This is a genomic window from Streptomyces sp. NPDC053069 (assembly GCF_044546895.1).
In the GTDB taxonomy this organism is placed as follows: domain Bacteria; phylum Actinomycetota; class Actinomycetes; order Streptomycetales; family Streptomycetaceae; genus Streptomyces.
This window is the reverse complement of the sequence record NZ_JBITZN010000002.1, coordinates 56,646-114,316: the sequence shown is the minus strand read 5'-3', so window position 1 is coordinate 114,316 and position 57,671 is coordinate 56,646. Positions and strand designations below refer to the sequence as shown.

The window sequence follows — 57,671 nt, the reverse complement described above, 5'->3', positions numbered from 1 at the left end:
CGGCGATCCAGTGGCGGCTGTACCAGGACCACCCGTGGCTGGCCGCGGCTCTCAACCTCCGCCGGCCCCTGCTCGCGCCCCACGGCATGCGGCACATCGAATGGGCCCTGGCCGCCCTGGACGGCCTCGGACTGGACGCCGGCACCCGCATGCACGCGGCCGTCACCCTCTTCGGACATGTCCGGGGGCAGGCGATCGACACAGAACCCGAAGCCCGCGCCGCACAGACCAGCGGGATCACCGGGGAGCAGTGGATGGACGCCCAGCACGGCCGGATGACCGCCCTGTTGTCCCAGGGCCGTCTGCCGCACTTCGCCTCGGTCGCCGCCGAGGCCGACCTCACGCCCGCCTCGCTGTACGAGTTCGGCCTGACCGCCCTCCTCGACGGCCTGGCAGCCCGCATCGAAGCAGCGGCGCCCTCGTCTTCCGCCGCCCCGCGGCCCGCGACGCCGGGATGAGCCAAACGACACCCCCTAGCGGACGGCCGCCTGCTGGGTCATCAGCTCCCTGATGCAGCCGCGCAGCCAGGCATGGGCGGGGTCGGCATCGTGGCGGGGGTGCCAGGCGAAGCCGACGCCGATCGCGGGGAGCGGGAGCGGGATCTCGAAGGTGACCAGGCCGAGGGTGTCGGCCAGCGAGCGGCCCCAGTGGCTGATCAGTCCGATCAGGTCGGTCTCCCGCAGCACGAACAGCGAGGCGGGATAGGTGCCGACGCTGCCCACCACACGCCGCTTCAGACCGAGTTCCTCCAGTGCGTCGTCGATGGGCCCGTGCTGCCTGCCGCGCCGGGAGACGATGAGGTGTCCCGCCTCCCCGGCGAACCGCTCGGGCGTCAACTCCCCGGTGAGCAACGGGTGTCCGGCCCGTACGACGCCCAGCATGCGTTCCTCGTACACCGTCTCCACATGCACCTCGGGCGCGGTCGTGTCGATCACCCCGACCTCCAGGTCGGCGGTGCCCTGGCGCAGGACCGGGACGTCCACATGGCTCTCGGAGAGGAAGCGCAGCCGGATGCCGGGGGCCTCGCGGGCGGCGCGGGCGAAGAGGGCGGCGCCATGGGTGGCCGCGATCGAGTCGTGACCGAGGATCGTGAACGTGCGGGTCACCGTGCGCAGATCGGTGTCCCGGCCCGGCGCGAACAGGGCACGGGCCCGCTCCACCACCGCGCTCACCTCGGCCCGCACGGCCAGCGCGTGCGGAGTGGGCACCATCCGGCGCCCGGCACGCACCAGGACCGGATCGCCGAGCGCCTTGCGGATCCGGCCGAGCGTGCGGCTCATGGCGGGCTCCGACAGATGCAGCCGGTGGGCGGCGCCCTGCACGCTCTGCTCCTCCAGCAGCACGTCCAGCGCGACCAGCAGATTCAGGTCCAGCCCGGTGGATTGCGTCATGTGCAGGTATTCCTTGCGAAGGTTGCACTGGAAAGCAGGTCACGGGCGAGCCTACGGTGAGAGCGCACCCCACACCACCCACCGAAGCTCCCGGGAGGAGCCGTGCCCGCGCACGCCCTGAAACGCCCCACCCTGCTCGCGCTGTGCGCCTGCGTCCTGGTCGCCCAGAGCATGGTCGCCGCCATCAACCTCCTCATCCCCCAGCTGGGTTCCTCGTCCCTGCACCCGTCGCACACCGAGATCCTGTGGACCGTCGACGCCTACGTCATCGTCTTCGCGGGCCTGCTCATCCCGGCCGGCGCGCTCGGCGACCGGTACGGCCGCAAGGGTGCCCTGCTCACCGGGCTCGCGCTGTTCGCGGCGGGCGCCGCCACCAGCGCGCTCGCGACCGGCCCGGCCGTCCTGATAGCGGGCCGCGGCCTGTCCGGTGCCGGAGCCGCGCTGATCACACCCGCCACCCTCTCGATCCTGATGCACCTGTCCGCGCCCGAGCACCGGGCCCGCTCCATGGGTGCCTGGACGCTGTCGATCGGCCTGGGCGGCGCGGCGGGCAACCTGGGCGGCGGCCTGGCCGGACAGTTCCTCACCTGGCGTGCCCTGTTCGCCGTCATGGTCCCGCTCGCCGCCGTACTCGCCGCGGCGGTCTCAGCCACCGTCCCGCACACCGAACGCTCCGCCCGCAGCAACACGGACCCGCTCGGCACGCTGCTCCTGACGGCCGGCCTGGTGGCGGTCCTGTTCGGCATAATCGAGGGCCCGGCCTACGGCTGGACCTCCGCCCGCATCCTCGGCGCGTTCGCGGCGGGCACGCTCCTGATCGCCGCCTTCACCCGGCACGCCCTGCGCTCCCCCGCCCCGCTGTTCGACCCGCGTGTCTTCGGCTCTCCCCGTCTGCGCGCGGCCTCCCTCGGCACCGCCACCGGCTTCTTCGGCCTGTTCTCGCTGTTCTTCGTCAACTCGCAGTATCTGCAGGGCGTGAAGGGCTTCGGGGCCGCCGTCACCGGGGTGGCGATCCTGCCGCTGGTGTTCGGGATGGCCGCCACCCAGAAACTGGCGACCCGCTGGGCCGGCCGCCCCCGCGCGGTCATCGGCACCGGTCTCGCCCTGATCGGCCTCGGTCTGCTCGGCGCCTCAACGGCCGACGCGGGCACGCCCTACGCGGTGTTCGTCTGCTGGCTCCTGGTCATCTCCGCCGGCGCCGGCCTCTCCATGCCGGCCCTGACCCTCGGCGTGGTCACCTCACTCCCGTCCCACCAGGCGGGCCTCGGCTCGGGCCTCGGCACGACGGCCCGGGAGACCGGCGCGGCACTGGGCGTGGCCGTCACCGGTACGGTCCTGTCCTCCCACACCGACCTGCTGCACGGCATGGGGCCGGCGCTGCGGACCGTGGGCGTGGTGGTACTGGTGGCCACGGCACTGGTGGTCGCCGGGTACGGAAAGCGCCTCCAAGGGGCGCGGGGAACGGCGCGAGCAACCACAGGGAACCCGCACTCGGCAACGGCCCCGCGCACCCACGTCGGGTAGCCGATACGCACCCGCACACGGCAACGCTCGGCACCCCTGCGGAGGGATGCCGAGCGTCTGCCAGGTCCAGGGAACTCTCAGATGAGGCCCAGGGAGCGAACGGCCTCGCGCTCCTCCTCCAGCTCCTTCACCGACGCATCGATGCGAGCACGGGAGAACTCATTGATGTCCAGGCCCTGGACGATCTCGTACTTGCCGTCCTTGGTGGTGACCGGGAACGAGGAGATCAGGCCCTCCGGGACGCCGTAGGAACCGTCCGACGGAATGCCCATGGACGCCCAGTCGCCCTCGGCGGTGCCGTTGACCCAGGTGTACACGTGGTCGATCGCGGCGTTGGCGGCGGAGGCGGCCGACGAGGCACCGCGGGCCTCGATGATCGCGGCACCGCGCTTGGCGACGGTCGGGATGAAGTCCTCGGCCAGCCACTTCTCGTCGTTCACGACCTCGGCGGCGTTCTTGCCGGCGACGGTGGCGTGGAAGATGTCCGGGTACTGGGTGGCGGAGTGGTTGCCCCAGATGGTCAGCCGCTTGATGTCGGCGACCGTCGAACCCGTCTTCTTCGCGAGCTGGGTGAGCGCGCGGTTGTGGTCCAGGCGGGTCATCGCGGTGAAGCGCTCGGCCGGGACGTCCGGCGCGGCGGCCTGGGCGATGAGGGCGTTGGTGTTGGCCGGGTTGCCGACGACGAGGACCTTGATGTCGTCCGCGGCGTGGTCGTTGATGGCCTTGCCCTGCGGCTTGAAGATGCCGCCGTTGGCCTCCAGCAGGTCGCCGCGCTCCATGCCCTTGGTGCGCGGGCGGGCGCCCACCAGGAGGGCTACGTTGGCGCCGTCGAAGGCGACGTTCGGGTCGTCGGTGATCTCGATGCCCTGCAGCAGCGGGAAGGCACAGTCGTCCAGCTCCATGGCCGTGCCCTCGGCGGCCTTCAGCGCCGGGGTGATCTCCAGCAGGCGCAGCTTGACCGGCACGTCCGCGCCGAGCAGCTGGCCGGAGGCGATGCGGAAGAGCAGGGCGTAACCGATCTGGCCGGCCGCGCCGGTGACGGTGACGTTCACGGGAGTGCGGGTCATGGCGTTCTCCGTATGACAGCTGGCGGTGGGGCGTCCCTGCCCCGGGCGGATGATCGATCTCTTGGCGTCAAGAGAGATCCAGCGGTCAGGCTATCGCGCATCCGGCATGCGAGACGTCCGGGGCGGTGTGGATCAGCCCACAAGCCGCACACATGCCGAACGAAGTGGCGGCCGCCCGTCCGGGAGAGGGTTGGACGGAGCGACCGCCAGGTGGGGGTACCGAGTGCCGGACTCCCGTGGGGGTACTCCTCGCGTGCCCAGGATCCGCCCCGCCATGCGCCCGCTCCCGGAATTTCACCCGCCTGCTTCTCGCACCCCGTTGCTTCGCACAGGCCGTTACTTCGTGCACGCCGTCCGCCCGGAGGCGAGGGTCGCGCAGGCCTTGGCCTCCGCCGCGTTCTTCACGGCGACCATCGGGGTGTAGGCGATGGTGTCGCCGACGGTGGTGGTCTCGCCGGTCTGCCGGACCTTGCCGGCGGTGATCTGGACCTTGTCGCCCTGGGCGGCGCCGGTGATCCGGCCCCAGGCGGTCCCGCAGGCCTTGCTGTAGCGGACCTCCAGGGTGGTGGTGCCGACGGTGACGGTCCGGGCGGTGGTGACCAGGTCGCCGCTGCAGCCCATGGCCTCGGCGTCCTTGCCGTTGCAGGCGGAGCCGGTGCACTTGACCCCGGGTGGTGCGCTCGCGTTCGGGGTGGCGCTCGGGGACGGCGGCTTGGCGGTGTTCTCGTGCTGGGCGCCGCCCCGGTGGGTGAAGAAGTAGACAGCGGCGATGACGACGAGCACGCCGACGAGCCCGGAGACGAACATGATCACCCGCTGCCGCCCGGCGTTCCCCGGAGCCGGGGCGCCGCCGCCCGGCCGGGGAGCCGGTGCGTGCGGCTGCTGCCCGCCGTACGGGGTCGGCGTGTCCGGGACCCGGCCGGCAGCGTCGGACGAGACGGCGGGACCGGAACCGTTCACGGCGGCACCGGCACCCGCGCGTCCCCCGGTTCCGGGTCGGGCGCTCGCCGGGGACGGCCCCTGATACCCGGCGAGGTTCCACGAGTTGGCACCGGATGTCCCCCCACGTCCGGTCGAGTCCCGCTCGGCCGGACCACGCTCGGTCCCCTCCCCGTCGGCCGGACCTCCCGCACCGTCACGGTCGGCCGGGCCACGCCCCGCACCGTTGCGATCGGCCGGACCACGTCCCGCACCGTCCCGGGCGACGCCGTCCCGGGCGTCGGCGTCAGGAGCCGTCGGCTGTGGGGGAATCGTCGGAAAGACGCCCGCCGGACCGGCGATGCCCATGGCCGGACCGAGGCCCTCCCCCGTGCGGCCGGACGGGCCGCCGGACGCCTCCGCCGCGCCGAAGTCCCCGAGTGCGGCGCGCGCCTGGGAGATGCGAATCGCCTCCATGGTGCGGTCGTGCCGCATCTCCGCCCGGCTCCAGGCGCGTTCGGCCAGCTCCCACATCGTGGTCAGATGCACGGGATTGGTGCCGGTGACCTCGGCGAGCGCGACGACCGCGCCCTTGGGCGCGAGAAGCCGGCCGCCCAGGTAACGCTCCCAGGACGTCTTGCTGTAACCCGTGCGGTCGGCGAGTGCCGCGACGCTCATGCCACTGCGGTCCACGAGCCGTCGCACCTGGCTGGTGAACTCCTTGATCTGCGGGTCCAGATCCTCGGGCAGGTCTTTCCAGCGAGGCATCGATTCCCCCCTTGCTCTCCCCCGGCTTCCCCGTCCTGGCTACCCACAAGGATGCCCTGCCCGAGGATCCCAGTTCCCCGGATGGGGGCGCGCGGGAGCACGGACGGCGCGCGGACACCGTAGCGGAATGGTCACTTCCGTGCCACAGCGCGCGGACAGGCGTTGAACAGGCGCTTCCTGGGCGGAAGGCTGAAAGAGGCGGCGGCTCGTCCCTCCTCGGGGGAGGGGACGAGCCGCCGTCCCTGCGAGCGCCGCTACTGGCTGATGGTGAAGTGCAGGGTGTCCTTCAGGAACGGGATCCGCAGCCACGGGTCGGGCTGGGCCATCATCGCCAGCAGGGCGATCGCGAGGCCGAGAACGCCGTACGTGGCGATGTCCGTGAAGCGGGAGCGTACGGCGAGCATGCCGACGCCGGGCAGTATCCAGCGCATGACCGCGCCGGCCAGCAGAGCGGCACCGATCAGCAGGGTGCCGAAGCGGAACATGTCGAGCGCGGTCAGCAGCAGACCGAGCGCGACCGTGCCGAGCACCACGAGCAGGGGCCACTGCCGCGCCGGGGCCGGGGCGTCGCCGGGCGCGGCCCGGCCGCCGCCCTCGGGCCGCGCGGTGTCCCGGGTGATCCGCGGGAAGCGGCGCGTGACACGCCGCGCCCGCCCCTGCTCGTCCGGGGCGCTGATCGCGTCGCGCACGGTCGGCTCGCCGCCGTGCGCCTGCTCAGCCGGCACTGCGCTCCGCCGCCTCGACCACGTTGACCAGCAGCTGCGCCCGGGTCATCGGGCCCACGCCGCCGGGGTTCGGAGAGATCCAGCCGGCCACCTCGACGACGTCCGGGTGGACATCGCCGACGATCTTGCCCTCGGCGTTGCGGGAAACACCGACGTCCAGCACGGCGGCGCCCGGCTTGACGTCCTCGGCGCGGATCAGATGCGGGGAGCCGGCAGCCGCGACGATGATGTCGGCCCGCTTCAGGTGGGCGGACAGATCGCGGGTGCCGGTGTGGCACTGGGTCACGGTGGCGTTCTCGCTGCGCCGGGTGAGCAGCAGCGGCATCGGCCGGCCGATGGTGACACCGCGGCCGACGACCACGACCTCGGCGCCCTTGATCTCCACGCCGTGGGCCCGCAGCAGGGAGAGGATGCCGTTCGGGGTGCAGGGCAGCGGCGCGGGCTCGTTCAGCACCAGCCGGCCGAGGTTCATGGGGTGCAGCCCGTCGGCGTCCTTGGCCGGATCCATCAGCTCCAGGATGCGGTTCTCGTCGATGCCCTTGGGCAGCGGCAGCTGGACGATGTATCCGGTGCAGGCCGGGTCCTCGTTCAGCTCCCGTACGACCGCCTCGATCTCCTCCTGGGTCGCCGTGGCCGGCAGCTCGCGCTGGATGGAGGCGATGCCGACCTGCGCGCAGTCGCGGTGCTTGCCGGCGACGTACTTCTGACTGCCGGGGTCGTCCCCGACCAGGATCGTGCCGAGGCCGGGCGTTGTGCCCTTCTCCTTCAGCGCCGCCACGCGGGCGGTCAGATCGGACTTGATCGCGGCTGCGGTGGCCTTGCCATCGAGAATCTGGGCGGTCATGCACCCATCCTCGCGGATGACCCGGCCCCGGTTCCAATCCGGGGTGGCGGGGCGCCGTACCGCCTTGTCGGCAGATGATCGACGATGTTGCACTTGCACAACACCTGGGGCTTCCGGCTGGACAAGTCAGTAACCGGTCAAGAACGATGAGCAGCACAGTGCAGCGGGCAGCTCGACGGGGGGACGGACCGCATCTGTAGAAACTCTCCTCCGTGCAGTGCCGCGCCTCGTCCCCAGCACTCGATTCAACGGAGGAAACACCGCCATGAGCTTCGGCGACCAGAACAGTCCCTACGGCGCCCCGCAGGGTCAGCAGCCCGGCTACGGCCACCCGCAGCAGCCCCAGGGTGCCGGTTACGGCTACCCGTCGGCGCCGCCCGTCCAGCAGCAGTACGGCGCCGGCGCCCCGATGACCGCGATGCCGGGCAACGTCAGCGCGGCGCGGGTGATGCTCTGGGTGATCGTCGGCCTCCAGGCCCTCGGTGTGATCGGGTTCGCCATCACTGCGGTGCGCGTGAACTCCCTGAAGCACGACAGCGCCCTGCAGGACGACAGCAGCTTCCAGCGGTTCGCCGACTACTCGTCCGGCATGCTGTGGGGGCTCGTGGTGTTCGCGCTCGCCTGGGGCGTGTTCGCGGCCGTGCTCGCGTCGAAGTTCAACACCGGCGCCAACGGCGTCCGCATCACGACCCTGGTCTTCGGCATCATCACCGCGATCCTCGGCCTGTACCCGTTCGTCATCGTGGGCCTCGTCCACACGGTGCTGGCGATTCTGATCGCCTGCTTCGTGGGCGGAGCCAACGGCAAGGCCTGGTTCAACCGCGCCCGGTACTGAACCCGCCCGCGCGACGGAACAGTTCGCGCCAATTCAACACCGAGGGCCGTGTCTCACCCGTCCAGGGGGAGGCACGGCCCTGGTGTCTCCCCCTAGTCTGACTCGGGTAGCCGTACCCGGCCGGGGTGGCCGCAAGGCACGGGGAGCCGCACCTTGTACAGCATCGTCGTCGTACCTCCGCCGACCCCGGAGGACCGGCAGGACCGCACCCAGATCCGGCTCGCCCCCGGTGAGCGTCTCCGCTTCGGGCGGGCACCGGGCAACGACCTGAGGATCCCGCACGACGGGGTCTCCCGGCGGGCCGGCGAACTCGGCGCCCAGGGTGCGTTCTGGATACTGAGCAACCTGTCCGCGCGGCACACGTACGTCGTGGAGAACCCTGAGGGCGCCGGTGAGCACATCAAGGTCGGCCCGGGCCGGCTCGACGCGCCCGTCCCGTTCGAGTTCTCGCGGATCGTGCTGCCCGCCGCCGGGGAGCTGCTGACCATCGAGGTGTGGGCGCCGCGCCACGACTATCTGCGCGACGGCGCCGGTCCGGACGGCGACACCACCGCCCCGGCCTTCTCCGTCGACCGCACCAAGCGCTACTTCGCCGTCCTGGCCGCCCTGTGCGAGCCGCGGCTGCGCGGCGACCCGCACGCCCCGCTGCCCACCGTCGACCAGGTCGTCGACCGGCTGCGCCCCGCCTGGCCGGCCGCCTCCCGCACCTCGGTGCAGTGGAACATCGACTACCTGGCGGTCAAACTGCGGCTCAAGCCCGGCCCCGAGACCGCGGACACCGGTCCCCGCCTCAATGGCAAGAAGGAGTCGCTGGTGTCCCTGGCGCTCCGCTTCGACCTGGTGCGCGAGGACGACCTGGTCGTCCTGTCCGGGCCCGTGAGCCGGACGGCCCGGTGACCGAGCCGTACGCCGTGCCGGTGCCCAGGGGCTACCGGGTCGGCGTCTGGGAGGTGCGCGAGCCGATCGCGACGGGTGCCTTCGGCAGTGTGTACGCGGGCCGGCGCACCGGGGACGGCGACACGCCCGAACTGCCGCGCACCGCCGCCCTGAAGTTCCTGCCCACCGGCACCGGCACCCCGCGCCAGCTGGCCCATCTGCGGGAACTCATCGAGCGTGAGGTCGATGTGCACCGCCGGCTCAGACGGCCGCGGCTGATCCGGATGTACGAGACCCTCGTGGTGGACGACGCGGCCCGGCCCGCACTCGACGGCGCCACCGTGCTCGTGCTGGAGCGCGCCGAGGGGTCCCTGTCCGCTCTGCTCGCCGCCTCGCCCCGCCCGGACTCCGGGCCCGCCCTGCTCGCCCAGATCTGCGAGGGGCTGGCCCAGCTGCACCGGGCCGGCTGGGTGCACGGGGATCTGAAACCGGCCAATGTGCTGCTGATGGCGGACGGTTCGGCACGGCTCGCCGACTTCAACATGGCTGCCGAACTGGAGGGCACCCACGCCTACACCCCGGCCTTCTCCACCCCCGACTACACCCCGCCCGAGCTGCTGTGGGCGGAGATCGGCGAACGGGGCCGCCGCATCCGTCCCTCCGCCGACGTCTGGGCCTTCGGTGTGCTCGCCCACCTCGTCCTCACCGACTCCTTCCCGCTGTCCGGCGCCACCCCGACGGCCCGCCGCGACGCGGCCGCCGCCTACGCCCGCGGCACCGACGAACTGCGCCTGTCACCCGAACTCCCGGACAGCTGGCGGGAGATCATCCGTGACTGTCTGGCCCGTACCCATGGCGCACGCATCACCACCGAGGCGCTGCTGCGCCGCGTCGAGGCGGCGGCCGGCACGGGCCGCTCGCCGCGCCTGCCCCGGCTGTTCCCACGCCGCAGGCGCCGGCAGGCGGTGATCGCCTCGGCCGCTGCCGCCACCGCCGCCGTCGCGGCCCTCGGCTACGGCATCAGCAACTGGGCTGCGCACGACGGGGGCAACGACGCCCGCGATGCCGCATCGGCCTCCTACGGCGCCTCGGAACTACGCACCGATCAGGGCGTTCCGGTCGCCTACCGCCGCCTCGTCGTGGACTCCGCCCACGCCTGCTCCGAGCCCGACGTCACGCCCGCGCTCATCGCGGCGATGCTGAAGGCCGAGAGCAACTTCGACCCGGACCTCTCCGACCCCGGCAAGCAGGAGTTCGGCATCGCCCGCTGGACCCCCGCCGTGCTGCGCTGGTGGATGCGCGACGACGGCGTCCCCGCGTCGGCGACACCCACGCCGCCCCTGTCGCCCTCCGTCTCCATTCCGGCCATGGGCCGCTACCTGTGCTTCATCGACTCCCACCTGAAAGACGGCCTGCCCGGCGACAAGCGGGTGCTCACCGCGGCCGGCTACCGGACCTCGTACAAGAAGGTGAACGCCGCGGGCGGAGTTCCCCCGAAGTACCGCGACTACTGCGCCCGCGTCGCCCACTACCTCAAGGAGTACACGCCCGCGGGAAGGAAGTGACCCTGAGACTTCCGAGGTACCGGCGTACGGGTTGCGGCGGCACGGTGGAACCACTCCGCCACGGCGTCACGGCGGAGCGACCGACACCGTTCGTTCACATGGGGGAACTCGTGAACATCGCCAAGCCCGCCGCACTGCTCGTCGCGGCCACCGCCCTCCTCGCCGGCTCCACGGTCGCGGCGACCGCCGCCACACCGGACGGCACCCGGGTCACCAGCGTCCAGCAGGTCGCCGGCCAGGTCCTCGCCGGCCACCCGAAGCCGCTTTCGGCCTCCGCCGGCCAGGTCCGGTACGACGGCCTGACCCTCACCAGGGCTCCGCAGGGCGCGGCCGCCAAGAAGGACCTGGACTGCGCCTACGGCCACCTGTGCATGATCGTCAGGGGCACCAAGTTCGACTTCTACAAGTGCCGGACGTGGACCGTCTCCAACTGGACCGGCGACGGCCCGTTCACGAACAACCAGACGCCGGGCACGGTCGCCAGGTTCTACAACCAGGACGGCAGCGTCCGCTGGACCTCCACGGCGTACGAGGCCGGCACGGCGACCTGGGACCCGATCTGGTCCCTGCGCCCCTGCTGATGCCGTGACAGGGCGGACGGCCTCCGGCTCCCTCGGGGGAGGGCCGGAGGCCGTCGACGAAGCAGGAAGCACGGTGTGCCCGGCGGCCGTCCGCGGTCGCCACCGCGACCGGAACCACCGTGACCGAACTGGATGTCCAGGAGGGTGTGCACCACGTTTCTCCGCCGCCCGGCGGAGCGGACCGAGAGGAGATCCGCGTGAACCTGCGCGTCACCCGAGAACAGCCGTCACCGGGGAGAAAAGTACTGGTCTCCGGGGCAGGAGTGGCCGGCTCGACGGTGGCCTACTGGCTCGCACGGCACGGGTTCACACCGACGGTCGTCGAACGTGCCCCCGCGCTGCGGCAGGGCGGTCAGGCGGTCGACTTCCGCGGCCGGGCGCTGACCGTGCTGGACCGGATGGGCCTGCTGGAACAGGTGAAGGAACGCGACACCGGCATCGGCGACTGCACCATCGTGGACGCCGCCGGCGAACCCTTCGCCGTCATGCCCGCCGCGCTGTACGCCGGTGAGCTGGAGGTGCTCATCGACGAGCTGATGGAGATCCTCCACGACCACGCCGTCGAGGCCGGCGTCGCCTACCGGTTCGGCGACTCGGTCACCGCTCTCGTGCCCGACGGCGAGGGGGTGGAGGTTGCCTTCGAACACGCTCCGCCGGAGCGGTTCGACCTGGTGATCGGCGCCGACGGGGCGCACTCGGCGGTCCGCCGGCTGGCGTTCGGCCCCGAGGAGGGGTTCGCGCACTATCTGGGCTGCTACTACGCCTACTGGGGAACCGGCAACCACCTTGGTCTCGATCACGAGGGGATGGCCACCGGCGACGGCGAGACGGCCGCGCTGAGCCTGTTCACCGTCCGGCACAACGAACGGGCCCGGGCGGGCCTGCTGTTCAAGGCCGACCAGCCGCTGTCCGTCGACCGGCGCGACCGGCAGGCGCAGATCCGGATCCTCAAGGACCGTGCGGCGCACCTCGGTTGGGAGACTCCCCGCCTGCTGGCCGACCTGGACTCCGCCGACGACCTGTACTTCGACGCCATGACGCAGATCCGGATGGACACCTGGTCCGCCGGCCGTATCGCGCTCGTCGGCGACGCCGCCCACTGCGCCGCCCCCACCTCGGGACGCGGCACCTCCCAGGCTCTGCTCGGTGCCTACGTCCTGGCCGGAGAGCTCGCTGCGGCCGGCGGTGACCACGGCACGGCGTTCGCCTCCTATGAGCGGATCCTGCGCCCGTACGTCGAGCACAACCAGGCCATCGGCGTCCACGGCAGCCAGTATCTGTTCACCCGGCCGACCCAGGAGATGTTCGACGCGATGGCCGCCCAGGCCGGAGAACCCGAGACGGACCAGGGCCCGGAACCGGTCATCAGGGACTACTGATCAGGAACTACTGGGCACTGCGCCGGCATGGCGCAGTGCCCCGTTCACCGCTCAGTGGAAGAAGTGGCGCGTGCCCGTGAAGTACATGGTCACGCCCGCCTTCTTGGCGGCCTCGACGACCTGCTCGTCACGGATCGAGCCGCCCGGCTGGACGATCGCCCGGACACCGGCGTCGATGAGGATCTGCGGGCCGTCCGGGAAGGGGAAGAAGGCGTCGGAGGCCGCGTATGCGCCCCGGGCCCGCTCCTCGCCCGCCCGCTCGACGGCCAGCTTGCAGGAGTCGACGCGGTTGACCTGGCCCATGCCGACGCCGACCGAGGCGCCGTCCTTGGCGAGGAGGATCGCGTTGGACTTGACGGCACGGCAGGCCTTCCAGGCGAACGCCAGCTCCTTCAGCTCCTCGTCGCCGAGCGCCTCACCGCTGGCCAGCGTCCAGTTGGCGGGGTCGTCGCCGTCGGCCTGGAGCCGGTCGGTGACCTGGAGCAGCACACCGCCGTCGACCTGCTTGGCCTCCACCCGGTTGCAGGGCGCGCTCGGGGCCTTCAGCACGCGGATGTTCTTCTTCTTGGTGAGGGCCTCCAGGGCCCCTTCCTCGTAGTCCGGGGCGACGATGACCTCGGTGAAGATCTCCGCGACCTGCTCGGCCATCTCCCGGCTCACCGGCCGGTTGACGGCGATGACACCGCCGTACGCGGAGACCGGGTCGCAGGCGTGTGCCTTGCGGTGCGCCTCGGCGACGTCCTCGCCGACCGCGATGCCGCAGGGGTTGGCGTGCTTGATGATCGCGACGCAGGGCTCGTCGTGGTCGTACGCGGCACGGCGGGCGGCGTCCGTGTCCGTGTAGTTGTTGTACGACATCTCCTTGCCGTGCAGCTGCTCCGCCTCGGCGAGCCCGCCGGTGCCGTCGACGTAGAGGGCGGCGTCCTGGTGCGGGTTCTCGCCGTAGCGGAGGGTGTTCTTGCGCTCGTAGGTGGCGCCGAGGAAGTCCGGGAAGCCCGACTCGTCGACCGGCGCGTAGGAGGAGGCGAACCAGGAGGCGACGGCCACGTCGTAGGCGGCGGTGTGCTGGAAGGCCTCGGCGGCCAGCCGCTTGCGGGCGGCGAGGTCGAAGCCGCCGTCCTTGACGGCCGCGAGGACGTCGGCGTAACGCTCGGGGCTGGTGACCACGGCGACCGAGGGGTGGTTCTTGGCGGCGGCACGGACCATGGACGGACCGCCGATGTCGATCTGCTCCACGCACTCGTCCTCGCTCGCGCCCGAGGCGACGGTCTCGCGGAACGGGTAGAGGTTGACGACGACGAGGTCGAACGGCTCCACGCCCAGCTCGGCGAGCTGCTCCCGGTGGCTGTCCAGCCGCAGGTCGGCGAGGATGCCCGCGTGCACCTTCGGGTGCAGGGTCTTGACCCGGCCGTCCAGGCACTCGGGGAAGCCGGTCAGCTCCTCGACCTTGGTGACGGGGACGCCGGCGGCGGCGATGCGGGAGGCCGTGGACCCGGTGGAGACGAGCGCGACACCGGCCTCGTGCAGCCCGCGCGCGAGCTCTTCCAGCCCGGTCTTGTCGTAGACGCTGACGAGCGCGCGACGGATGCCCCGCTTGCCGCTCTCGATGCTCTCGGCGGTCACTGGATAACTACCTTTCGTCCCTCAATGCGATAGCCGTTGCGGGCGATCCGCCCCACGACCTCGACGAGCAGCCTTCGCTCGACTTCCTTGATGCGCTCGTGCAGCGCGCTCTCGTCGTCCTCGTCCCGGACCTCGACCACGCCCTGGGCGATGATCGGGCCGGTGTCGACGCCGTCGTCGACGAAGTGGACGGTGCAGCCGGTGACCTTGGCGCCGTACGCGAGCGCGTCACGGACGCCGTGGGCCCCCGGAAAACTGGGCAGCAGGGCCGGGTGGGTGTTGACGAACCGCCCGCCGAAGCGCGCGAGGAACTCCTTCCCCACGATCTTCATGAACCCGGCGGAGACCACGAGGTCCGGCTCGTACGCGGCGACGGCCTCGGCGAGGGCGGCGTCCCACTCCTCGCGGCTCGCGTAGTCCTTGACCTTGCACACGAAGGTCGGCAACCCGGCCCGCTCGGCGCGGGCGAGCCCCTCGATGCCGGCGCGGTCGGCCCCCACGGCGACGATCCGGGCGCCGTACCGCTCCGCTCCGGTGCGCTCGATCTCGTCCAGGAGCGCCTGCAGATTGGTGCCGGATCCGGAGACCAGCACGACGAGGCGCTTGACCGCGGGGCCAGCGGTGGTGGCGGCCACGATGGGGCCCTTTCTCGGGGTGGCGATGTGTCCGGTCGGCGGTTGCCCATGCGGTTGTACGTTCGCACGAATGCTTCGCACCCCGCGATACAGGGAAGTCTACGAAGCGGCCGACCGTCAGCAACGATACCGGCACTCGGGAAGGCCCCCACGGGACGGGGGAGTGGCCGGAAGGTAGCGTTCGCAAGGAATCACGGAGGGGAAGCCTCGGGAACGCGGTCGTCGTGCGGTGCGTTGTCGGGGTGGAAGCTCATGTGGGACAGCCGTAGTCACCCAGGGGAAGACGCTCTTTTGATGCCCGATCGCAGCCCGCGACTCCTCACGTTCCCTCCGCGCCCGGCCCAGGGAGGCGAGCGTGACGCCATGCTGCTGCGGGAGCGGCCGGTCTCGCCTCCCGAGGCCCCGCAGGACGGTCCGGGCGGTCAGGGGGCCGGTCAGGACGGCCGCGACGGCGACGGGCGGCGCGGCGGACGGCAGGACGACAACCCGTTCGCACCGCCGCCCGAGGGCACCCCGGACCGGCCCTGGCAGCCCCGTCATCCCGAGGGTCATCAGGGTGCCGGTCCGGGCTCGGGGGGCGGCTCCCCGTGGGGCAGCCAGTGGAGCGACCGTCAGCCCGGACGCTCCCCCGGCGGCTTCGGCGAGCGGCCCGGCGGCGGCCCCCAGGGCCCCGGCGGACCGGCCGGATCCGGCATGCGCTGGGACCCGACCGACCCCGCCCAGCGCCGCGCGCGCTACGCCCTGCTGTCCGGCATGTGGGCCGTCTTCTTCGCCCTGTTCAGCTGGCCGTACGTGGCCCTGCTCCTGGGCGCACTCGCCCTGTACTGGGGTGTCAGCGCCCTGCGCGCCAAGCCGCGCAGGCCGGACCCGGACTCCCCGACCCCGCCGCCCGTCCCCGGCCGCCCCCAGACGACAGCGGCCGTCGGGGGTCTGATCACGGCCTCCCTGGCCCTGGTCCTGGTCGCCTCGACCTTCACGGTCCAGCTGGTCTACCGCGACTACTACACCTGCGTCGGCGACGCCCTCACCCACGAGGCCAAACAGTCCTGCGACAGCCTGCTGCCGCGGGAGCTGCGAGGGGTTCTCGGAGTCGGCAACGACTGAGCCTGCGGTGCCGCTGGTCAGGTGACCCGGTGCGGGCCGGCGAAGAAGCCCCGCGACGCGATCGCCTCATGTGAAGCCGGCCTCCTCGGTGTCCTGGCACGGGCGGCCCGGCGGGCTCGGTGACGGGGTGCGGGCCGACGCGGTGGCGGGCGGCCCGGGCCGTCGGGTCAGTGGGATTCCGGCGGCTGTTCCGTGGTGTCCGCGACCGGCTCGGCGGAGCCCGGGGCGGGTTCGGTGGAGGCCGGCCGGGGGCGTTCCGGGAGGAGCGGCCAGGCGGGCGCGGTCGGCGAGGAGCCCGGACGGCAGTCGTCCGAGGTGTCGCGCGGGGCCGCGGGCTCGTGTACGGCCGTCCAGCGCGCGGCGTGCGTGAGGTCGTCGGACCAGTCGGGGCCGAACGGGTCGTCGGCCGGGAGGATCTCGTACGGGTCCTCCTCCGCCGCACCGGCCGTGCCGGGCGCGGTCTCCGGTCGGCCCAGGTTCTTGCCGGTGCCCGGTTCCTTGCCCCTGGCTCTGCCGGCCCCCTCGTCGTGGCCCTCCTGGCCCTCCTCCTCCCCGCTCCGGCCTCCCTCCGCGCCTTGGTGCTCTGCGCCGGCCGTGGCCGTGGCCTCGCCCGTCGTCGGCTCCTCCGCCTTCCCCGGCCCGTTTCCGGTTCCGTCGGCCGCCGCCCCGAAGTTCGACGCGGACGCCTTGCCGTCCTGCCCCGTCCCTGTCCCCTGTGCCGGGATCCCCCCGCCCCGCGTGCGCCCGCGCCACACGAGCCAGCCCCGTACGACCAGTGCCACCGGCACCCCGCACACCGCCGTCCAGGCCCCCACCGCTCCCCCGGTCTGCCACCACACCGGCCCGAAGCGGGCCAGCGCGGCCACGCCCAGCGGACCGCCCGCCAGCTCGGCGAGCAGGGCGAAGGCCGCCGCGCACACCGTCGCGGTCAGCAGCATGACCCCGCCGGTACGGGCGGCCGACCACCGGGCCGCAACCGCCTCGCCCGGCTCCGGCCGCTCCATGGCCCCGCGCGCCACGAACCACCCCGCCATCCCCCCGGCCGCCACCGGCACCAGCCCCGCCAGCCAGTTCGGCAGCGACCCGGCACCCGCGTCCGGCACCGCCGCCAGCAGCGGGAAGGGCGGCAGCAGCGGCGCCGGATCGGAGGCGAACGGGTTCACCCCGTGTCCGGCACCGAGCAGGAACCCGGGGCCGAGGGCGTAGGACGCGGCCCACACCGCCGCGTTGGGAATCAGCGCGATACCGAGCACCAGCACCGCGAACCGTCCCGTCCAGCCCTCGGTCAGCTGGAGGAAGGAAGCCTGCGCCGCCCCGCCGTGCCACACCAGCGACACCCCGAGCACCAACGCCCCACCGCCGAAGAGCACTGCCGTGGCGGCACCGGTGGCCCGTACGGCCGTACCCACCCGGGCGCGCGCGTCCGCGCCGAACACCACCCGCCGCACCGGCCCCGGCAACACCGTCAGCATGCTCAGCACCGGCTCGCGGGGACAGCCGTACGCCGACCACACCCCGGCCGCCGCCGAGCCCGCCGCCACCAGCGGCAGACATACCGTCACCCAGGGCCAGGAGGCCCGCAGTTCGCCTCCCGAGCAGTACAGCGCGATCGCGCCGCCGACACCCAGATAGCCGAGGACGACCCCGGTCCACACCGTGCGCGCCGGTACGGGCGGCGGGCCGTCGGCGTCCTCGGGCGCGTCCACCGCGTCCCGGGCGGCCCGGTACACCCGCCACACGGGCAGCGCCAGCAGCAGCAACGGGGTCACGCCCACCGGCATGGGCACACCCGAGAGCGTGTCGGTGCGGACCAGTTCGACGCCGTGCGCCAGCAGCCACAGCGCCGCGGCGACATGCAGCGCACCGCCCGGACCACTGTCGGGATAGGGCGAGCTGACCCACAGCAGCATCAGCAGGGCGGCGAACGAAGCGAATCCGAGTCCGGCCGCGACCGCGCCGGCCAGCAGGCTCGCGGCCAGCCCGGGCTCACGGTCCCGCATCCGGGCCAGCAGGGGCGACAGCGACGGTCGGCGAGCGGTCAGCAGAGTCACCCCGCCATGCTGCCAATGCCACCCGCTTTCCCCACGCAACAGGCGAACTTCCGATGTGTCGCCCAATATATGTTTATGTTCTTTTTCGCACGGAAGGGCGCATGGTGACGACGACTCAGAACACCGACGGCCCGCTGCCACCGCCGACGGAACGCCGACGGCTTCGCGAGTCCCGGTCGCTGACGAAGGCTCAGGTCGCCGCGCGGGTCGGCGTCAGCCGCTCGACGATCCGCGCGTGGGAGTCCGGCCGCCGCGTTCCGCACGGACGTGAGGGCGCGGCCTACGCCAGGCTGCTGCGGGCGCTCGCCGCACCGGCGGCAGCCGAGGAAACAACGGCGGCCGAGGAGACGACGACGGCCGAGGCGGCCCCGGAGACACCGCCCGGGGCGGCCACAGCCCCTGCCCCCTCCCCCACCGCTGCCCCTGCTGCTGCTTCTGCTGCTGTCGCTGCCGCACGCACGGCGCCCGTCACCGCCGAGCCCCTGACGCCGGCTCAGGCCTTCGACGCGCTGTACGCGTTCTGCGCCCCCGCCCTCGTACGCCAGACGTATCTGCTCACCGGGCGCCGGGAACTGGCCCGCGAATCCGTGGAGCGGGCCTTCCAGCTGGCCTGGCAGCGCTGGCCCGAGCTGGCCCGGGACCGGGATCCGGGCGGCTGGGTGCGGGCGGTGGCGTACGACTGCGCGCTCTCGCCCTGGCACCGCTTCCGGCCCCGCTACCGGCACCCGGAGCCGCCGCCCGCCGATCCGGCCGGCCACGCGCTGCTGCACGTCCTGCTGACGCTTCCGCCGTCGTACCGGCGCACGCTCGTGCTCTACGACGGTGTGGGCCTCGACCTCCCGGAGACGGCGGCGGAGACGGAGGCCAGCACGCCGGCGGCGGCGATGCGGCTGACCCACGCACGGGAGGCGGTGGCCGCGCGGCTGCCGGAACTGGCCGACCCCGCGGAACTGCACCGCCGGCTGCTCGAACTGGCCTCGAAGGAGCAGTTGCGCGCGGGCAGGCCGACGGTGATCCGGGCCGGCTGCGAGCGGCAGAACGTGCTCTGGACCCGGGCGGCGATCGCGTTCACCGTGACGATCGTCGGCGCGACGACACTCACGCTGCGGACGGCACCGACGCACTACGAGGCCCCGATCGCCCCGGCTCAGGCGGTGGAGGGGGTGCCGGCGGTGGGGGTCATGGGGCCGCTGTCCCGGGAGGAACAGGCCTTGCGGGCAAAGCTGGGGGCTGCCGCCAAGGGGCCGGAGAGGCTGCTACCGGAACCCGGGTGAACGGTGCGGGAAGCGCCGGTAGGCCCGCCCCCACCCCGGGGAACGGGCCTACCGGCGCTCGGCTGACGTGCCTCAGCCGGCCAGGATCTCGCGGGCCAGCTTCGCCGTCTCGGTCGGCGTCTTGCCGACCTTGACGCCCGCGGCCTCCAGGGCCTCCTTCTTGGCCTGCGCGGTGCCGGAGGAGCCGGACACGATGGCGCCGGCGTGGCCCATGGTCTTGCCCTCGGGCGCGGTGAAGCCCGCGACGTAACCGACGACCGGCTTGGTCACGTTCTCCTTGATGAACGCCGCGGCACGCTCCTCGGCGTCGCCACCGATCTCACCGATCATCACGATGAGCTCGGTCTCCGGGTCGTCCTGGAACGCGGCCAGGGCGTCGATGTGGGTGGAGCCGATGATCGGGTCGCCACCGATGCCGACGGCCGTCGAGAAGCCGATGTCCCGCAGCTCGTACATCATCTGGTACGTCAGCGTGCCGGACTTCGACACCAGGCCGATGCGGCCCGGCTTGGTGATGTCGCCCGGGATGATGCCGACGTTCGACTGGCCCGGGGTGATGATGCCGGGGCAGTTCGGGCCGATGATGCGGGTCTTGTTGCCCTTCTTGCCGGCGTACGCCCAGAAGGACGCCGAGTCGTGCACGGCGATGCCCTCGGTGATGACGACGGCCAGCGGGATCTCGGCGTCGATGGCCTCGACGACGGCGTCCTTGGTGAACTTCTCCGGCACGAAGATGACGGAGACGTTGGCGCCGGTCTTCTCGATGGCCTCCTTGACGGTGCCGAAGACGGGTACCTCGGTGCCGTCGAAGTCCACGGTCTGACCCGCCTTGCGCGGGTTCACGCCGCCCACGACGTTCGTGCCGTCGCCGAGCATGAGCTTGGTGTGCTTCATGCCGGTGGAGCCGGTCATGCCCTGGACGATGACCTTGCTGTCCTTGTTGAGCCAGATAGCCATGGTGTGTTGGTGTCCTCGTCCTGAGTGCTTACTTGGCGGCGGCCAGCTCGGCGGCCTTGTCGGCCGCGCCGTCCATGGTGTCGACGCGCTGCACCAGCGGGTGGTTGGCGTCGGTGAGGATCTGCCGGCCCAGCTCGGCGTTGTTGCCGTCGAGGCGGACGACGAGCGGCTTCTCGACCTTCTCGCCGCGGTCCTCCAGAAGCTTCAGGGCCTGCACGATGCCGTTGGCGACCTCGTCGCAGGCGGTGATGCCACCGAAGACGTTCACGAAGACGGACTTGACGTCCGGGTCGCCCAGGATGATCTCCAGGCCGTTCGCCATGACCTGGGCGGAGGCGCCACCGCCGATGTCGAGGAAGTTGGCGGGCTTGACGCCGCCGTGCTTCTCACCGGCGTACGCGACGACGTCCAGGGTGCTCATCACGAGACCGGCGCCGTTGCCGATGATGCCGACCTCGCCGTCGAGCTTGACGTAGTTGAGGTTCTTCTCCTTGGCGGCGGCCTCGAGCGGGTTGGCCGCGGCCTTGTCGTGGAGCTCCTCGAAGTCGGGGTGACGGAACTCGGCGTTGTCGTCGAGCGACACCTTGCCGTCGAGGGCGATGACCTCACCGGAGGCGACCTTGGCCAGCGGGTTCACCTCGACGAGGAGGGCGTCCTCCTTGATGAAGGTGTCCCACAGCTTGACGAGGACGTTCGCGACCTTGTCCGCGACCTCGGCCGGGAACTTGGCAGCCGCGACGATCTCGCGGGCCTTGGCCTCGTCCACACCGTCGATCGGGTCGATCGGGGTCTTGGCGACAGCCTCCGGACGGGTGGCCGCCACCTCCTCGATCTCCATGCCGCCCTCGACGGAGGCGATGGAGAGGAAGGTGCGGTTGGCACGGTCGAGGAGGAAGGAGACGTAGTACTCCTCGAGGATCTCCGGAGCGGTCTCGGCGATCATGACCTTGTGGACCGTGTGGCCCTTGATGTCCATGCCGAGGATGTCCGTCGCACGGGCGACGGCCTCGTCCGCGGAGGCGGCCAGCTTCACGCCACCGGCCTTGCCACGACCACCGACCTTCACCTGCGCCTTGACGACCGACTTGCCGCCCAGCCGCTCGGTGATCTCGCGCGCCGCCTCAGGCGTGTCGATGACTTCACCGGCCAGCACCGGTACATCGTGCTTGGCGAAGAGGTCCCTCGCCTGGTACTCGAACAGGTCCACGCGCTTCCGTCCCTATCAGTGATCTCGCGGTTCGTTGGATGCGTGGGCGTGCCGCGAAGGGCAACGTGACGTCCGCTTGTCACAGGGGAGGCGCACACGGTGTCCGAGCGCGCGGCATGTCCGTCTCGCAGGTTATCGCCGCTTGCGGGGGCTCCCTAAATCGAGGGTCACACACGAGCGGTGATACCTGTCACATGATGCCGCGATTCCTGACACGCCGTGCCGACGGTTGGGGGACTTCGGAGTGGTGTGCGAGGCCTCACCGGGCTGGGGTTGACCCGGTGAGGCCTCCGGGGCGGCCCCGGTGGGTCCGGGGCCGGGGCGGTTGATCCCCACCCCAATGGGGACCACCCGCCCGGACCGCGGGGTCCCGACCGGACGCGCCGACGGCATTCGGCCGCCCGGGCACGGACACCCCGCGGAGCGGTGGAGGGCGCTCAGCCCCGGTACCGGAGGTTCTGGGAGTACGCCGGTACGGCCGTACGGGTGACCCCCGCGGCTCCGTCGACGGCATGCCCGGCGAGCGGACCCCCGCTGTCCCGGACCGTGCCGTCGAGCCCGTGAGCGAAGGCCTCGGCCTGCCCGGCGAGCGGCACACCGGCACCGGCGACTCCGTCCGCGTAGGTCCCGGCCTCACCCGCGACACCGTGCACCATCCCGGCCGCGCTCCCCCCGACCCCGCCGACCACCGGCCCCACGACCTGACCGACCTTGCCTACCTGGCCGGTCACGGGCCGCAGGGTCCCCGCGACGGTGCCGGTCGCCTGGTGCACAGCCCCGGCCGCGGTGTCCGCGGTCTGCGCGACCGCGTGGGTGGCGGCGTCCGCGGTCTGCCCGACCGCGCGGGTGGCGGTGTCCGCGAGCGGCACGGTCGCCGCCGTGATTCCGGCTGTGAAGGGCGGCGCCTGGGCGGCCACGCCCTCGGCGAAGGTCCCGGTCCGCGCGGTCGCACCGTGCACGAGCGGCGGTACGGCTCCGACGACACCGCCCGCGAAGGGCTGGACGTCACCGGCCACACCGTGGCCGAGGGCGCCCGCGTCCACGACGGCCTGCCCTGCGACCGGCACGACTCCGCGCACGACGCCGGAGACCACCGGCGGCAGCACCGCCTCCGCGGTGTCCCGCCCGACCTGCCCGACCAGCCCACCGGCGTACGACCCCACACCCGCGCCGAGGGACCCCGCCTCACCGGCGGCGCCCGTGGCGATCCCGTGAACCCGGTGGACCGAGTGAACGGCGCCCCCGGCGGTTCCGTACGCCCCGGCACCGGCGGCATCAGCAGTCCCGTATGCACCGGAGACGGTGCCGTATGCGCCAGAGGCGCTGTCGCCGGCGGTTCCGTACGCGTCCCGCACGGCGGCATCGGCGGCCCCGTATGCACCCGACACCGCAGCGCCGGCAGTCCCGTGCACACCCGACACGACGCCCCCGGCAATGCCCTGTGCACCGGCGACGGTGCCACCGGCGACCCCGTCCACCTGGACGAGGGTGTCCCGGGCGGTCCCGTACACACCCGTCACCGCGTGCCCGGCGACGCCCTGCACGCCCGCCACCGCGTGCCCGGCAGCGCCCTCCGCGCCCGCCACCGACTGGCCGGCGAGCGGCGCAGCGCCGTGTACCGCCGCGGAGGCCACCGGCGGGACCGCCGCGGCAGCCGCTCCGTCCGCCACCGGCGTGACCGCGCCGGGCACGGCCCGGACCGTGCCGACGACCCGCTGCCCGGCACCCGTGGCCGTACCGGTGATGTGTGCGGGCACGTCGGCGACGGAGGCGTCGGCCGCGCCCGCCGCCTCGGCCACCGTGCCGCGTGCGACGGCCGCGGCACCGGCGGTCCGGCCCTGCGCGCCGGCGACGGTCTGCCGTACGGCCGTCCGGACAGCGCCCTCGACCCCCTGCGTCTTCAGCCGGGCAATCTCCTGCGTGGCCTGAAGCCTGGTCTGCGCGGCGGCCAGAGCCTCCTCCACCTCGGGGGCGAAGGAGGACAGCGGACCGAACAGGTAGTCGATCCCGTCCTGCGCAGTGCCGTTCGGAACGCCTTCGCGGGATGCGACCGGCGCGGCGTGCGCGCCCGCACGGGCGGCGTGGCCGGTGAGGTGCGCCCCGTCGGGCTGGACGCCGGTCCGGACGTGCCCGTGCACCCGCTGCCGCTCCGCACCGGCCTCCTGAGCGCCCCGGATCTTTGTGGCGGTACCGCTGGTCGTGGCTGCAGTCCGCGTCGTCCGCGCCGTCTGCGCCGTCTGAGTCTGAGTCGTCTGAGTCGTCCGCGCGGGCCGGGTGGCCGAGGTGGCCGTGCCGGTCGGACCGGAGACGGTGTCGTGGACGCCGGTGAGGACGCCGTCGACCGTGCCGGTGACAGTGTCGGTACCCGCGTCCGGAACGGAGACGGAGGTGCCGGACAGCTCGTCCGCGCTGGCGACGGCCGAACCGAGCGCCCATGCACCGGTGACACCGGCGGCTATCACGATCGAACGACGGATGTTCTTGTTCATTGCGTGCGTCAAGTCCTTCAGGAACAGCCGGAACCGGCTGAAGTCGGCTGGAGTCAGCTGGGGATTCCGTCCGCAGACCGCTGAACGCGGAACACACCACCACGCGAGCACGAGAACGAGCGAACGCGGATCAGGCTCGCCGCTGGGTGTCCGGACGGACGGGCAGACCCGTTCCGCCCCTGCTCGTCAGGTCCGTGGCGGAGAGGTCGGCCGTGCCGGCTAGCCGGGGAAGACGGGAATGTCTCGGTGCCGTTCCCGGGTGCAGGGCGCGTCGGCACACGCCGCGGCGCCCGGCGCGAGCCGCAGTGGCGCCCGGTGGTCGAGGGTGACGGCATGCGCGTCACCGTGACGGGACGCGGTGCCGTCGGCCGCCTGCTTGCCGAGCACACCGTCCGGGTCTCCACCCGGCGAGGGGCAGCCGGGGGCTCCCGCGGCGGCGGTGCCGTGGTGCGCGGGGATGTACGCCGCCTGCTGGGACGCACGGGTGACCGCCGGGCCGTACGTGGCGACCGGCGCCGGTGCGCCGCCGGCGGTACGGGCCCACGCGCGGGCGTGCCGCCGCACCTGCTCCGTCGAACCGGGCACCGCCGCACCACCGTGCTCCTGTGCGCGGGGCGCCGTGGACTTCGGCTCGGGCGTCAGCTGTACGGGCCTGTCCGGGACTTGGGGGAGGTCATCCGGCGCCCGGGTGAGGTCCGGCAGGGGCAGGGAGGGCGTCGAGGGCAGGGAGGGCGTCGAAGACCGTGGCTTCTCAACGGCTTGGGCGCCGACCGTGGCTTCGAGGGGCCGGGAAACGGTGGTCACCACGTCGCCGACCGTCCGTACCGCACCTGCCGGGCCCTTCTGTCCGGTCACCCCGGACGGCGCCGACGTCACCTTCGCCGGCACCGGGACTCCATCGGCCGCATGCGCCTGTTCGCCGCAGAGGAAACCCAGTGTGAACAGCCCGCCCACCAGCAGCACCAGTTGGAGCACACGCCGCCCGCCCGCCGTACGCAGCACGCGCACGGTGGTACCAAGGAAGGCTGCTGGGAAGGTCAAGGAGGTGAACATCCTCGGCTCGGTACGACACGGGCTCCGCCGATCCTTGCACGACCCGCCCGAGGCAGCGCAAGCCCGGTGTTACCGATGGGTAGCCATGTCCCTTTTCGCTCCCCCCTTTCTCTGCCCTCGCTCTCTGCCCTCGCTCTCTCCCCTTCCTCCCTCCCCGTTCTCCCTGCCCTTCCTCTCTCCCCGTCTTCTCCGCCCTTTACCGCCCGGCGTCACGCGGTGTCCGGTATCGGCAGCGGCCGTTTTTCGAGCGCTGCGGCCATGACCTCGGGGAACAGGTCGGGCGTGCAGGCGAAGGCCGGTGCGCCGAGCGCGGCCAGCGCCGCCGCGTGCTCCCGGTCGTACGCGGGCGCGCCCTCGTCCGACAGCGCGAGCAGCGCCACGAACTGCACCCCGGACGCCTTCATTGCCGCCACCCGCTTGAGCATCTCGTCGCGGATGCCGCCCTCATAGAGGTCGCTGATCAGCACGACCACGGTCTCGGCGGGCCGGCTGATCTGTGACTGGCAGTAGGCGAGCGCCCGGTTGATGTCCGTTCCACCGCCGAGCCGGGTGCCGAAGAGGACGTCGACCGGGTCGTCCAGCTGGTCGGTGAGGTCGACCACCGCCGTGTCGAAGACGACCAGCCGGGTACTGATCGACCGCATGGAGGCGAGGACTGCGCCGAACACCGAGGCGTAGACCACGGACGCGGCCATCGACCCGGACTGGTCGATGCAGAGCACGACCTCCTTCTTCACCGACCGCGCGGCGCGCCCGTATCCGACGAGCCGTTCCGGTACCACCGTGCGGTACTCCGGCAGGTAGTGCTTGAGGTTGGCCGCGATGGTGCGGTTCCAGTCGATGTCGTGGTGGCGTGGGCGGCTGATCCGTGCGCTGCGGTCGAGGGCGCCGGTGAGGGTGGCCCGGGTACGGTTCGCGAGCCGTTTCTCCACGTCCTCGACGACCTTGCGCACGACCGCGCGTGCTGTCTCCTTCGTCGTCTCCGGCATCGCCTTGTTCAGCGACAGCAGCGTGCCGACCAGGTGCACGTCCGCCTCCACCGCCTCCAGCATCTCCGGCTCCAGCAGCAGCGAGGCGAGGCCGAGCCGGTCGATGGCGTCGCGCTGCATGACCTGGACGACGGACGACGGGAAGTACGTGCGGATGTCCCCGAGCCAGCGCGCCACGGACGGGGCCGAGGCACCGAGCCCCGCCGAACGGTCGTGTCCCGCCTGCGGCCTGTCCCCCTTGCCGTACAGCGCGGCGAGCGTGCCGTCCATCGCCGCGTCCCGTCCCGACAGGGCACATCCGGTGCCGTCGGCCTGATCGCCGCCGAGCACCAGCCGCCACCGCCGCAGCCTCTCCCCCGCCGGATCGCCGACATCCGCCGGCCTCACACCGGTCGGCCTCACATCGGTCGTCATGCGCCCACCCCCGCAAGCCTGGTGTCCTCGCCATACCCGGCCGCGTCGTCCAGGCCGAGCAGCAGCCGCAGTACCGGCAGCACGGCGTCGGCACGCCCGGTGTCCGGTTCGGCGGCGAAGCCGGGCGTGACGGCTCCGTAGGCCGCCCGGCCGGCCGACGGGTCTGCGGCGCCGCGCCGGACCAGTTCACCGAGCGTTCTGCGCACTCCCGGCTCATATGCGGCGAACGTGCGCCGCAGCAGCGGCAGTACGTCCGTGAACGCCTCCGCCGACACCCCCGTCAGCCAACTGTCCACCAGCCCGAGCAGCCGCTCGTCGTGCACCAGCAGCAGCCCGCCCCCGCCGCCGACGAAGCCCTCGATCCAGGCTGCCGCGTCTGCCGGCGGCGTCCCCGGCGACAGCGCGAGTCCCATCAGCCGCGCCGCCTCCCCGGGCCGCAACTCCCCGTCGTCCAACAACAACCGCACGGCCCGCCCCCGCAACACACCGGGCACGCTGTCTCGCAACGACAACGTCCGCAGCACGCCCCGCCACCGGTCCCGCAGACCGCCCAACCCGGCTCCGGAGACGGCAACCTGATCCGTTGCCCCCGCATCAGCACCAGCCGGCGTCTCCGACAGCAACCCCACCGCCGCATGCACGGCGTCCACATGGCCGCGCATCTCCTCCGCGGCGTCGCCGTCGAGGGCGGCGCACGCCGGGGGGAGGCCGACGAAGATCCGTTCGGCGAGGCCCGCGGCGACGCCGGCCAGCGCACCGGTGTCGGTGCCGCGCACGTCGCCGTAGCGCAGGGAGCGGACCAGGGCGGGCAGGGCCTGGGCGAGATGGCCGACGTCCGTGTCGAGCGCCGCCCGGTCGGCGAGCACCCGCATGACCACGGGCAGGGCGTCCGGCAGACCGGCGAGCAGGCACTGCTCGGCCAGCGCGGTGACGTCGGCCAGGGTGCGCGCGGCCGTCGCGTCCGCCTCGGCCTTGGCCTGTGCCGCCGCCAGTACCGTCGTCCCCCACACGCCCGCCTCGGCGACCCGCACCGACAGCTCCGGCTCCCAGCGCAGCCGCCAGGTCTCCCGGAAGGTGCCCGTACTTCCCCGTGAGCGCGTGGGTTCGCCCCAGCCGACGCCGAGCAGCCGCAGCCGGTGCAGCAGCCTGCTGCGGTTGGCGTCGGTGTCACCCCGCAGGTCCAGTTCCAGTCCGCGCTCCAGCGCCTCCGGTTTGAGCCGCAGGGAACGCTGCTGCCGGGCCAGGTCGCGCTGCAGCGGCACCGCCGGTGCCGACTCCGGGACCTCGCCGAGGACGTCCCCGACGACCAGCCGGTCGTGCACCAGCGCCAGCGGCACGTCCGAGCCGTCGCCCATCACCGCGCGCACGGCGTCCGTGGTCTCGCTCAGCCCGGGCAGCGGGCGGCCGCGCAGCGCCGCCAGGGTCTCGGCGAGCCGGACGGCCTCGATGACATGGGCGGAGGAGACGATCCGGTCCTCCTCACGCAGCAGCCGCGCCACCCTGGTCAGCCAGCGCTCGACCGGCCGGTCGGCGGCGTGGTGGAACAGATGGCCGTACCAGCCGGGCGAGTCGATGCCCGCGCCGTATCCGCTGGACCGGGCGAGTCTGCGGTGGGTCCAGGGCACCCAGGTCAGGTCGGCCTTCACCTTGGGCAGCCCCTTCAGCAGGGCCCGGTCGGCGGCGACGGTCGTCTTCACGCGCAACGCGGGCACGTGCCAGGCCCCGCAGACCACGGCCAGCCCGTCCCCGAACTCCTTGCGCGCCGCCCGCAGCCGGAGCCGCATGTACGCCTCGCGGACCAGGTCCCGGGAGTGCCCGCCGGCGCCGTACCGCTCCCGGAGTGCGCCCATGGCCTCCTCCAGCGCGGCGAACGGGGCGAAGGGGTCCCGCCCTCCCGGGCCCCGGTGCTCGACGACGTCCTCCCACCAGCGTTCGGGGTCGTCGTATCCGGCGGCTTCGGCGAGCGCGGCGAGCGGGTCGACACGGACCTGCTCGCCGCCGTCCCGACTGCCCTCGCCGTCCCTGCTGCTTTCGGCGTTGTCAGGGCCCGCAGCGGTTTCCGCGGCGCCGGGCGCGGCGTGCGGTCCGGACACGGCAGGATCGTCCTGCCCGCCCTCTTCCCCCCGCTCTCCCCGTTCCTCCTCCCACGCGAGCGTGTGCGCGGCCGGCAGGTCGATGAAGTGGGCCGGGACGTCCTGTTCGAGGGCCCAGCGGATCGCCACCCATTCCGGGCTGAACTCGGCGAACGGCCAGAACGCCGAGCGGCCTGGCTCGTCCACGGCATGGGCGAGCAGGGCGACGGGCGGCCGCAGTTCCGGGTCGGCGGCCAGCGGGATCAGCGCATCGGCCTCGGGCGGGCCCTCGATCAGGACGGCGGCGGGCCGGGCGGCGTCCAGGGCGGCGCGCACCGCGCGGGCGGAGCCGGGGCCGTGGTGCCGCACGCCCAGCAGGAGCGGCCCGGAGCCGCAGGGCTGGGGCCGGCCGGTGTCGTTCACGCGCTCACCTCCCGGCATGCGCGGTAGAAGTCCGTCCATCCCTCGCGCTCGCGGACGACGGTCTCCAGATACTCCTGCCAGATGACCTTGTCGGCCGCGGGGTCGCGGACCACGGCACCGAGGATGCCGGCGGCGACATCGCCCGGGCGCAGTACGCCGTCGCCGAAGTGCGCGGACAGGGCAAGGCCGTTGGTCACCACGGAGATGGCCTCGGCCGTGGACAGCGTGCCGCTGGGCGACTTGAGCCTGGTGCGGCCGTCGGCGGTGATGCCGTCGCGCAGCTCCCGGAAGACGGTCACCACCCGGCGGATCTCCTCGATGCCGTCGGGCCCCGCCGGCAGGTCGAGGGAACGGCCGATCTGCTCGACCCGGCGGGTGACGATGTCGACCTCGGCGTCGGCGCTCTCCGGCAGGGGCAGCACCACGGTGTTGAAGCGGCGGCGCAGCGCGCTGGAGAGGTCGTTGACGCCTCTGTCCCGGTCGTTGGCGGTGGCGATGAGATTGAAGCCGCGGACCGCCTGGACTTCCTGGCCCAGCTCCGGAACGGGCAGCGTCTTCTCGGACAGGATCGTGATCAGCGTGTCCTGCACATCGGCCGGGATACGGGTCAGCTCCTCGACACGGGCCGTCATGCCCTCGGCCATGGCCCGCATGACGGGGCTGGGTACGAGGGCGTCACGGCTGGGGCCGTGCGCGAGCAGCTGCGCGTAGTTCCAGCCGTAGCGGATCGCCTCCTCCGGGGTGCCGGCCGTGCCCTGCACGAGCAGGGTGGAGTCGCCGCTGACCGCGGCGGCCAGGTGCTCCGAGACCCAGGTCTTGGCGGTACCGGGCACGCCGAGCAGGAGCAGGGCGCGGTCGGTGGCGAGCGTGGTGACGGCGACCTCGACGATCCGGCGCGGACCCACGTACTTGGGTGTGATCACCGTGCCGTCCGGCAGGGTGCCGCCGAGCAGATACGTCGCCACCGCCCACGGCGACAGCTTCCAGCGGGCCGGGCGCGGGCGGTCGTCCTGCGCGGCGAGCGCGGCGAGTTCGGCGGCGAAGGCGTGCTCGGCGTGCGGCCGCAGCGCCTCGGCGCTCTCACCGTGGCTCGGTTCCGCGGTGGTCGGTCGCACGGACGCAGACGTGACAGACATGGCTGAGGTCCCCTCCAGCTCGGCCGGTTCGGATCTGGCATCTACCGTGCACCACGCCACTGACAATCGCTCTGACCTGCACAAACGCAAGCTCCGGACCGATTGTCAGTGGCGGGACCTACCGTCGGAGACATGACTGAGCAGGGGGTGCGCTGGACCGCGGAACAGGTGCTGGCACTGGCGCCTGACGCCGCGTCACGCAGGGCGGGAGGCAAGCTCGGCACGGCCGGTCCGTGGTCCGAGGCGGGGAGCGGAGAGGGGACGGTGTGGGGGCTGTGCAAGGGCAGCGGCAGCAGGCCGTATCAGACGGTGGTCGATCTCGCCGACGCAGCGGGCCCGGCGTACAGGTGCAGTTGCCCGAGTCGTAAGTTCCCGTGCAAGCATGCGCTCGGGCTGCTCCTGCTGTGGGCGGGCGACGACGGCTCGGTGCCGGCGTCCGCCGAGCCGCCGGACTGGGCCGAGCAGTGGCTCGCGGCCAGACGCAAGCGCGCCGGGAGCAAGCAGGCTCGGGAGGAGGGGAGTTCCCCGAGCGGGTCCGCCGATCCCGAGGCGGCACGGCGGCGGGCCGAGCGCCGGGCCGAGCGGGTCACCGCGGGTGCGACGGAGCTGGAGCAGCGCCTCGCGGATCTGCTGCGCGGCGGGCTGGCCGCGGCCGAGCAGGCGGGGTACGGCCTGTGGGACGAGACGGCGGCCCGCATGGTCGACGCGCAGGCGCCCGGTCTCGCCGCGCGAGTACGGGAGTTGGGGGCCATACCGGGGTCGGGTGCGGGCTGGCCGGCCCGGCTGCTGGAAGAGTGCGCGCTGCTGCACCTGCTCGACCAGGGCTGGCTGCACCGCGACCGGCTGCCGGACGCCCTCGCGGCCACGGTCCGCTCCCGGCTGGGACTGCCCGCCACGGCGGAGGGCCCGCCGGTCCGCGACCGCTGGCTGGTCCTCGCCCAGTACGACACGGTGGATCCGAAACTGACGACCCGCCGGATATGGCTGCACGGCGCCGCTTCGGGCGGTACCCGGCTGCTGTTGTCCTACGGAGCGGCCGGCCGGGCACCCGAGCTGTCGCTGCCGGTCGGCCTGGCCATGGACGCGGAGCTGTCCGCCTATCCGGGCGCCGGTCAGGCCCGGTCCGCGCTGGGCGAGCGGTACGCCGCGCCCGCACCGGCCGCGTTCCGCCCACCGGGCACGACCACGGCCGAGGCGGCGGCCCGGTACGGCGAGGCGCTGCGGGACGACCCCTGGCTGGAATCGGTCCCGGTGACGCTGGACCGGGTGATACCGGCCACGGACGGCGACCTGTGGCAGTTGGCCGACGCCGACACGGACTCCGCCCTGCCGCTGACCCGGGCCGCCCGCGCCCGCCCCGGGCTGTGGCGGCTGGTCGCCCTGTCCGGTGGCGGCCCGGTCACGGTCTTCGGCGAGTGCGGCCACCGCGGCTTCACCCCGCTCACGGCGTGGCCGGAGGGCACGGGCGAGGCGGTGCCACTGTGCTGACCGGCCTGCCGGGAAGGCAGCGGCGCCGCCCGGGTGCGGAGGGCGCCGCCACCGCTCCGGCGCGCAGGCACCAGCGCCCCGCAGACACTCGGGACTCAGACATGCACAGGGACGTGCAGGCACCCCTCGGACACGCGCAGGGACCCGCGGACACATGGGGACCCCTCAGCCACGCATAGGGCCCCTCGCACACACATAGGGAAGGGAAGGCGATGAACGGGACCACCTCGGCCGGCGACGTCACCGCGGCTGCCGCAAGCTCCTGGGAAGACCTGGTCACCACCGCTCTCCTCGGCACCGACCGGCGCCCACCGGCGCACGCCGGCTCCGGCCGGGAAGCCCCCCTCGCACTGCTCGACGAGGCGGCCGTGGCGACCGTACGGCGGCGGGCCGGGCTGCGCCCCGCCCGGGCAGCCCGCCGGCCGGATCCGGCGCCCGAGGATCCACGCCCGGCCCTGCCCGCAGCGGCGGCCCGCAGGCTCGCCACGCTGCTGGCCGACCGCTCCGGCGGCGGGACCGGTGGCCGCCGTGGCAGCTCCCCTGACCTCACGGAGCTGCTCCCCCAGTGGCTGGCGGCGGCCAACGCACACGGGTACGCGGCACCCGCACAGGCGCTGCCCGCCCTGCTGGACGCGGCCCGGGGCCGTACGGACCTGCGCCCGGCGGCGCTGGCGTTCGCGGGCCCGCGGGCGCTGTGGCTGGCCCGGCTGAACGCGGACTGGCGCTTCGCCCTGCGCGCGGCCCCCGGCGGCGGCACCGCACTGCCCGACCCCGGGGACGACGAAGAGGTGCGGCGGCTGTGGCAGGAGGGCCTGTTCGCCGAGCGGGTGGCCCTGCTGGGTGCGCTGCGCGCCACTGCGCCCGCGTTCGCGCTTGAGCTGCTGGCATCGACCTGGCCGACGGAGCGGGCGGAGGACCGGCTGATGTTCCTCGACTCGCTGCGCACGGGCCTGTCGGGCGCGGACGAGCCGTTCCTGGAGCAGGCGTTGGCCGACCGCAGCCGCAATGTGCGGGCGACGGCGGCGGAGCTGCTGTCGACGCTGCCCGCTTCGGCGCTCGCCGCGCGCATGGCCGTACGGGCCGTGGCGTGTGTGGCCCTCGACCGCACAGGGAACTCTCCGGCGATCGCGGTGGAGGCGCCGCTCGAGTGCGACTCCGGCATGGAGCGTGACGGTGTGGTGGCCACACCTCCCTCAGGCAGAGGGGAACGCTCATGGTGGCTGGGGCAGTTGGTGGAGGCGGCACCGCTCGGCGCCTGGCGGGAGCGGCTCGGCGGGCGGACGGCGCAGGAGATCGTGGCGCTGCCGGTGGCGGACGGCTGGCAGGGCGAACTGCACGCGGCCTGGTGCCGGGCGGCGGTGCGGCAGCGGGATGCCGAGTGGTCGAGGGCGCTGCTCGGCTCACCGTCGGCGCCGGAGGCCGGCGGGCCGGGCGCGGTGTCACTGGCCGAGCGCGCGAAGCTGCTGGCCGCCCTGGAGCCGGCGCCGCGGGCCGCGTGGGTGGCGGGATTCATCGCGACACACGGCCTGTCGGAGGCGTTCCAGCTGCTCGGGGTGTGCGCGGTGCCCTGGGCCGCACCGCTGGGCCGGGCGGTCGTGGACGCGCTGAACATCGCGCGGGACGCGGGCAGTTACCCATGGAGCTTCAGCGGGGTGATGGGTCTGACGGAACGCTGCCTGGACCCCGCGGAGGCCACCCGGCTGGAGGGGCTGCTGGCGATACCCGACGAACGGGAGGACGCGGCGCCGGGCGCCGGAGGGTATTGGGCGGAGGCGTTCCAGCGGCTGGTGACCACGTTGCGGTTGCGGGCGGAGATGGCGGCGGAACTCGCACCCGGCGAGCGGCCGCCGCCCCTGCTCGCAGCGTCGGCTCAGCCGCCGGAGGCGGCCGGCTGACGGACGTTCTCCCGCACCCACTCCACGATCGACGCGGTCGTGGCCCCCGGCGTGAAGATCTCCGCGACGCCCTTCTCCTTCAGCGGCGGGATGTCCTCGTCCGGGATGATGCCGCCGCCGAAGACGAGGATGTCCTCGGCGTCGCGCTCCTTCAGCAGGCCGATCACCGCGGCGAACAGCGTGTTGTGTGCGCCGGAGAGGATGGACAGACCGATCGCGTCGGCGTCCTCCTGGATGGCGGTGTCCACGATTTGTTCCGGCGTCTGGTGCAGGCCGGTGTAGATGACCTCCATACCGGCGTCGCGCAGGGCACGCGCGATGACCTTGGCCCCGCGATCGTGGCCGTCGAGCCCCGGCTTGGCGACCACCACGCGGATCGGACCGGCTGCCACACCCATCACTGCCTCCATCAAACGACCACGGAAGCGATCGCTTCCGTCCGTAACGACAAGTACCGCACTTTTGGCGCGTTCCGCCACCCGTCGCGAAGTGAACGAACGTTATCTCCAGCATCCCGCAACCGGCAGTTTTACGGTGCGCAGCGAGGGGGAAATCACAATGGAGGGACATCAGGGCACACGGGGGACAGAGCCGTCCTCCGGCGTGCCGACAGGAGGTCGGCCATGAAGGTCACCGGGATACTGCCGCTCTTCCTCCCGCTCTGCCGCCGCCTGTGGCCCGGCAGACTGGCCGGACTCTCCGTGGCATTGCTGAAGGCGACGGCTCTGGAGGCCGCGATCCTGACCGGCCACCTCCTGCTGTATCCGACCGGCCTCGCCCAGGAACGCCGCTCCCCCGCCCTGCCCGCCCAGGACGGCACCGCCCAGCTTCCGGTCCGGTCCGGCCCGCCGGTGGTGCTGCTGCACGGTTTCATCGACAACCGTTCGGTGTTCGTGCTGCTGCGCCGCAACCTCGCCCAGCACGGCAGGCAGCGCGTCATATCGCTCAACTACTCCCCGCTGACCTGCGACATTCGCGCGGCCGCCGAGCTGCTCGGCCGGCACGTCGAGGAGATCTGCGAGCGCACCGGCAGCGACCGGGTCGACATCGTGGGGCACAGCCTCGGCGGGCTGATCGCGCGCTATTACGCACAGTGCCTCGGCGGCGACCTGCGGGTGCGCACGCTGGTCACGCTGGGTACGCCGCACTCGGGGACCAGCGCGGCGCCGCTGGCCAACGCCCATCCGATCGTGCGCCAGATGCGTCCCGGTTCCGGGATCATCGAAGAGCTGGCCCGGCCCGCGCCCGGCTGCCGTACGCGGTTCGTCAGCTTCTGGAGCGACCTGGACTCCGTGATGGTCCCGCTGGAGACGGCCTGTCTGGAGCACCCCGACCTCGACGCGCAGAACATCCGGGTGACCGGCATCGGGCATCTCGCCCTGCCCGTGCACCCGGCCGTCGCGGCCGGAATACGCACGGCTCTCGACACCCCGCACCCCGGGGACCGGGCCGCCGGCGGTCTGACGGTGGCGTGACACCGACGCACAGGTGACAAACGGTCACCCCACATCGAACATCAATCGAACCCTCGGCCAAACTCGTGTCCGGCACCCCCCGAAACACCGCCGAATGCCCGTTTACCGCCAACGCGAAACCAGCTGAAGATTGTCGCGCCCAGGTACCGGCGGGTACAGTCGCCGCACTGCTCTGGCAGCCCCTGTTGTCGAGGCGAAAGAGAAGTTGGTGAACGACCGTCACCCGTCGGGGACCATGACCACCCCGGCTCCGGCTTCCGACGCCTCCGCCGCGCATCACGCGGCGTACGGGACGCACGAAGCCCCCTACGGCGACCTCACCACGTACGGCGGCTACGGCGCCACCGGTTTTCCGGACGGCACCGGCTCCTTCTCCACCGACCCGCTCTTCGGCAGCCTGCCCGGCCAGCAGACCAGCAGCGCGTACGAGACCGGGCAGTGGCAGGCCGGCCAGACCCTGAACTACGACCCGTACGCGGCCCAGCACCACACCGCCTACGACTCCGGCGTCCATGACACGACCGCGTGGACGGTCCCCGCCCAGGCGACCGGTCATGACATAAGCGGCTGGGGGTCTCCCCACTGGGGGAGGGACGAGAGCGCCTGGCTGGAGCCCGACCAGTCGGGCGGGTCCGACCCGACCCAGCAGTGGGAGTGGGGCACCCAGACCTTCGAGTCGGGCACGTACGACGCCACCCAGTGGAACTCCGGCGGCCAGGGCATGACGGCGGAGCCGGAGCAGGCCGGCGAACCGTTCGACCAGCAGTCCACCGCCCTCTTCGAGCAGGTCGGCGAGCCGACCGGGGCCTTCGGGCACGTGCTGTACGAGCACGAGGTGCCGTACGGGGACACCGCCTTTGCCGGACAGCGTTCTGCGGACTCCGCGGACGACGAGCCGGGCGGCACGGGTGAGCTGCCCGCCGTGACCGATCTGCTGGACGACCAGGAGGAGATCACTCCGGCGTCCGCGACCCGCGCCGGCTCGCGCAGCGCCGCGCGCTCCCGCCGTCGTACCCCGGCCAAGCGCTCCGCGCTGCTGACCGTCGCCGTGCCCTCGGCCTGTGTGATGGGCGTCGCCGGGATTGCCGCCGCCTCGGTCGGCGCCCTGACCGACGGCCGTGGCAAGGACACCACGGCCTCCGCGTCGGATGCGCACGCGGTCAAGCCGTCGGTCGCCAACAGCAAGCTGGACAGCCAGCTCCGGACCCTGTCCGCCGGTGCCGACGACTTCGCCGACCGGGCGAGCCGGACGCAGGAGCGGATCGACCTCAAGAACCAGCAGGAGCTGGAGAAGAAGAAGGCAGCGGCTCAGGCCGCGCTCAAGGAGCGGCTGCGCCCGAAGTTCGTGCTGCCGGTCACGCAGCGGGGGCTCAGCGCCTACTTCGGCCAGGCGGGCGTGAACTGGATGTCGGTGCACACGGGCATCGATTTCCCCGTCTCCTACGGCACCACGGTGATGGCGGCCACCGACGGCGTCGTCTCCACGAAGTGGAACAGCGCCTACGGAAACATGCTGATCGTGACGGCGAAGGACGGCACGGAGACCTGGTACTGCCACCTCTCCGGCTACCGCGTCGCTTCCGGTACGGCCGTCAAGGCCGGTCAGCCGATCGCCTACTCCGGCAACTCCGGCAACTCCACCGGCCCGCACCTGCACTTCGAGGTGCGGCCCGCGGGCGGGGCGGCCATAGACCCGCTGCCGTGGCTGAGGAGCCACGGACTCGATCCGACCTGAGCATCCAGTGGGCCCTCGCCGTTCGGCGAGGGCCCTCGTGGTCTTACAGCTTCTCCACCGGTGCGTACCGCAGCAGCAGCCGCTTCGGCTTGGCGTCGCCGAAGTCGATCGTCGCCTCCGCGTTCGAGCCCGTGCCCTTCACGGCGACGACCGTGCCGAGCCCGAACTGGTCGTGGGTGACCCGGTCCCCGACGGCCAGTGCCACCACCGGCTTCTCCGCCGTGCGCCGCGTGGCGAAGCCGGACGCGCCCGACGCCGAGGAACGCGAGCGGGTCGAGGACAGCGAGGCCGCGATCCCGGAGACCGGGCCGGAGGAAGCCGGTGCCGTCGCGCCGGTCCGCTTCCACTCGACATGGGCGGGCGGGATCTCCTCCAGGAAACGGGAGGGCGGGTTGTACGACGGCTGGCCCCAGGCGCTGCGCATCGCGGAGCGCGTGAGGTAGAGCCGCTCCCGCGCGCGCGTGATGCCGACGTACGCCAGGCGCCGCTCCTCCTCCAGCTCCTTGGTCTGGCCGAGGGCGCGCATGTGCGGGAAGACGCCGTCCTCCATGCCGGTCAGGAAGACGACAGGGAACTCCAGGCCCTTGGCGGTGTGCAGGGTCATCAGGGTGATGACGCCGTCGCCGTCCTCCTCGTCGGGGATCTGGTCCGAGTCGGCGACCAGGGCGACCTGCTCCAGGAAGTCGGCCAGCCCCACCGGCTCGCCCTCGCCGCGCTCCTGCTCGAACTCCAGCGCCACGGCCGCGAGTTCCTGGAGGTTCTCGATGCGGGTCTCGTCCTGCGGATCGGTGGAGGCCTGCAACTCGGCGAGGTAGCCGGTGCGTTCCAGGACCGCCTCCAGGACGGTGGCCGGTCCGGCGCCGGACTCGGCGATCGTGCGCAGGTCCTCCATCAGCGTGTTGAACCGCTTGACCGCGTTGGTGGAGCGCGCGGCCATGCCGTACGCCTCGTCCACACGCTTCAGCGCCTGCGGGAAGCTGATCTTCTCGCGCTGGGCGAGGGCGTCGACCATCGCCTCCGCGCGATCGCCGATGCCCCGCTTGGGCACGTTGAGGATGCGGCGCAGCGGCACCGAGTCCTCGGGGTTGGCGAGGACCCGCAGATAGGCGAGGACGTCCCGGACCTCCTTGCGCTCGTAGAAGCGGACCCCGCCGACGACCTTGTAGGGCAGGCCGACGCGGATGAAGATCTCTTCGAAGACACGGGACTGGGCGTTGGTGCGGTAGAAGACGGCGACGTCGCCGGCCTTGGCCTCGCCCGCGTCCACCAGGCGGTCTATCTCTTCGGCGACGAACTGCGCCTCGTCGTGCTCGGTGTCGGCGACGTATCCGGTGATCCGCGCGCCCTGGCCGGCGTTGGTCCACAGGTTCTTCGGGCGGCGGGACTCGTTCCGCTCGATGACCGCGTTGGCGGCGGACAGGATGGTCTGGGTGGAGCGGTAGTTCTGCTCCAGCAGGATCGTCGTCGCGTCCGGATAGTCCTCCTCGAACTGGAGGATGTTGCGGATCGTCGCACCCCGGAAGGCGTAGATCGACTGGTCCGCGTCACCCACCACGCACAGTTCGGCGGGCGGGATGTCGTACTCGCCGGGCGGGGTGTCCTCATCGTGTTCCCCGGTGCCGACGAGCTCCCGTACCAGCGCGTACTGGGCGTGGTTGGTGTCCTGGTACTCGTCGACCAGGACGTGCCGGAAGCGGCGGCGGTAGTGCTCGGCCACGTCCGGGAAGGCACGCAGCAGGTTGACCGTCGTCATGATCAGGTCGTCGAAGTCGAGGGCGTTCGCCTCGCGCAGCCGCGACTGGTACAGGGCGTAGGCCTGGGCGAGGGTCTTCTCGAAGCCGTCGGTGGCCTGGGCGGCGAAGTCCTCCTCGTCGATCAGCTCGTTCTTCAGGTTGCTGATCTTGGCGCTGAAGGACTTCGGCGGGAAGCGCTTGGGGTCGAGGTCCAGGTCGCGGCAGACCAGGGCCATCAGGCGCTTCGAGTCCGCGGCGTCGTAGATCGAGAACGACGACGTGAAGCCGAGCTTCTTGCTCTCGCGGCGCAGGATGCGCACGCACGCGCTGTGGAAGGTCATCACCCACATCGCGTGCGCGCGCGGGCCGACGAGCTGCTCGACGCGCTCCTTCATCTCGCCCGCGGCCTTGTTGGTGAAGGTGATCGCGAGGATCTGGCCCGGGTGCACGTGCCGCTCGGCGAGGAGGTGGGCAATGCGGTGGGTGAGCACACGCGTCTTGCCGGAGCCGGCGCCGGCGACGATGAGCAGCGGCGAGCCGGCGTGCACGACCGCGGCACGCTGGTTGTCGTTCAGCCCTTCCAGGAGGGCCGCCGCGTCGAGCGCGGGGCGGGGGGCGCCGTCGCGGTAGTAGGCGTCCCGGTCCGGCGGCACGTCGAACTTCCCGCCGAACAGATCGTCCGGAATCGACTCCGGAGCGTGATCGTCCTCGGGCGGCGGCGGGGGCTCCTCCTCGCGCCCGCGAGGGGGCTGGAGGTCCGCCAGGAAGCTGTCGTCAAAGAGGCTGCTCATCGCTCTACGAGTCTAGGGCGCCCCACCGACAACCGGTCGCCGTCCCGGCAAGATGGCCGACCGGCGAAGCGGCGGACATCCTGAGGCACGGCCCTGACGCTGCGGAATCACCCGATGACGTGGACGTGATCCCGACGCCGGATCACGAAAATGTATCGGACATATCACGCACCAACCTTCACACTAGTCACACCGGTTGGCTAGGTTGCCGTCAGGCCGCGTGCGCGGCCTCCGCCGAGTCCGGCGCGCCCGCACGGCGCCCGGAGCCGGGGACCCACCGAATCCTGGGGTGAATCGGCCGACTCCCGCCCGGGACGAGGCCGTAGGGCAACCCTTCCGAACCGCCGCCCGAACCCGACAGCTAACCCGGTAGGCGGCTCACTGGAAGGAGTCGCCTCCCTTGGCGTCGCACCGCAAGACGCGCCCCGGCGGGGCCATCGGGACGGGCCTGCGCACCCCCGCCCTCGCCACCGCCGCCCTCACCTCCATGGCCGTGCTCTCGCAGACCGCAGAGGCCACCCCGGGTACCGATCACGCCAAGCCGAGCCTGGAGGAGGTCGAGAAGAAGGTCGACGACCTCTACCGCCAGGCGGAGTCGGCGACCGAGAAGTACAACGCGGCCAAGGAGCGGACAGGAAAGCAGCGGGGCCGCGTCGACGCCCTGCGCGACGACGTCGCCCGGCGTACCGAACGCCTCAACAAGGCCCGGGAGGAGCTGGGTTCCTTCGCCGCGGCCCAGTACCGCACCGGCGCCGCCGCACCCGACACGGCCACCTTCCTGCTCGCGGACAGCCCGCAGGACTACTTCGACCAAAGCCAGCTGATGAACCGGCTGACCTCGCGGGAGAAGAGCGCGGTCGACGGCTACATCGGCGAGCAGGCCGCGACCATGAGGAAACGGCGGGAGGCAGCGGAGAGCCTGCGGACGCTGACCGACTCGCAGCACGACCTGAAGACCGCCAAGGCGACCGTCCAGAAGAAACTCGCCTCCGCGCGCAAGCTGCTGTCACAGCTGACGGCCCAGGAGAAGGCGCGGCTGGCCGCCATCGAGCGGGAGAAGCAGCAGGAGGCGGCACGCAAGGCGGCCGAGCTGGCGAAGCGGCAGGCAGCCCAGCAGCAAGCCGCTTCGTCGCCGTCCTCGTCGTCGTCATCCTCCTCCTCGTCGTCCGGATCCGGTTCGACGGGCTCCGGCTCGACCGGGTCCACGGCCCCCAGTTCGGACGGCACGAAGGCCGAGAAGGCGATCGCCTTCGCCCGCGCACAGATCGGCAAGCCGTATGTGTGGGGCGCCACCGGGCCGGACTCCTACGACTGCTCGGGCCTCACCCAGGCCGCCTGGAAGGCGGCCGGCGTCACCCTTCCGCGCACCACGTACGACCAGGTCCATGCGGGCACCACGGTGTCACTGGCCGACGCCCGGCCGGGCGACCTGGTCTTCTTCTACGACGACATCAGCCACGTCGGCCTCTACATGGGCAACGGCATGATGATCCACGCCCCGAAGCCGGGCGCGTACGTCCGTGAGGAGTCGATCTACTACGGCGGAGAGTCGATCATCCACAGCGTGGTCCGACCGGGTTGACCGAACCAGCCGACTTCGCCCCACGCGCGCGTACCGGCGTTTTCGTCCTCCACGCGCGCGTGCCCTTCCCGGGCAGGGACCGTGCGGCTCCCTAGCATCGGGCGCATGCCCGGCATCCCAGGTCTGCGTCCATGGTGGGCGGAGCGGCCCCCCGCGGCCGGGGCCGCCGTGATGGCGACCGGCATCCTGTCGGTCGGGCTGCATGTGACCGGACACGAGGCGCTCTCCCGGGTGACGCTCGCGATGACCGGCGTCGCCTGGGTGGCGCTGGCCGCCGACTTCGTCCTGCGGCTGCTCTGCGAGCGGCAGCGCTGGGTGGCCGAGGCGGAGAGCCCCGGCGCGCTCACCTCCGTCGCCGCGACCACCGTGCTCGGTACCCGGGTGTCGGAGCTGGGCCGGCAGGCCACGGCCGAGGCGCTGCTGGCGCTCGCGGCCCTGCTGTGGCCGGTGCTGCTGGTCCTGGTCGTCCGGCACTGGAAGCGGCGCATGCCGGGAGCGGTGTTCCTGTGTTGTGTGGCCACACAGGGGCTCGTCGTACTGGCCGCGACGCTGGCCGCGGCCCAGCGCACGGCGTGGCTCGCGCACGCTGCGCTGGGCCTGTTCTGGCTGGGGCTGGTGCTCTACGGCCTCGCGCTGGCCCGCTTCGACGCACGGCAGGTGCTGGAGGGGGCCGGTGATCACTGGATCGCCGGCGGAGCGCTGGCGATCTCCGCGCTCGCGGGGGCGAAACTGCTCGTCGCCGGGGATGCGGGCCTGTATCTGTGGGACGAGGACGACCGCGGTGTGCTGCGCACCGTGACGGTCGCGCTGCTCGTGCTGGACCTGGCCTGGTATCTCGTGCTGCTGACCGCCGAAGCGGTGCGGCCCCGACGCGGCTACGACGTGCGGCGGTGGGCGACGGTGTTCCCGATGGGGATGACGGCGGCGGCGACGCTGACCGTCGCGACCGTCCTCGCCGTCCCATGGCTCAGATGGCCGGGACGGGTGCTGCTGTGGGTGGCGGTGGCGGGGTGGCTCGCTGCCGCCGCCGGTGCGGTGCTCGCGGCCCGCGCCGGCGGCAGGGACGGCTGACCGTCAGGTCCACAGCACGGCGATGAAGATGTTCGCCATGGTCAGCAGGCCGACCAGCCCGAACAGGCCCTTGTCGGTCTTCTCCTCGTCGCGCTTCACATAGACCAGCCCGAGGATCACGATCAGCAGCGCCAGCTTGACACCGATCTTGATGGTGTTGACGTGGTGGTCGTCGGCCTGGTTGAGGCCGACCAGGGCCACGCCGGTGACCAGCATGGTCAGCGCACCGTGCAGCATTCCAGGGACGAACCGGGCCGTGCCCTGGCCCATCGCCTTCATCTGGGTGAGGAAACCGCCGAGCAGCGCGGCGATACCGATGATGTGCAGGCCGACGAAGAGATGGATGAGTACGTCCATGGAGCCGGAGCCTAATTGCCGGTAGCAGCCCCCAGGACGGCAGGGTGCCGTTCCGGGGGCGTCCGAGCGGTGAGGGCCGACACGCCTTGCGGGAGCCGGGCCGACACCACACGGTCTCGCCCCATAGCACCCCGCGCCTCCCATCCGTCCCGGTTCCCGCACTTCGGTCATCACGCTGCGTGAAGGCGACGACGACCGACCGACGACACAGTCACATACGGTCACGTACCAACCCGTTGGGGCCAGTTCCGTACACCGCGTTACCTGCCTGTCACAGTCGGGCCTAGCGTCCTCCCCCAGGTGACCGGCTCCCCACCGCCGCCCGGGCCAGGGGCGGCCGTCGGCCACCACCGCCGAGAAGGTCCGGCGGTGGTCCGCTTCCCCTGTGCGGGCTGCCGCCGGACGTCGTACGGACCGCTCGGTCGGGCCGACCGGCCGGACCCCTCGGTCGTACGAGTCGTACGGAAGGACGTGACGGCCCAGGTGGCAGCGCACCGCAAGCCCCGGCAACGCTCGATCGGCGGCCCTACGGCCCGGACGGCCGCCACGCTCGCCCTGGCGGGCGTGGCCACCGCGGCGGGGTTCGACGGGACGGGCCATGCCGAGCCGCAGCTGACGCCGGCCGAGGTGAAGGCCAAGGTCAACAAGCTCTACCAGGAGGCCGAGGCCGCCACCGAGAAGTACAACGGCGCGAAGGTGGAAGCGGACACGGCGCAGCGGCACCTGAACACGCTGCGGGACGAGACCGCCCGCAAACAGGAGAGGCTCAACGGCACCCGGGAGGCGCTCGGTTCGTTCGCGGCGGCGCAGTACCGCGACGGCGGGTTCGCCCCGTCCTGGCAGCTGGCCCTGTCCGGCAACCCCGACCAGTACCTGGAGAACGCCGCGTTCGCCGAGCGGGCCGGCGACCGGCAGGCCGCCGCCCTGTCACGGGTGCGCGAAGAGCTGCGGCAGATCGAGCAGTTGCGCGGCGCCGCACATGTCGAGCTGGCGTCACTGCGGTCACGGCAGGCGCAGCTGAAACGGCACAAGAAGATCATCACCGGCAAGCTGGAAGAGGCCCGGCGGCTGCTGGCGCGGCTCACTCCGCAGCAGCGCGGCGAGGTCACCGGTGGCGGCGTCGCGCCGGGACGTGCCTCCCGCTCGGCCTCCGACGCCCGTGACGCACTGGAGCAGGCCGGGTCGGCCACGGCCCCGAACGCCCGCGCCGCGGCGGCCGTCTCCTACGCCTACGCCAAGCTGGGCAGCCCCTATGTGTGGGGCGCGACCGGCCCGAACGCCTTCGACTGCTCGGGTCTGGCCCAGGCCGCCTATCGCTCCGCCGGTGTCTCCCTGCCCCGCACCACCTACGCCCAGATCAACGCGGGACGGCGTGTGTCACGCTCCGAACTCCTGCCGGGGGACCTGGTGTTCTTCTACTCCGGCATCAGCCACGTCGGCATCTATGTGGGCAACGGGCAGATGATCCACGCCCCGAACCCCTCGGCCCCGGTCCGGCTGGCCCCGGTCGACCTGATGCCGTTCGCGGGGGCCACCCGGGTGGCCTAGCCCCGCCAGGGCCCAGGGGCGGCGCCGCAGGGGTCAGACCAGTCGGCGGGCCGTCGCCCAGCGGGTCAGTTCATGACGGTTGGACAGCTGGAGCTTGCGCAGCACCGCCGAGACATGGGACTCGACCGTCTTCACCGAGATGAACAGCTGCTTGGCGATCTCCTTGTAGGCGTAGCCACGGGCGATCAGCCGCAGCACCTCGCGCTCGCGCTGGGTGAGCCGGTCCAGGTCCTCGTCCACGGGCGGGGCGTCGGTGGAGGCGAAGGCGTCGAGGACGAACCCGGCCAGCCGCGGGGAGAAGACGGCGTCGCCCTCCTGGACGCGGAAGATGGAGTCGACCAGGTCGGTGCCGGTGATGGTCTTGGTGACATAACCGCGGGCGCCGCCGCGGATCACACCGATCACGTCCTCCGCCGCGTCCGACACGGACAGCGCGAGGAAGCGGACCGGCCGCTCGGTGTCCGCCGCCAACGCCGCGCACCGGCGCAGCACTTCGACACCGCCGCCGCCCGGCAGGTGGACGTCGAGGAGGACCACCTCGGGCCGGGTCGCGGTGATGACCGTGACCGCCTGGTCGACGTCCGCGGCCTCGCCGACCACCTCGACGCCGGTCTCGGCGGTCTGCCCGATCTCGGCCTGGACACCGGCGCGGAACATACGGTGGTCGTCCACGAGCACCACCCGTACGTGCCGTCCGCCCGCACCACCGTCGGCGGCCCCGGACCCGGTCGCCCCGGCGCCTCCCGCCGTGCCGTTCGCCTCGGTCGCGTCGCTCATGCCGTTTTCTCCGCCCTCTCCATCTCCAGCTCGACCTCCGTGCCGCCGCCCGGCACCGACCGCAGCCGGGCCGTGCCGCCGTAGCGCTCCATGCGGCCGATGATCGATTCTCTGACACCCATGCGGTCGGCGGGTATCGAGTCGGGGTCGAAGCCCGGGCCGCGGTCGCGCACGGACACGAAGACCGTGCTTCCCTCGACCTCGGCATAGACCTGTACGGCGCCGCCCTCGCCACCGTACTTGGCGGCGTTCACCATCGCCTCGCGCGCGGCCTGCATCTGCGCGCCGGTTCTCTCGTCCAGCGGGCAGTCGCCGACGATGACGACCTCGATGGGCACCCCGTGCTTGTCCTCCACCTCGGCGGCGTTGCGCCGCACCGCCTCGGCGACCGTGTCCGGCTCGTCGGCCTCGTCCTTGCCGGTGCCCTCCGGCTTGTACAGCCAGGTGCGCAGGTCGCGCTCCTGGGCGCGGGCGAGGCGGCGGACCTCGTTCGCGTTGTCGGCGTTGCGCTGGATCAGGGTGAGGGTGTGCAGCACCGAGTCATGGACATGGGCGGCGACCTCGGCGCGCTCCTGGGCGCGGATGCGCATCAGGCGCTCCTCGGACAGGTCCTGGGTCATACGGACCAGGTACGGGCCGGCGAGGAGCGTGATGCCGACGAGGACGGCGAGGGCCGCCTGGAGGACCGCGCCGAGGTGGGCGGCCGAGCCCTGCAGCACGAAGACGGCGGAGACACCGGCCGTGACGAGCAGGACACCGCCGGCCGCGCGCAGCAGGGTGAGGGTGCGGCGCCGACGGCCGACCTCGACCCAGCGGGCTCTGCGGGCGTTGTCCGCCTGGCGCCAGACGAGGGCGACACCGGCCGCGACGAGGACGGCGGGAACCAGATACACCTTGGCGCCGTTGCCCAGATTGACGCTGCTGACGAAGACCACGGACACGATGACCATGAGGAGCAGCGCGACGATCTGGCCCTTGTCCGGCTTGCGGGCCACGAGTCTGCGGCGGCCGTCCGGCGCGGTCTCGCTGCCGAAGAGCGACTGCTTCTGCTCCACGACGCCGCCGACGCCGAGCGGGACCCAGAACCAGAACGCCGCATACAGCAGCGCTCCGAATCCGTGAGCCATGAACAGGCCGACGAAGGCGAGCCGCACCCAGATGACGGGCAGCCCGAGATGCCCGGCGAGGCCCCGCGCCACTCCGCCGAGCCAGCGTCCGTCGCTGCTGCGGTAGAGCTTGCGCGGCGGCCGCGGGTCGTCGACTGGCAGGCTTGCGGCTTCCGGCATGCCAACGATGGTCACACGGCCGGCGGGGCCAGGCATCAGGGTCGGCCCCCGAGACGCCCCTGATCTTCGGCGGGGCCGGGTCGGGGAGCACCGGGCGGTGGCGCTTCCGCGCCGTTCGAACGGTTCCCCGCCCGGTCTCAGGGCCGATTTCAGGGTTCGCCCAGGGTCGTCCCGGCTGCCGCGGTGGCGGCCGGGCCGTCACCATGGACGCATGACGGATCACGAGCACGCCGCGACGGGTCCGGGACCCGGCCCCGGCCCGCGCCCGGCCCCGGGCACCGGACCGACGGATGCCGCGCCCGCCGCGACGGACAGGACGGGAGCGGCCGGCACCGGCACCCACACCGACGCACACGCCCACGCCGATGCCGACGCACTGCAGCAGGAGCAGCCGGCCGCCGGAGCCCCCGAGCGGTTCCGGCGCGACCGCCGGCACAAGATGATCGCGGGCGTGTGCGCGGGCCTGGGCCGGCAGACCGACATGGACCCGGTCATCTTCCGGATCACGCTGGCCGTGCTGTCCGCGACCGGCGGCATCGGCCTGATCTTCTACGGGTTCGCCTGGCTCCTCGTGCCGTACGAGGACGAGGAGGAGAACGAGGTCCGCAAGCTGCTGACGGGCCGGGTCGACGGCCAGGCACTCGCCGCCGTGCTGTTCGCCCTGGTCGGCTGCGGGATCTTCCTGACCATGCTGAGAAACGGCGGGGTGCTGACCTTCGCCGTGGTGCTCTCCCTGCTACTGGCGGGCGCCGGGTACTGGTCGCGGCGCCGTGGTGCCCCCGACCCCGACCCGCTCGCCGCGCAGGCCGCCGCCGACGCCCCGCCGGAGGCACAGGCCCCGCCGGTCGTCACCACCTATCCGTCCTGGTGGCGTGACCCGATCGTCAAGGACGGCACGCATGACGGCGGCACCGGCTATCTGTGGGGGCCCGGCGACGCCCGCCGGCGGGACCTCACCTCGGTGGCCGACGTCGGCGTCGCCCTCCCCTGGACCCACCACGGCTCCATACAGCCGCGGCCCGCTGCGCCCCCGAGACCGCGCGAGCCGCGCTGGATCGGCGGCTGGGTGTTCCTGCTGGCTCTGGTGGCGGGCGGCCTCGGCACCGGGCTGACGTGGGACACGCATCCGCTCGGCACCAGTCTGCAGACCGGTCTGGCGTGTGCGCTGGGAGTCTTCGGCCTGGGCGTCGCGGTCAGCTCGTTCCTGGGCCGCACGGGAGCCGGGACGGTGTTCCTGGCGATCGTCACGGCGGCGCTGCTCGCCGGGGCGGCGGCCCTGCCCAAGGACATCACCACCCATTGGAGGGACACTTCCTGGATGCCCGCCGCGACGGCACAGGTACAGCCGGAGTACGACCTCGGCACCGGGCGCGGCACGCTGGACCTGAGCCGGGTGCATCCGGGCAAGGGCCGGACGGTCACGACCGACGCCCATGTGGGCGCGGGGCAGCTGAAGGTGATCGTGCCGGCGGACGTGACCGTGCGGATGACGATCGACGTAGGAGTGGGCGACATCCGGTCGCCCGAGGACAGCGGGAAGGACGTGGACGTGCAGCCCGGCAGGCATGCAGACGTGACGCTGGCTCCGGCCAGGGGCGCCAAGGACACGGGCACGCTGAACCTCACGCTCGGGGTCGGCGTGGGACAGGTGGAGGTCAGTCGTGCTGCGTCATGAGTTCCAGCCCGGGAGGCTGGTCGCCGGGCTCTTCCTCACCGCCGCGGGTGCGGCCTTCGCCGGAGACGCGGGCGGGCTGTGGGAAACACCCTGGTTCGCGGTCGTGCCGCTGATCGTGGGCGGCCTCTGTCTGGCCGGTCTCACGGCAGCCGTGGCCCGGGGGATACGCAGACGGGGCGGCGCCGAGAGCTGAGCGCTCCGCTGGACGTGCCACGATGTGCCGTCCGGCGCCTGCGGCGCCGTGGTGGCTGGTCGCTCCCCGCGTTCTCGGCTTCGCTCGAACCCGGGGTCCACCATCGCGGCGATGGCCGGGGACCGGACAGGGCTCCGCGGCCCTTCGGGGCGCGGCCGGGCTAGCGGTGGCCGCCCAGCGTCCGGCGGCGCCGGGCTCGCCAGGCCGCGTCGAGGGAGAGGTAGGGGGCGCCGGCGAGGATCAGGGGCAGCCAGGCCATCAGGTAGGCGAGGTCGTTGCCGTAGTAGTAGGGGCTCGTCGCCCAGCTCACCGTGAGCCACAGGCTGAGCGAGATCAGCGCGCCGCCGAGCGCGGCGAGCCGGCCGAGCAGACCGAGGAGGGTGCCGATGCCGACGGCCAGTTCACCGAGGGCCATGGCGTAGCCGAAGCCGGCCGGGGCCTTCAGGGCCAGGTCGACCAGGGCCGGGACGGCGGCGGAGTCGCGGGCCGCGCGCATGGTGTCGCCGACGGATCCGGCGCCGCCGGACTTCAGGAAGGCGCTGTCGGTGAGCTTGTCGAGGCCGGCGTAGAGGAAAGTGACGCCGAGGAAGACACGGAGGGGCAGAAGGGCGTAGTGGGTGGCGGTGTCCCGCCAGCCGCGGAAACCGTTCAAGCCGGTGGTGTGCGTGTCCGTCCGGATGCCGTGCGTCATCGTCGCCAGCCGCCTCTCGCCCGCCGTTGAGCCCCTCACTGACCATACGTACGACAAGGGGAGGCAGTTCAATCCGATCCCGGGTCTTTTTCCGGATTTCGGCGCCCCGTGCGAGGACGCCGAAGGGGGCCGTCAGGTGCGGGCCCTGATCCGCCGCACGGCCGGTCGTGGTCCGGCCGGTCCAGAAGGGCGGGGGTGGTGCACGTCGTTCATTCGGTCACCTGGACGATGCACCGGTTGGTCGCGATCCCGGCCGCGGTGACCACCTGCACCTCCACCGCCCCGGGCTCGACATCGGCCGGTACGGGCACGGTCAGGACATTGTCCGTGGGGTTGCGGAAGCCGCCGGTGACGGGGACCAGCGGGACGTGCACATCGACGGCGCCGATACGGACCACCATGCGGGAGAGCCGGTCGGCACCGCGGGCACCGGGCGGCACGAAGCCGGCACCGCGGATCTCGATGTCGTCGCCGGTGCGGATGGGCCCGTCCAGGTCCCCGGGCTCGCGGACCCGGACCACGGACAGGACGACCGGGCGGCCGCCCTCGGCGTACTTGCCGGCCAGGTAGGTGGCGGCCGAGACCAGCACCACCACGCCCAGCCCCCAGGGCAGGTCGGGCAGCTGGTCGGGGCGGCGGGCCAGCCGTACGGCGGCGAACAGCAGGGCGACGGCGCTGATGGCGACGTACTGGATGTCGGCGAAGGCGCCCCGGCCGGAGTCGTCGGTGAGCAGATCGGCGGCGCGCGGCCGGTGCGCCGGTACCTTCTGCAGCCGCTGGGCGAGAACGCGCAGGCCCACCACCCGGCGGACCAGTATCGCGATGCCGCACACCACGGCCAGGACGGTCACCACGCCGGCGCCGCGCGCGAGGGCGAGGCCGGAGATCAGCGCGTCGCGTTCGGCGTGGTCGGAGGCGGCGGCCAGCCGCGCCGCCAGCAGCAGGACGGCGTAACCGACGAACAGCACCCAACAGGCGGCGACCGTACGGGAGGTGGACATCCGGTTGTCCTCGCCGATCACCGGGGCCAGTGCCCCGCCGCGCGCCCGGTGCAGCCAGGAGGCGGCGCTGAGCGTGATGGCGACGACGAGCGCGGCGGCGAGGGCCGCGGTGCGGGCGCCGCTCCAGCCCGCGCCGACCGCGGTGAGCGCCTCGCCGAGCAGCAGCGCGAGGACCGCGCCCCACACCGTGCAGACCGTCCGCAGCCAGAGCCGGGCGAGCCAGGCCTCGCCCTCGGCGCGGCCGCGTTCGGCGACGGCCTCCGCCCGCTGGGTCAGTTCCTCGGAGACCCACCGGCGGGACGCCGAGGCGGAGTGCGCCACGGCCGCCGGCAGGCCCTGCCCGGCCGCGTAGTCGTCCCGCAGGCGCAGGAACGCGGCGACGGCCCGCCGGTGCCCCTCCCGGGCGCCGTGCGGGCAGTCCCCGCAGGCGCAGCCGCCCTCATGGATCGCCTCGGCACCCGTGCCCTGCCTCGCCTCCTGCACCGCCACGCCCGGCGCCCGCCTTCCCCACGACCTTCGGCACGGCCGGCGGCCCTCCGTCGGAGGACCTCGCTGCCGCGCAACTGCCTTGCGTCGACAGCGAATTGTGCCCTAAGACGGGCCGCCCGGGGCCGTCGGTCCGGGTCACGGCGGGTGAAGTACGGGCCGCTGTGTTGACCCGGCTGCGAGAATTTCCGTATGGCCGAGATCATCCAGCGGGACGGGACCTGGGCCTTCGACGGCAGCACGATCCGGATCACGCCCGGACTGCACCGCTGCGTGCCGCTGTTCCGGCAGACGTACGGGGAGATCTCCGTTCCCCTGGAGGCGGTCTCGGACGTCGTCTACGAACCCGAGCGCAAGCGTGGCCGGCTGCGGATGCGGCTGCGCGAGGGCGCCGATCCGCTGCTCCAGGCGACGGGCGGGCGGCTGCCGGACCCGGCCGACCCCTACCGGCTGGCGGTGGACGCGGACCGCGGCGGGGTCGCGGAGTACGTCGCCGAGGAGATCCGGCACGCCCTGCTCCTCGACCGGATCCCCAAGGAGCCCACGACCGCCTATCTGCTGCCGGGCCCGCCGGTGCCGGTGTCGGTGCGGTGCTCCGACGGCACGGTCTCCTTCGACGGCGCACAGGTGCGCATCGACTGGGCCGACACCTCCGACCGGGTCAAACGCGCCACCGGCCCGCGGATCATCGCGCTCGGAGACCTGGTGCAGGTGGAGTGGCTGCCGAATTCCGGGTACGAGGACGGCTTTCTGCGGTTCGTGACCCCGGAGACGGTGTTCTCCAAGCTGCCGCCCGAGCGGGACCCCTACACCCTGGACCTGTGGGGCAGCGTGCGGCGCGATCTGCTGACCGCGCTGGTCGCGACGGCCGTCACCACCCGGCTGCCGCATCCCTCCACCCGCACGGGTGCCGCCTACGACGGCCGGGACCGGCGGCGGACGGTCGTACCCGGGCAGGCCGACCACCATGACGCCCTGCTGCGCCGGCTGCGGGAGCTGGGCGAGCTGCACCGGGACGGGGTGCTCACGGACGAGGAGTTCGCGATGACCAAGGCGGCGGTGCTCAGGGGGTTCAGCTGAGCAGGTCCGGTTCGCTGCGGCTGATGTCCTGCCACAGGGGCTGGTAGTTGATCCAGGCCACCAGGTCGCCGCCGAGCTGTTCGCGGGTGGCGACGGCGAGTTTGTGGTCGATGAGGACCGGGCGGCCGGCCGCCTTCGCCATCAGCTGCACCTGGCTGGACCGCTCCATCGACATGAACCACCAGGCCGCCGCGTCCACCGAGTCGCCGACGGTGAGCAGTCCGTGGTTGCGCAGCACGAGCGCCTTGCGGGAGCCGAGGGCACCGGCGATCCGGCGGCCTTCCTCGGTGTCGACGGTGACGCCGGTGTAGGCGTCGTAGAGCGCGACGTCCTCGTAGAAGGCGCAGCTCTCCTGGGTGATGGGGTCGATCAGCTCGCCGAGCGCGGCCAGGGCGCGGCCGTGCACGGAGTGGCAGTGGGCGACGGCGACGACATCGGGGCGGGCGGCGTGGACCTGGGCGTGCACGGTGAACGCGGCCTGGTTGACGTGGTAGCGGCCCTCGACGACCTGTCCGTCCTGGTTGGCGAGGACGAGATCGCTGACGGTGACGTGCTTGAACGGCATCCCGAACGGGTTGACCCAGAAGCAGTCGGTGAACTCCGGGTCGCGGGCGGTGATGTGCCCGGAGACCCCGTCCTCGAACCCGGCCCGGCCGAAGATCCGCAGGGCTCCCGCGAGCCGCTCCTTGCGGTGCCTGCGCTCGGCCTCCACCGACTCGTGCATCGGCGGCATGGCGAACTGCAGCTGGTCGGTGGGCAGCGGCAGGGGCGGGGTGGGCCCGTGCATAGGTCCTCCAGCGGGCGGATTGCGGTACGCGCCGGAAGTTACCGCCGGTCAGCGCAAAAGGGCAGAGCTGTTTTGTAAAGATGACGTACGCGGTGAATACACGACAGAGGTTGTCCGGTTTGCCGGTGAGACTGGCGCGCATGAACTGGGCATCCTTCAGCACCGCAGAACCCGAACTGGCAGCGATCACCGAGGAGCGGTTCGGTGCCTTCCGCCATCACGTCCTCGCCACCCTCCGCAGGGACGGCTCGCCGCGCACGTCCGGACTGGAGGCCGACTTCCGCGGCGGTGAGCTGTGGCTCGGCATGATGGCGGGCTCGCGGAAAGCCCTCGACCTGCGGCGCGACCCGCGTTTCGCGCTCCAGGCGAACCCGGGCGACGGCACGGGGATGGGCGGCGGGGACGTACGGATCGCGGGGCGGGCGTACGAGGTGGAGGGCGAGCGGAAGTCCGGGTACGCGAAAGAGGTGGAACCGCCGGAGCCGTTCCACCTCTTCCGCACCGAGCTGACGGAGGTCGTGCGTACCTATGTCGAGGACGACCGGTATCTGGTCGTCCAGATCTGGACGCCCGGTGCGTCCCTGCGCACGCTCAGGCGCGCGTAGGGCCTACTCCCACTCGATGGTGCCCGGCGGCTTCGAGGTGACGTCGAGGACGACCCGGTTGACGTCCCGGACCTCGTTGGTGATCCGGGTCGAGATACGGGCCAGGACGTCGTACGGCAGCCGGGACCAGTCGGCCGTCATGGCGTCCTCGGAGGACACCGGGCGCAGCACGATCGGGTGGCCGTAGGTGCGGCCGTCGCCCTGGACGCCGACGGAACGGACGTCCGCGAGGAGGACCACCGGGCACTGCCAGATGTCCCGGTCGAGGCCGGCCGCGGTCAGCTCCTCGCGGGCGATGGCGTCCGCGTCGCGGAGCAGGTCCAGGCGCTCCTTGGTGACCTCGCCGACGATACGGATGCCGAGCCCGGGACCGGGGAACGGCTGGCGCTGGACGATCTCCTCCGGCAGGCCCAGCTCCTGGCCGACCATGCGGACCTCGTCCTTGAACAGCTTGCGCAGCGGCTCGATCAGCTTGAACTCGAGGTCCTCGGGCAGGCCGCCGACGTTGTGGTGCGACTTGATGTTCGCGGTGCCGGTGCCGCCGCCGGACTCGACCACGTCCGGGTACAGGGTGCCCTGGACCAGGAACTCCACGGCCGGGCCCTCGTCGGCGATGATGTCCGCCTGCGCCTGCTCGAAGACGCGGATGAACTCACGGCCGATGATCTTGCGCTTCTCCTCGGGGTCCGAGACACCCTTGAGCGCGGTCAGGAAGCGCTCCTCGGCGTCCACGACGACCAGCTTGACGCCGGTCGCGGCCACGAAGTCCTTCTCGACCTGCTCGGTCTCACCCTTGCGCATCAGGCCGTGGTCGACGTACACGCAGGTCAGCTGGTCGCCGATGGCACGGGCGACGAGGGCGGCGGCGACGGCGGAGTCCACGCCGCCGGACAGACCGCAGATCGCGCGCTTGTCGCCGACCTGCTCACGGATCGCGGCGACCTGCTCCTCGATCACGTTGCCGGTCGTCCAGTCCGGCTTCAGACCCGCACCCCGGTACAGGAAGTGCTCCAGCACCTGCTGGCCGTGCGTGGAGTGCATGACCTCGGGGTGGTACTGGACGCCGTAGAGCTTCTTCTCGTCGTTCTCGAACGCGGCGACCGGGACGACGTCCGTGGACGCGGTGACCGAGAAGCCCTCGGGGGCGGCGGAGCAGGCGTCGCCGTGCGACATCCACACGTGCTGCTCGTCCGGGGTGCCCTCGAACAGGGTGGAGGAGTTCTTCGAGACGTGCAGGTCGGTACGGCCGTACTCGCGGGCGCCGGTGTTGTCGACGGTGCCGCCGAGGCTCTGCGCCATCAGCTGGAAGCCGTAGCACATGCCGAAGACGGGGACGCCGGCCTCGAAGATCTCGCGGTCGAGCGTGGGAGCACCCGCCTCGTACACCGAGGAGGGGCCGCCGGAGAGGATGATCGCCGCGGGGTTCTTGGCGAGCATCTCCTTCACCGGCATGGTGCTCGGCACGATCTCGCTGTAGACCCGCGCCTCGCGGACGCGACGGGCGATGAGCTGGGCGTACTGCGCGCCGAAGTCGACGACCAGGACGGTGTCGGGGTTGGCGGCAGTGGAAGTCGCTGATGACACGGGGTGCCTTCTGGTGGTCGGGCGGGGGTCTGTGCTAACGAGTCTAACGGTGTGGGCGGGAAGGCTTCCCCTGGACTTCGCCATGGCATACTGACCCCATGCTTCAGCACACGACCTTCGTCTTTACCTATGGCACCCGGCCCGCCGGCTGCCATGGTCGTGCTGCTTGAGCGCAACGCCAAGCGACTTCCCAGGCGCCCCGGGCCGACAAGGCCCGGGGCGCCTGTCGTTTTCCGGGTCGTGTCGTCCCGGGGACTCCCCTTCCGATCGAGGAGCCCCGACATGACCAGTACCGTCACCCCGGAAGAGACCATCACGGACGCCCGTGAGCGCATCGACGCGCTCGACGACCGGATCATCGGTCTCATCCAGGAACGGATGGCCGTCTCCGCCGTCGTCCAGCAGACCCGCATCGCCTCCGGTGGACGCCGGGTGCACCTCTCCCGCGAGATGGAGATCCTCGGCCGCTACCGCGAGGCCCTCGGCAAGCCCGGCACCAACCTCGCCATGACCCTGCTCGAACTGTGCCGGGGCCGTATCTGAGTCCTGTGCCGTGTCCGAGTCCTGTGCCGGGGCCGTATCCGAGTTCGAGCCCTCTCACCCGTACGGCGCGTGACCGGTCCCCGCACCGCTTCGTTGAGCGGGGTGTCCGTGCCAGCCAGGGGCGGGCCCGACAGAACCACGCGTGGCTCGCTGGAGCGGTGAGGCGTACGGGTCGTGCCGTGCGCCGTGGGACCTCGCTCCAGGGAAGTGACCGGACGGCAGGGGACAGCAGCCCGGTCACCCCAGAGAACGGCCGGCTCCGGGGACGCCCGGGGCCGGCCGGCGGAAGAACTGCACACCCACCCAAGTACCAGCGGCGCAACCCCCCGCGCCGCCCTTCAGGCACCGGCGCTGCCCTGACGTCGGTGCTGACCGAAGAAAGGCCCCGCGGCCTCTCCGTCCCGCGGGGCCTTTCGGCATGTCTGTGACCCACACCACATGAATATTCGGTGTGCCCGAAGCAACCCTTCTCTTCTTTCGCCGATCAAACCTGCCGAATCGAAAAAACTGAAGAACACTGAGAGGGACCTGCCTTCGGAGGGGGATGCAGGTCCCTCTTGGCGTGTCCCGCCCGGCTAGTGCTTCGGCGGTACGGCCGGCATCCCCAGGAACGGCAGGCGCAGCGCGCCGAAGGCCTCCGCCGGGACCACCGGGGCCTGCGGTTCCACCGGCTTCAGCCGCTCGTACGCCGCTCCTGGCGCCGGCCGCGGGTCCTCCTCGCCCTTGTTCGGCCAGAAGGACATCGCCCGCTCGGCCTGCGCGGTGATCGTCAGCGACGGGTTCACACCGAGGTTCGCCGAGACCGCGGCGCCGTCCACGACCGAGATGCCGGGGTGGCCGTAGAGGCGGTGGTACGGGTCGATCACACCCGTCTCCGGGGAGTCGCCGATGGGGCAGCCGCCGAGGAAGTGCGCGGTGAGCGGGGTGCCCATCAGCTCGCCGACGTTGCTGCCCGCGAAGCCGTTGATCTCTGCGGCGAGCGCGGAGGCGGCCTCCGTGGCGGCCTTGATCTGCTTGGGGTTGGGAGCGCCGTGCCCCTGGCGGGCGGTGAGCAGGCCCTTGCCGATTCCGTCCGGTTTCAGGTACGTCGTCAGGGAGTTGTCCAGCGACTGCATCACCAGGCCGATGATGGTCCGCTCGGACCAGCGCCGGTTGGAGAGGGAGCGCAGGACCAGCAGCGGGTGCCTGGCCGCGTTCGTCAGCCAGGCCAGCGCCCGGGAGGAGCCCTCGGCGTACGGCACCTGGAGGATCGACAGGCCGCCCATGGAGTTGGAGCCCTTGCCGTAGCGGACCGGCTCGATGTGCGTGTTCTCGTCCGGGTGGACCGAGGACGTGATCGCGACGCCCCGCGTGAAGTCGGCCTTCGGCTCGCCGGTCGCCCTGCGGTAGCGGCGGTTGTCGGTCTGTGCGCCCACCAGCGCCTCGGAGTTGGTCCGGGTCAGGTCGCCCAGCCGCTGGGACAGGTACGGCAGCTGGCCGCCGGCCTTCATCCGGTGCAGCAGGGTCTGCGTGCCGTACGTGCCGGCCGCGAGGACGACCCTGCGGGCGGTGAAGAGCCGGCCCTCGCCCTTCTTCTTCCGGTCCGTCGGCAGGGTCGCCACCGCGTACCCGCCGCGTGAGTCGTCCGTGACGGACACGACCGTCGTCAGGGGGTGGACCACCGCGCCCGCCTTCTCGGCGAGGTACAGGTAGTTCTCGTTCAGGGTGTTCTTCGCCCCGTGCCGGCAGCCGGTCATGCATTCGCCGCACTCGGTACAGGCGTTGCGGGCGGGTCCTGCGCCGCCGAAGTACGGGTCGTTCACCTGCCCGCCGGGTAGGGCCTTCGCCTTGCCGTCGGCGTCCTTGCCGTCGCCGAAGAACACGCCGACCGGGGCGAGGTGGAAGGTGTCGCCGACGCCCATCCGCTGGGCCGCCGCCTTCAGATGCACGTCGGAGGGGGTCATCGTCGGGTTGAGCCGTACGCCGAGCATGCGCTGGGCCTGGTCGTAGTACGGCTTCAGCTCCTCCTGCCAGTCGGTGATGTCCCGCCACTGGGGGTCGTCGAAGAAGGCCTTCGGCGGTACGTAGAGGGTGTTGGCGTAGTTGAGAGAGCCGCCGCCCACGCCCGCGCCGGCCAGCACCATGACGTTGCCCAGCAGGTGGATGCGCTGGATGCCGAACATGCCGAGCCTGGGGGCCCAGAGGTAGTTCTTCAGGTCCCAGGAGTTCTTGGGGAGGGTGTCGCGGGTGAAGCGGCGTCCCGCCTCCAGCACGCCGACCTTGTAACCCTTTTCTGTCAGGCGCAGGGCGGATACCGATCCGCCGAAGCCGGAGCCGATGACGAGGACGTCGTAGTCGTAAGCGTCCTGGGGCACGGGGTCTCCTCGTTGAGTTTCGCGTGCGGGCCGTTTGTGGTTGGTTGCGCCCCTGCGGCGGAGCCGCACATCAAATGCAGCCCCGCGCCCCTGGGGAATCACCTGAACCGGAATGCCTTCATCAGGCGGAGACTCGTGCTCATGAAGCGGGCGTAGCCCTCGTCCGTCATGCCCAGCGACGGCGCCATGGGAAGCAGTCGCTGCTGGGCCACCGTCTGGGCCTCCGTGTACTTGAGGATGCCCTCGGATCCGTGGCGGCGGCCGAGGCCGGAGTCCTTCATGCCGCCCATCGGGGACTGGACGCTGCCGTAGGCGGGTGCGTAGCCCTCGTTGACGTTGACCGTGCCGGTGCGCAGGCGGGCGGCGACGGCCCGGCCGCGCGCGGCGCTCTTCGTCCAGACGGAGGAGTTCAGGCCGTACGGCGTGGCGTTGGCCCGCTCGATCACCTCGTCGTCGGTCTTGAAGCGGTAGATCGAGACGACCGGGCCGAAGGTCTCCTCCTCGCACACGGACATGGAACTCTCGACGCCGTCGAGGATGGTCGGCTCGAAGAAGTACGGGCCGATGTCCGGGCGGGCGACCCCGCCCGCGATCACCTTCGCCCCCTTGGCGACGGCTTCTTCCACATGCCGTTCGACGGTCTTCAGCTGGCGCTCGCCGACCAGCGAGCCCATGTCGGCGCCGTAGGCGAGGGAGTTGCCGAGCCGCATGGCCCTGGTGCGGGCGGCGAAACGCTCCAGGAAGGTGTCGGCGACCGACTCGTGGACGTACAGCCGCTCGATGGAGATGCAGAGCTGTCCGGCGGAGGAGAAGCAGGCGCGTACGGCGCCGGCGGCGGCCTTCTCGATGTCGGCGTCGTCCAGGACCAGCATGGCGTTCTTGCCGCCGAGTTCGAGGGAGACGCCGACCAGACGGGCGGCGGCGCCCTGGGCGACCTCGCGGCCGGTGCGGGTGGAACCGGTGAAGGAGACGTAGTCGGCGTGCCTGACGACCTCCGGGCCGACGACCGGACCCTCGCCGAGGACGACCTGGAA

47 protein-coding genes and 1 riboswitch (2 of these 48 cut by a window edge) are annotated in these 57,671 nt (G+C 72.3%); of the genes, 21 read left to right on the top strand and 26 right to left on the bottom strand.

The genetic code is table 11. The features are described 5' to 3' along the window. Positions 1–458: the 3' portion of a TetR/AcrR family transcriptional regulator C-terminal domain-containing protein gene (locus ACIGXP_RS04120; protein ID WP_399763776.1), read on the top strand. The gene continues 487 nt to the left of window position 1, outside the view; only the last 458 of its 945 coding nucleotides appear in the window; its start codon lies beyond the left edge, outside the window; it ends in the stop codon at positions 456–458. Positions 459–473: 15 nt separating this feature from the next. On the opposite strand, the gene ACIGXP_RS04115 is transcribed toward ACIGXP_RS04120, so the two are convergent. After that, entirely contained in the window at positions 474–1,391 is a 918-nt protein-coding gene (locus ACIGXP_RS04115) for a LysR family transcriptional regulator (protein WP_363214787.1), read from the bottom strand. A 102-nt stretch (positions 1,392–1,493) separates the two neighbouring features. On the opposite strand from ACIGXP_RS04115, the gene ACIGXP_RS04110 reads away from it, so the two are divergent. Beyond that, positions 1,494–2,915 (top strand): MFS transporter, encoded by a 1,422-nt coding sequence (locus tag ACIGXP_RS04110; RefSeq protein ID WP_399763772.1) that lies wholly within the window; start codon positions 1,494–1,496, stop codon positions 2,913–2,915. 77 nt (positions 2,916–2,992) lie between these two features. Here ACIGXP_RS04110 and ACIGXP_RS04105 read toward each other — a convergent pair whose 3' ends face one another. From ACIGXP_RS04105 to ACIGXP_RS04090, 4 genes are all read right to left on the bottom strand, one after another. Beyond that, positions 2,993–3,982 carry a malate dehydrogenase gene (locus ACIGXP_RS04105; protein WP_363214785.1) on the bottom strand — a complete coding sequence of 330 codons (990 nt, stop codon included), beginning with the start codon at positions 3,980–3,982 and terminating at the stop codon, positions 2,993–2,995. A gap of 336 nt (positions 3,983–4,318) precedes the next feature. After that, complete coding sequence (locus ACIGXP_RS04100; protein ID WP_399763768.1) at positions 4,319–5,668, bottom strand: DUF2690 domain-containing protein; 1,350 nt, start codon at positions 5,666–5,668, stop codon at positions 4,319–4,321. A gap of 254 nt (positions 5,669–5,922) precedes the next feature. Further along, positions 5,923–6,393, bottom strand: coding sequence for a DUF3017 domain-containing protein (locus ACIGXP_RS04095; protein WP_399763765.1), 471 nt, complete (start codon positions 6,391–6,393; stop codon positions 5,923–5,925). Next, positions 6,383–7,237, bottom strand: coding sequence for a bifunctional methylenetetrahydrofolate dehydrogenase/methenyltetrahydrofolate cyclohydrolase (locus ACIGXP_RS04090; RefSeq protein WP_363214782.1), 855 nt, complete (start codon positions 7,235–7,237; stop codon positions 6,383–6,385). The genes ACIGXP_RS04095 and ACIGXP_RS04090 overlap by 11 nt, the downstream gene beginning before the upstream one ends. Positions 7,238–7,502: 265 nt before the next feature. On the opposite strand from ACIGXP_RS04090, the gene ACIGXP_RS04085 reads away from it, so the two are divergent. The 5 genes from ACIGXP_RS04085 to ACIGXP_RS04065 all read left to right on the top strand — a co-directional run bounded on the left by ACIGXP_RS04085 (position 7,503) and on the right by ACIGXP_RS04065 (position 12,473). Next, positions 7,503–8,072: a hypothetical protein gene (locus ACIGXP_RS04085; RefSeq protein WP_363214781.1), complete on the top strand. Its 570-nt coding sequence runs from the start codon at positions 7,503–7,505 to the stop codon at positions 8,070–8,072. 153 nt (positions 8,073–8,225) lie between these two features. Beyond that, on the top strand, positions 8,226–8,969 hold the full coding sequence (locus tag ACIGXP_RS04080; RefSeq protein ID WP_399763762.1) for an FHA domain-containing protein: 744 nt from the start codon (positions 8,226–8,228) through the stop codon (positions 8,967–8,969). Next, positions 8,966–10,513 (top strand): serine/threonine protein kinase, encoded by a 1,548-nt coding sequence (locus ACIGXP_RS04075; RefSeq protein WP_399763759.1) that lies wholly within the window; start codon positions 8,966–8,968, stop codon positions 10,511–10,513. The genes ACIGXP_RS04080 and ACIGXP_RS04075 overlap by 4 nt, the downstream gene beginning before the upstream one ends. Before the next feature lie 110 nt (positions 10,514–10,623). After that, positions 10,624–11,094: a hypothetical protein gene (locus ACIGXP_RS04070; RefSeq protein ID WP_399764820.1), complete on the top strand. Its 471-nt coding sequence runs from the start codon at positions 10,624–10,626 to the stop codon at positions 11,092–11,094. Positions 11,095–11,213: 119 nt separating this feature from the next. Further along, positions 11,214–12,473 (top strand): FAD-dependent monooxygenase, encoded by a 1,260-nt coding sequence (locus tag ACIGXP_RS04065; protein WP_363214776.1) that lies wholly within the window; start codon positions 11,214–11,216, stop codon positions 12,471–12,473. A gap of 51 nt (positions 12,474–12,524) precedes the next feature. On the opposite strand, the gene purH is transcribed toward ACIGXP_RS04065, so the two are convergent. Beyond that, a complete protein-coding gene (gene purH, locus ACIGXP_RS04060) occupies positions 12,525–14,096 on the bottom strand; it encodes a bifunctional phosphoribosylaminoimidazolecarboxamide formyltransferase/IMP cyclohydrolase (RefSeq protein WP_399763755.1) in 1,572 nt (523 codons plus the stop codon). Continuing rightward, complete coding sequence (gene purN / locus ACIGXP_RS04055; RefSeq protein WP_399763752.1) at positions 14,093–14,731, bottom strand: phosphoribosylglycinamide formyltransferase; 639 nt, start codon at positions 14,729–14,731, stop codon at positions 14,093–14,095. Before purN ends, purH begins: the two co-directional genes overlap by 4 nt. Before the next feature lie 294 nt (positions 14,732–15,025). Here purN and ACIGXP_RS04050 point away from each other — a divergent pair, with 294 nt between their 5' ends. Next, complete coding sequence (locus ACIGXP_RS04050) at positions 15,026–15,835, top strand: hypothetical protein (protein WP_363214773.1); 810 nt, start codon at positions 15,026–15,028, stop codon at positions 15,833–15,835. 167 nt (positions 15,836–16,002) lie between these two features. Here the strand turns inward: ACIGXP_RS04050 and ACIGXP_RS04045 are convergent, their stop codons facing one another. Then, on the bottom strand, positions 16,003–17,835 hold the full coding sequence (locus ACIGXP_RS04045) for a DUF6350 family protein (RefSeq protein WP_399764817.1): 1,833 nt from the start codon (positions 17,833–17,835) through the stop codon (positions 16,003–16,005). A gap of 152 nt (positions 17,836–17,987) precedes the next feature. On the opposite strand from ACIGXP_RS04045, the gene ACIGXP_RS04040 reads away from it, so the two are divergent. Next, positions 17,988–19,160 (top strand): helix-turn-helix domain-containing protein, encoded by a 1,173-nt coding sequence (locus ACIGXP_RS04040; RefSeq protein ID WP_399763749.1) that lies wholly within the window; start codon positions 17,988–17,990, stop codon positions 19,158–19,160. 72 nt (positions 19,161–19,232) lie between these two features. On the opposite strand, the gene sucD is transcribed toward ACIGXP_RS04040, so the two are convergent. The 7 genes from sucD to ACIGXP_RS04005 all read right to left on the bottom strand — a co-directional run bounded on the left by sucD (position 19,233) and on the right by ACIGXP_RS04005 (position 29,900). Then, entirely contained in the window at positions 19,233–20,117 is an 885-nt protein-coding gene (gene sucD, locus ACIGXP_RS04035) for a succinate--CoA ligase subunit alpha (protein ID WP_363214770.1), read from the bottom strand. A gap of 28 nt (positions 20,118–20,145) precedes the next feature. Continuing rightward, positions 20,146–21,324 (bottom strand): ADP-forming succinate--CoA ligase subunit beta, encoded by a 1,179-nt coding sequence (sucC, locus tag ACIGXP_RS04030; protein ID WP_228621143.1) that lies wholly within the window; start codon positions 21,322–21,324, stop codon positions 20,146–20,148. 437 nt (positions 21,325–21,761) lie between these two features. Beyond that, positions 21,762–23,813, bottom strand: coding sequence for a hypothetical protein (locus ACIGXP_RS04025; RefSeq protein ID WP_399763745.1), 2,052 nt, complete (start codon positions 23,811–23,813; stop codon positions 21,762–21,764). 219 nt (positions 23,814–24,032) lie between these two features. Next, the gene (locus ACIGXP_RS04020; protein WP_399763742.1) at positions 24,033–24,854 is read right to left on the bottom strand and encodes a hypothetical protein; all 822 of its coding nucleotides are present in this window, start codon (positions 24,852–24,854) and stop codon (positions 24,033–24,035) included. Between the two features lie 221 nt (positions 24,855–25,075). Then, on the bottom strand, positions 25,076–26,269 hold the full coding sequence (locus ACIGXP_RS04015) for a VWA domain-containing protein (RefSeq protein WP_399763740.1): 1,194 nt from the start codon (positions 26,267–26,269) through the stop codon (positions 25,076–25,078). Next, positions 26,266–28,782: a DUF5682 family protein gene (locus tag ACIGXP_RS04010; RefSeq protein WP_399763737.1), complete on the bottom strand. Its 2,517-nt coding sequence runs from the start codon at positions 28,780–28,782 to the stop codon at positions 26,266–26,268. Before ACIGXP_RS04010 ends, ACIGXP_RS04015 begins: the two co-directional genes overlap by 4 nt. After that, positions 28,761–29,900 (bottom strand): AAA family ATPase, encoded by a 1,140-nt coding sequence (locus ACIGXP_RS04005; RefSeq protein WP_363214765.1) that lies wholly within the window; start codon positions 29,898–29,900, stop codon positions 28,761–28,763. The genes ACIGXP_RS04010 and ACIGXP_RS04005 overlap by 22 nt, the downstream gene beginning before the upstream one ends. Before the next feature lie 132 nt (positions 29,901–30,032). Here ACIGXP_RS04005 and ACIGXP_RS04000 point away from each other — a divergent pair, with 132 nt between their 5' ends. Then, positions 30,033–31,388: an SWIM zinc finger family protein gene (locus ACIGXP_RS04000; RefSeq protein WP_399763734.1), complete on the top strand. Its 1,356-nt coding sequence runs from the start codon at positions 30,033–30,035 to the stop codon at positions 31,386–31,388. 212 nt (positions 31,389–31,600) lie between these two features. Then, positions 31,601–33,283 (top strand): DUF5691 domain-containing protein, encoded by a 1,683-nt coding sequence (locus ACIGXP_RS03995; protein WP_399763732.1) that lies wholly within the window; start codon positions 31,601–31,603, stop codon positions 33,281–33,283. On the opposite strand, the gene ACIGXP_RS03990 is transcribed toward ACIGXP_RS03995, so the two are convergent. Next, positions 33,259–33,681 (bottom strand): cobalamin B12-binding domain-containing protein, encoded by a 423-nt coding sequence (locus tag ACIGXP_RS03990; protein WP_363214762.1) that lies wholly within the window; start codon positions 33,679–33,681, stop codon positions 33,259–33,261. The genes ACIGXP_RS03995 and ACIGXP_RS03990 overlap by 25 nt on opposite strands. Positions 33,682–33,906: 225 nt before the next feature. Between ACIGXP_RS03990 and ACIGXP_RS03985 the strand changes: the two genes are divergently transcribed. After that, on the top strand, positions 33,907–34,758 hold the full coding sequence (locus ACIGXP_RS03985) for an alpha/beta fold hydrolase (RefSeq protein WP_363214761.1): 852 nt from the start codon (positions 33,907–33,909) through the stop codon (positions 34,756–34,758). Between the two features lie 208 nt (positions 34,759–34,966). After that, positions 34,967–36,493, top strand: a complete 1,527-nt coding sequence (locus ACIGXP_RS03980) for a M23 family metallopeptidase (RefSeq protein WP_399763729.1) — start codon at positions 34,967–34,969, stop codon at positions 36,491–36,493. 43 nt (positions 36,494–36,536) lie between these two features. Here the strand turns inward: ACIGXP_RS03980 and pcrA are convergent, their stop codons facing one another. Continuing rightward, on the bottom strand, positions 36,537–39,017 hold the full coding sequence (gene pcrA / locus ACIGXP_RS03975) for a DNA helicase PcrA (RefSeq protein WP_399763726.1): 2,481 nt from the start codon (positions 39,015–39,017) through the stop codon (positions 36,537–36,539). A 222-nt stretch (positions 39,018–39,239) separates the two neighbouring features. Further along, positions 39,240–39,410: riboswitch (cyclic di-AMP (ydaO/yuaA leader) on the top strand. A gap of 7 nt (positions 39,411–39,417) precedes the next feature. Here pcrA and ACIGXP_RS03970 point away from each other — a divergent pair. Then, a complete protein-coding gene (locus ACIGXP_RS03970; protein WP_399763725.1) occupies positions 39,418–40,599 on the top strand; it encodes an NlpC/P60 family protein in 1,182 nt (393 codons plus the stop codon). A gap of 105 nt (positions 40,600–40,704) precedes the next feature. Further along, a complete protein-coding gene (locus tag ACIGXP_RS03965; protein ID WP_399763722.1) occupies positions 40,705–41,670 on the top strand; it encodes a tellurite resistance/C4-dicarboxylate transporter family protein in 966 nt (321 codons plus the stop codon). A 3-nt stretch (positions 41,671–41,673) separates the two neighbouring features. Here the strand turns inward: ACIGXP_RS03965 and ACIGXP_RS03960 are convergent, their stop codons facing one another. Next, positions 41,674–42,027: a hypothetical protein gene (locus ACIGXP_RS03960; RefSeq protein WP_363214756.1), complete on the bottom strand. Its 354-nt coding sequence runs from the start codon at positions 42,025–42,027 to the stop codon at positions 41,674–41,676. A gap of 483 nt (positions 42,028–42,510) precedes the next feature. Here ACIGXP_RS03960 and ACIGXP_RS03955 point away from each other — a divergent pair, with 483 nt between their 5' ends. Then, positions 42,511–43,575 carry an NlpC/P60 family protein gene (locus ACIGXP_RS03955; protein WP_399764813.1) on the top strand — a complete coding sequence of 355 codons (1,065 nt, stop codon included), beginning with the start codon at positions 42,511–42,513 and terminating at the stop codon, positions 43,573–43,575. 33 nt (positions 43,576–43,608) lie between these two features. On the opposite strand, the gene ACIGXP_RS03950 is transcribed toward ACIGXP_RS03955, so the two are convergent. Both ACIGXP_RS03950 and ACIGXP_RS03945 read right to left on the bottom strand, forming a co-directional pair. Then, complete coding sequence (locus tag ACIGXP_RS03950) at positions 43,609–44,352, bottom strand: response regulator transcription factor (protein WP_363214755.1); 744 nt, start codon at positions 44,350–44,352, stop codon at positions 43,609–43,611. After that, positions 44,349–45,674 (bottom strand): PspC domain-containing protein, encoded by a 1,326-nt coding sequence (locus tag ACIGXP_RS03945; protein ID WP_399763718.1) that lies wholly within the window; start codon positions 45,672–45,674, stop codon positions 44,349–44,351. Before ACIGXP_RS03945 ends, ACIGXP_RS03950 begins: the two co-directional genes overlap by 4 nt. A 175-nt stretch (positions 45,675–45,849) precedes the next feature. On the opposite strand from ACIGXP_RS03945, the gene ACIGXP_RS03940 reads away from it, so the two are divergent. Both ACIGXP_RS03940 and ACIGXP_RS03935 read left to right on the top strand, forming a co-directional pair. Continuing rightward, complete coding sequence (locus ACIGXP_RS03940; protein ID WP_399763715.1) at positions 45,850–47,313, top strand: PspC domain-containing protein; 1,464 nt, start codon at positions 45,850–45,852, stop codon at positions 47,311–47,313. Then, complete coding sequence (locus tag ACIGXP_RS03935; protein ID WP_399763712.1) at positions 47,300–47,506, top strand: hypothetical protein; 207 nt, start codon at positions 47,300–47,302, stop codon at positions 47,504–47,506. Before ACIGXP_RS03940 ends, ACIGXP_RS03935 begins: the two co-directional genes overlap by 14 nt. A gap of 160 nt (positions 47,507–47,666) precedes the next feature. On the opposite strand, the gene ACIGXP_RS03930 is transcribed toward ACIGXP_RS03935, so the two are convergent. After that, complete coding sequence (locus ACIGXP_RS03930; RefSeq protein WP_399763709.1) at positions 47,667–48,197, bottom strand: DoxX family membrane protein; 531 nt, start codon at positions 48,195–48,197, stop codon at positions 47,667–47,669. 209 nt (positions 48,198–48,406) lie between these two features. After that, positions 48,407–49,687, bottom strand: coding sequence for a hypothetical protein (locus ACIGXP_RS03925; protein ID WP_399763706.1), 1,281 nt, complete (start codon positions 49,685–49,687; stop codon positions 48,407–48,409). A 189-nt stretch (positions 49,688–49,876) separates the two neighbouring features. On the opposite strand from ACIGXP_RS03925, the gene ACIGXP_RS03920 reads away from it, so the two are divergent. Next, the gene (locus ACIGXP_RS03920) at positions 49,877–50,764 is read left to right on the top strand and encodes a DUF4429 domain-containing protein (protein WP_399763704.1); all 888 of its coding nucleotides are present in this window, start codon (positions 49,877–49,879) and stop codon (positions 50,762–50,764) included. Here the strand turns inward: ACIGXP_RS03920 and ACIGXP_RS03915 are convergent. Then, positions 50,757–51,551: a class II aldolase/adducin family protein gene (locus ACIGXP_RS03915; protein WP_363214747.1), complete on the bottom strand. Its 795-nt coding sequence runs from the start codon at positions 51,549–51,551 to the stop codon at positions 50,757–50,759. The genes ACIGXP_RS03920 and ACIGXP_RS03915 overlap by 8 nt on opposite strands. Positions 51,552–51,691: 140 nt before the next feature. Between ACIGXP_RS03915 and ACIGXP_RS03910 the strand changes: the two genes are divergently transcribed. Beyond that, positions 51,692–52,156, top strand: a complete 465-nt coding sequence (locus tag ACIGXP_RS03910; RefSeq protein WP_399763701.1) for a pyridoxamine 5'-phosphate oxidase family protein — start codon at positions 51,692–51,694, stop codon at positions 52,154–52,156. A 3-nt stretch (positions 52,157–52,159) separates the two neighbouring features. Here ACIGXP_RS03910 and guaA read toward each other — a convergent pair whose 3' ends face one another. After that, positions 52,160–53,740: a glutamine-hydrolyzing GMP synthase gene (gene guaA / locus ACIGXP_RS03905; RefSeq protein ID WP_399763698.1), complete on the bottom strand. Its 1,581-nt coding sequence runs from the start codon at positions 53,738–53,740 to the stop codon at positions 52,160–52,162. Positions 53,741–53,980: 240 nt separating this feature from the next. Between guaA and ACIGXP_RS03900 the strand changes: the two genes are divergently transcribed. Beyond that, positions 53,981–54,283 carry a chorismate mutase gene (locus ACIGXP_RS03900; protein WP_363214744.1) on the top strand — a complete coding sequence of 101 codons (303 nt, stop codon included), beginning with the start codon at positions 53,981–53,983 and terminating at the stop codon, positions 54,281–54,283. A 575-nt stretch (positions 54,284–54,858) separates the two neighbouring features. Here the strand turns inward: ACIGXP_RS03900 and ACIGXP_RS03895 are convergent. Then, positions 54,859–56,637: a GMC family oxidoreductase N-terminal domain-containing protein gene (locus ACIGXP_RS03895; RefSeq protein WP_399763694.1), complete on the bottom strand. Its 1,779-nt coding sequence runs from the start codon at positions 56,635–56,637 to the stop codon at positions 54,859–54,861. Positions 56,638–56,735: 98 nt separating this feature from the next. Beyond that, positions 56,736–57,671, bottom strand: the 3' portion of a protein-coding gene (locus tag ACIGXP_RS03890; protein ID WP_399763691.1) for a succinic semialdehyde dehydrogenase. It continues 678 nt past the right edge of the window; the window shows 936 of its 1,614 coding nt (coding positions 679–1,614); the start codon falls outside the window, past its right edge — the gene reads right to left on this strand; the stop codon is at positions 56,736–56,738.

Bases quoted from the DNA above. Each gene is read 5' to 3' on its own strand.
- ACIGXP_RS04115 (WP_363214787.1), bottom strand. From the start codon at position 1,391: ATGACGCAATCCACCGGGCTGGACCTGAATCTGCTGGTCGCGCTGGAC.
- ACIGXP_RS04105 (WP_363214785.1), bottom strand. From the start codon at position 3,982: ATGACCCGCACTCCCGTGAACGTCACCGTCACCGGCGCGGCCGGCCAG.
- ACIGXP_RS04100 (WP_399763768.1), bottom strand. From the start codon at position 5,668: ATGCCTCGCTGGAAAGACCTGCCCGAGGATCTGGACCCGCAGATCAAG.
- ACIGXP_RS04090 (WP_363214782.1), bottom strand. From the start codon at position 7,237: ATGACCGCCCAGATTCTCGATGGCAAGGCCACCGCAGCCGCGATCAAG.
- ACIGXP_RS04085 (WP_363214781.1), top strand. From the start codon at position 7,503: ATGAGCTTCGGCGACCAGAACAGTCCCTACGGCGCCCCGCAGGGTCAG.
- ACIGXP_RS04050 (WP_363214773.1), top strand. From the start codon at position 15,026: ATGCCCGATCGCAGCCCGCGACTCCTCACGTTCCCTCCGCGCCCGGCC.
- ACIGXP_RS04045 (WP_399764817.1), bottom strand. From the start codon at position 17,835: ATGCGGGACCGTGAGCCCGGGCTGGCCGCGAGCCTGCTGGCCGGCGCG.
- ACIGXP_RS04040 (WP_399763749.1), top strand. From the start codon at position 17,988: ATGGTGACGACGACTCAGAACACCGACGGCCCGCTGCCACCGCCGACG.
- sucD (WP_363214770.1), bottom strand. From the start codon at position 20,117: ATGGCTATCTGGCTCAACAAGGACAGCAAGGTCATCGTCCAGGGCATG.
- ACIGXP_RS04025 (WP_399763745.1), bottom strand. From the start codon at position 23,813: ATGAACAAGAACATCCGTCGTTCGATCGTGATAGCCGCCGGTGTCACC.
- ACIGXP_RS04015 (WP_399763740.1), bottom strand. From the start codon at position 26,269: ATGACGACCGATGTGAGGCCGACCGGTGTGAGGCCGGCGGATGTCGGC.
- ACIGXP_RS04010 (WP_399763737.1), bottom strand. From the start codon at position 28,782: ATGCCGGGAGGTGAGCGCGTGAACGACACCGGCCGGCCCCAGCCCTGC.
- ACIGXP_RS04005 (WP_363214765.1), bottom strand. From the start codon at position 29,900: ATGTCTGTCACGTCTGCGTCCGTGCGACCGACCACCGCGGAACCGAGC.
- ACIGXP_RS04000 (WP_399763734.1), top strand. From the start codon at position 30,033: ATGACTGAGCAGGGGGTGCGCTGGACCGCGGAACAGGTGCTGGCACTG.
- ACIGXP_RS03995 (WP_399763732.1), top strand. From the start codon at position 31,601: ATGAACGGGACCACCTCGGCCGGCGACGTCACCGCGGCTGCCGCAAGC.
- ACIGXP_RS03990 (WP_363214762.1), bottom strand. From the start codon at position 33,681: ATGGGTGTGGCAGCCGGTCCGATCCGCGTGGTGGTCGCCAAGCCGGGG.
- ACIGXP_RS03985 (WP_363214761.1), top strand. From the start codon at position 33,907: ATGAAGGTCACCGGGATACTGCCGCTCTTCCTCCCGCTCTGCCGCCGC.
- pcrA (WP_399763726.1), bottom strand. From the start codon at position 39,017: ATGAGCAGCCTCTTTGACGACAGCTTCCTGGCGGACCTCCAGCCCCCT.
- ACIGXP_RS03965 (WP_399763722.1), top strand. From the start codon at position 40,705: ATGCCCGGCATCCCAGGTCTGCGTCCATGGTGGGCGGAGCGGCCCCCC.
- ACIGXP_RS03960 (WP_363214756.1), bottom strand. From the start codon at position 42,027: ATGGACGTACTCATCCATCTCTTCGTCGGCCTGCACATCATCGGTATC.
- ACIGXP_RS03950 (WP_363214755.1), bottom strand. From the start codon at position 44,352: ATGAGCGACGCGACCGAGGCGAACGGCACGGCGGGAGGCGCCGGGGCG.
- ACIGXP_RS03945 (WP_399763718.1), bottom strand. From the start codon at position 45,674: ATGCCTGGCCCCGCCGGCCGTGTGACCATCGTTGGCATGCCGGAAGCC.
- ACIGXP_RS03940 (WP_399763715.1), top strand. From the start codon at position 45,850: ATGACGGATCACGAGCACGCCGCGACGGGTCCGGGACCCGGCCCCGGC.
- ACIGXP_RS03930 (WP_399763709.1), bottom strand. From the start codon at position 48,197: ATGACGCACGGCATCCGGACGGACACGCACACCACCGGCTTGAACGGT.
- ACIGXP_RS03920 (WP_399763704.1), top strand. From the start codon at position 49,877: ATGGCCGAGATCATCCAGCGGGACGGGACCTGGGCCTTCGACGGCAGC.
- ACIGXP_RS03915 (WP_363214747.1), bottom strand. From the start codon at position 51,551: ATGCACGGGCCCACCCCGCCCCTGCCGCTGCCCACCGACCAGCTGCAG.
- ACIGXP_RS03910 (WP_399763701.1), top strand. From the start codon at position 51,692: ATGAACTGGGCATCCTTCAGCACCGCAGAACCCGAACTGGCAGCGATC.